Below are 42,993 nucleotides of genomic sequence, written 5' to 3'. Positions count from 1 at the left end.
CTATCAGATTGTCATAGTAGGACACATAGAAGAAGCCGTTCTCGCCCCAGCCTGTGCCCCAACTGTTTTTTATGATGAACGCCCCATTCCCAGGCGCAGCCGGTGAAAATTTGTTCTTGCTGAAGTTATCATCCCACCCGACAATACAAACCATATGGTTACCGTACTGTTCATCTCCCGTATAGTAATAAGAAGATGCAGACTCATTATATGAATCATCATCCCAATACATTCCAGTGGAAACCGCGCCATAGGTCATAACAGCCTGTTTGATGTTGTTATTATCCAGCGGGCCGGCGCGGTCAGGCAAAATGATGCCGTTCTGAAAATGTTTACGTACCGTAAGACCGGAAGGCGATGTGCAACTGTTGGGGTTGTGTGGATCATCACTTTCATTCATAGGCCCTGCCCAGCGCGCAAGGTAAGCCATCGCCATGAACTCATCACCACCAGCGCAGCATTCCTTGTCGAAACCGCTGAGGTTTTTCAAATTGTTCTGCGAGAAGTCGCATACCTCGCCGGGCATCAATATGGATTCCATAGAACCCAGAGTTGCAAATGTCCAACAGCTTCCGCAAGTCTTCTGGTCCTCAACTCTTGTGAGCTTGCCCGTATCACGCAGATCGTAATGCGACGGCAGCGCAGCCGCGACGCCATCAAAGACCCTCATTCCCTTAAGGTAAGACATATCTACAGGTGCTGGAATGAACCCACGGGGAATCTCCTCATTATTGACGCGCATAAATCTGTCCATTCGTCCGGTGACATATTCGATAAATGCAGGGTTCAGAGGCGCGCGCCGCAAAGTGGAATTCGCCCCATCAACAGCCGAAACTGTCATGGACAGCACTGTAGTAAAGATGAAAACAAGAGACGTAAAGTATCGACGTGTCGCAGAAAAAGCCATTGTTGACCACCCCCACCCTGATTTGCTCGCCGCTTCGGCAAGCGGCTAACATTTTCTCAGAGTTCCCATATAGGACGTGGACAAACCCATTTACTATAGGGCCCTGCAGGCACAAAAAAAACGGCTCCGGAAAAACCGGGGCCGTTCGATACTATTGTTAAATTATGAGCGACTAGTAAATCGCTTTCTCAGTTTCTTTTTCAAACATATGAGTCTTGGCCATATCGAAAATAAGGTCGATATCGCTTCCCTCTTTTGCGCTTGTCTCGGCGTCGATTGTGGCAAGCATCGAATGCTTCCCGGACTGCAGATACAGTGTAACGGTAGAGCCCATTGGCTCAATCACTTCGACTGTCGCCTTTACAGTGTTGTCCGGTGTAGCCTGGACCAGGTTGGTCAGGTTTTTGTCGAAGATATCCTCGGGTCGAACGCCTAAATCGACTTCTTTACCCACGTACGGCTTGAGCATTTCGACTTTATCCGCCGGAGGCTTGACTTTGAAACAGCCGCCGTCGATCACACCGCCGTCCTCTATCTTGACTGAAAGGAAGTTCATGGACGGAGTCCCAATAAAACCTGCCACAAACTTGTTTGCCGGCTTGTTATACAGCCCGAGAGGAGTATCCACCTGCTGCACCAGACCGCCACACATGACCATAATCCTATCGCCCATCGTCATGGCCTCGACCTGGTCGTGGGTCACATATATAGTTGTAATCCCCAGGCTTCGGTGAAGCTTGATGAGGTCGGCGCGGGTCTGAACACGCAGCTTGGCGTCCAGGTTTGAAAGCGGCTCATCCATAAGGAATACGGACGGCTCGCGGACAATAGCTCTACCCAGAGCCACACGCTGTCTCTGACCGCCGGAAAGCTGCTTCGGCTTTCTGTTGAGCAGGTCCGTCAGCCCGAGCATTTCAGCAGCAGTGGCCACGCGTGTCTTTATGTGGTCGCGGGGGACCTTGCGCAGCTTCAGCCCGAACGCCATGTTGTCATAGACGCTCATATGAGGGTAGAGTGCATAGTTCTGAAAGACCATTGCAATGTCACGGTCTTTGGGAGATACATCGTTTACGACTCTATCGCCGATAACAACCTCTCCAGAGGTGATCTCTTCGAGGCCGGCTATCATTCGCAGGCAGGTCGTCTTGCCGCAGCCCGACGGACCTACAAAAACCATGAACTCCTTGTTCTTGACCTCGAGGTCTACATTGTTGACGGCTGTGACTTCTTTGAAAGCCTTGGTGAGATTCTTGAGGATGACTTGCGCCATGTTAGAGGTTTCCTCCATCTTTCGCTTCGGGCTTGTCCCCATTTTGCCGAAGCAGCTAAGTTAATGATTTCCCCGGGACAGGGGGCGGTATAAGGACTACCGCAGCCATATAAAGAGATTATATGATGAGTAACGAGACCTGTCAAACAAACAAGCGTTTTTCGTATGATCGTATATCGTTTGACTGCCTGGCGCGCAGCCCGTAATATGATATCATCACAAATTTGGAGCACACGATGACAGCACACACGAAATATCTATGGTTCACTACAAATAAAAAGCGCGAACTGATAAATATAACCGGGCAATGTCAGGAGGCGCTGGAAGAGAGCGGCATTCACGAAGGTATGATGCTCGTTTCGGCTATGCATATCACAGCCGGAGTTTGGGTCAACGATAATGAACCCGGCATTTGGCAGGACGCTATGGACATGCTGGAAAAGCTTGCACCCGAAGGTCCCGATTATCGTCACCACCGCACGGGCGAAAGCAACGGCCATGCCCACCTCAAAAACCTGCTGATGCACCACCAGGTAATAATCCCTATAACAGACGGCAGGCTCGATCTGGGCCCATGGCAGACGATATTCTATGCCGAGTTCGACGGCCAGCGCCGTAAACGAGTGATTGTCAAGGTTATGGGAGAATAGCTTTACACTTCCATCACAACCGGCACAATCATAGGCCTGCGATGAGTCCGCTCATAAATAAACTTCGCGAGCGCTTTACGGCAGCCCGCTTTGACATCATCCAGGCCTTCGATGCCGTTGTCTTCTATCAAATCCTGCAGCTTTGCAAGCAGCACGCCTTTTGCCTCTTCGGTGATCTCGACGCCCAGATCTTCGCCGACAAACCCGCGTGAGAGAATATCAGGTCCTGTGACAATCTCCTTGCGCCCCTGGTCGATACCCATTACAGCAATAAGCACACCGTCCTGCGAAAGATGTTTGCGGTCGCGAAGGACCACATCCTCCACATCCCCTACCCCAAGCCCGTCAACCATAACCGTCCCGGCGGTCACTTTTTCAGTGACCTGGGCATTTTCACCGTCAGTCTCAAGGACATCGCCGGGATACATGCGAAATACCTGCTCGCTCGAATAGCCTAACCCAGCCGCCACATCCACAAACTTAGCGTAATGCCTTTGCTCGCCATGGACCGGCACAATATACTTCGGCTTCAATAGATTGAGCATAAGACGAATGTCTTCCTGATTGCCATGGCCGGAAACATGCACGTGCGTAAACGGCTCGTAGACCACATCCGCGCCATGCTTAAAGAGTCGATTGATCGTGCGCATGATCAGGTCTTCATTGCCCGGAATGGGAGTAGCGCTGATTATGACCGTGTCTCCCTCGTCTATCTTGATCTGCTTGTGCTCATCGCTGGCCATGCGCGATAGAGCCGAAAGAGGCTCGCCCTGGCTGCCTGTGGTCACAATCACGACTTCATCAGGGCTGAGATCATTGAGTTCGCTCAGTTGCAAACGCGCATCTTCAGGAACAATCAGATAGCCCAGTTCCTCGGCGATCCTGCAGTTTTCAGCCATGCTTCGGCCAACCACTGCAACTCGTCTGCCATTGCGGGCGGCAATGTTGTATACCTGCTGGATTCGATGGATATTAGAGGCGAAAGCGGCTATTATGATCCTGCCTTTGGCGCGTGGGAAGATCTTTTCAAATGTCTCGCCTACCACACTCTCGCTGGGGGTAAAGCCAGGCTTCTCAACATTGGTCGAGTCGCACAAAAACGCTAGCACGCCCTCTTCACCGACCTTAGCCAGACGGCTGACATCGGCAAGCTGACCGTCTATCGGGGTCTGGTCGAACTTGAAATCGCTGCTCTGGACAATTGTGCCCACTGGAGTCTTGATCACCATTCCTGAGGCATCGGGAATGCTGTGAGATACTCGAACGAACTCCACAGTAAACTCACCTATTTCGATAGTATCGCCGGACTGGACTTCGTAGAGCCGTGCAACATCATCGAGGTGATGCTCGCGTAGTTTATTAGATACAAACCCCAGGGTGAGAGGCGTCCCCCATACAGGCACGTCCAATCGGCGAAGCACATACGGCAGCGCGCCGATGTGGTCCTCATGGCCGTGTGTGAGCACAATACCCAGGACTTTCTCCGCGTTCTCCTCAAGAAATGTGATATCGGGGATTACTATATCGACCCCGAGCATATCCTCGTCGGGGAACATCAGGCCTGCGTCAACGATCAATATCTGATCGTTATATTGGTAAGCGGTCATGTTCTTTCCTATTTCCATGACACCGCCAAGGGGGATTATCTGCAGTTTTTGTGAGTCCATACTTGTTGCTTTATTCAAATTCCTTTTCTAACTTAGTTTTTTGAGTCGGCCGAGATCGGCAGCAGCCTTTGTGGGAGTAAACTCGATTATCGTATAGTCTACGATGCGCTTAATATAGAACGGATCATTTTTAAGTATCTCATCTATCTTGTCTCTCGAATCCAGATCGAATATTATGACTCCGCCGGTCCGCGGTTTCATCGGACCCGAACAGATGAGAATGCCTTCTTCGTTAAGCTTGTCTAAATATGCCAGGTGCGAAGGTAAAACGCGCTCGACTTCTTCAATTGGTTTTATGTATGAGCCGTATATTACGAACATCGCATTCACCTCGGACCGGGATATACTCAGTCTATCATGGCAAAGTATATCACGTTTCACATGTTAACTGCTACGTTTCGGGCTGCGTTTATGGACGGTATCTATCATTGACCGGCGAGACCAGACGCAAACAAGGTGGATAACATGACATCATCGCCTCAACCCATAGGGGTCAGTGTTGTGGCCATTTTTCTGTTGATCGGAGCCTTCTTCAGTCTCCTATGGATAGTGATGCTCTTCACATCACCAATAACGCGGGATGTTATAGCTGAGACATCCCGCTCGATCCCTGCTCTCGTGTTCATTGTTCTGGTAAATGCCGGACTTTCGCTTGCATGTGGAATAGGAATGCTAAACGGCCGCAATTGGGCGCGACTATTGTATATCGGTTTCATGCCGGTGATGATCTTGCTGGCTTTGTTCAATGGATTTCGACTCACCATGCTTGTCGGCATCGCTCAGTATATCATTTTTGCCATCATCCTGACCTGGCCATCCTCAGTAAACTATTTCACCGACTAACAAGCAATAGGCAGCAGATATTGCCGCCTATTACCTGTTACGTTATTTCCTATTTGCCCTTCACATATCCCCGCTCGATAGCCATCTCAGCGATCTGGACAGCATTCAAAGCGGCGCCTTTGCGAATGTTATCCGCAACGACCCACATATCCAGCGTGTTCGGATTGCAGGAGTCCTGGCGAATGCGGCCGACGTAGGTCGGATCGGTGCCCTCAGCAAAGAGCGGCATCGGGAAGCGGCCCGCAGCCGGATCATCGATTACTTCTATTCCCGGCCAATCGGCCAGAGCCTTACGCGCCTGGTCGGCTGTAATGGGCTTTTCGAACTCTACGTTCACCGTCTCTGAGTGCGCTCTAAAGACGGGCACGCGAACACATGTGGCTGAGACCGCCAGGTCCTCAATACCGAAAATCTTGCGGGTCTCTTTGATCATCTTGATCTCTTCGCCGAAGTAGCCGTCGAAATCATCTCTCAGAGTGCTTATCTGAGGGATCAGGTTCGCAAATATCTGAGCCGGGTAGACATCGTGAGTGATCTGTTTGCCCTCAGCATATTCCTTGGCCTGCTGCTTGAGCTCTTTGATCGCAGAACTGCCACTGCCTGAAACGGACTGGTATGTGGAAACGACTATACGCTTCATGTTGGCTATCTTATGCAGCGGAGCAAGAGCATGAACCATCTGAATGGTGCTGCAGTTTGGGTTGGAGACAAATCCCTGATGTTTTGCAATGGCATCACCATTCACTTCAGGCACTACCAGAGGCACGCGCGGGTCCATACGGAAATCATCGCCGTTGTCGACCACAAATGCACCTTTTTCGACCGCCATCCAGCCGAAGACCTGGCTTGCGCCCTTGGCGCCCTCTGTCCCGGCGAAAAATGCGATATCTATTCCATCGAATGCTTCAGCCGTGGTCTCTTTGACCTGGTACTCATCCCCATCTATCGTCTGCTTTCTAGACGACCTTGCGAGGATCACGAGGTCCGACATCGGGAAATTGCGACCACGCAGCACTTTGACCATTTCTTCGCCGACGGCACCTGCGCCGACGACTGCAACTTTGTACTTTGACACTTCCTGAAACTCCTCCTACAACAACTTGTCCAGTCCGTAGACCAGAGCTTTTATAGTAGACGCTCGCCGCACCGCGAGCAGAACGCCCGGCATAAAACTTGTTCTGTCAATACTATCGTGCCTGATCGTGAGAATCTGGCCGGTCCCACCGAAGAGAACTTCCTGATGGGCAACCAGTCCCGGCAGGCGCACACTGTGAATCTGAACCTCACTGTGCTTATCACCCCTGGCAGGGTCGTCATCGGAACCCAGCGGCTTCTCACACTCGAGCCCGGATTCCTGCCTGGACGCTTCGATCATCTCTGCTGTCTTTATGGCCGTCCCGGACGGTGAATCGACCTTCTTATCGTGGTGAAGCTCGATAATCTCCACATTGGGCATATACTTTGCAGCCTCGGCTGCAAACTTCATCATCAGCACAGCGCCGATTGCAAAGTTGGGTATCACCATCGCGCCCGTTCCGGTGCTTTCGGCCAGTTTGCCGATCTCATCAAGGTTCTGAGCGCTGATACCTGTGGTCCCAATAACCGGGACTACCCCGGCATGCAGCATTGCCCGCACATTATCCATATCGAACGGCTTGGCGAAATAGACAACCACATCCGGCTTCGACTCGGCAAGTAATTTTTTGAAATCCGCCTCTATATTAAAGCTCAAGCCGGGTACGCCCGCAGCTTCGGATGCGTTAGTGCCCGCGCCATATACGTCACATGCGCCGACAAGCTCCATATCATCAGCGCCCGCCACCGCTTTCATCACTTCGCGGCCCATTTTTCCGCATGCGCCAAGCACCGCGACTTTTATTTTATCAGGCATTTAATTCTCCGCATTACTGTTTGCTCAATTATCCAACGTTCGAATTCATCCGCAAGGCAGCCAATTACACTGACAGCATACTATCTTTAATCAGATCGGCATGCTTCTTGAAAGGACCTATGGCGGCAATCGCAAACTTCGAGTCGTCAAAAAGCTGCGAGGCGACCGACGCGACATCATCTTTTGTCACAGCCATGATCGAATCTATTATCTCTTCGAGCCTGACCAATCTGCCGAAGTACATCTCGCTCTTGGCAAGCCGACTCATCCTGTTGGACATACTCTCCTGACCAAGGACCAGCGCGCCTCGTATCTGGTTCTTTGCGCGCTCAAGCTCGGCATCGGTCACACTGCTCTTTTTAATATTGTCGCACTCGATCTGGGTAAGTTCGAGCACGTATTTGATATTCTGGATGCTGGTGCCGCCGTATATGGCAAACATGCCGGCCTCCTGGTATGAAGCAGAATATGAACCTATGGCATACGCCAGGCCGCGCTTTTCACGAATTTCCTGGAAGAGCCTTGAACTCATCCCTCCGCCAAGCGCCGAATCAATGGCAGCCAGGGCGTATTTCTCTTTGCAATCCTGAGCATAGCCGTGAGTGCCCAGGCAAAAGTGCACCTGTTGAGTCGATTTATCAATGACCCGCACATCCAGATGGACCTGGGCATCATGCATTACCCTGGGAGTTCTTTTGCCGGAAAGATCACCAAATGCTTTTGCCACCAGATCGACAAACTCGCGGTGATCTATGTTGCCTGCGGCGGAAATTACGAGCGCGTCCGGGCAGTATAACTCATGCAGATAAGCGAGCAAGTCATCACGCGTCAGATTCTTGACGACCACGCTGGAGCCGATGACCGAGTTGCCAAGCCGATGGCCCTTCCATAGCACCTCCGCAAGCAGATCGTGCACATGGTCTTCGGGAGTGTCCTGATGACGGCCGATCTCCTCAAGGACGACATTTTTCTCGCGGTCCATTTCGACCGGATCAAGAACGGAATTCAGGACCATATCCGATACGATGTCAACCGCTTTCGACAGATGCTCGCGCAGCACTTTGGCGTAATAGCAGGTGAACTCTTTATCGGTAAAGGCGTTCAAGTGCCCGCCGAGACCGTCCATTTCATCGGCAATCTGTTTCGCGCTGCGGGTGTGCGTACCCTTAAAAAGCATATGCTCAATAAAGTGGCTGATCCCCATGCGCGAGTCGATCTCGTCACGAGAACCCGCGTGCGCCCATATCCCAACAGACACGCTGTCGACATAGGGCACGTGTTCGCTTAAAATCCGCACTCCGTTTGGAAGAACCGTCTTGCTAACCACGATTTACCTTTCATCGCCAAAATGGCCAAAATGCCACCGTATGTCCCGCACTCAATAACGCGGATAACACTCCCGGTGGCATGAAAAGTCTAAAAGTTGTAAAGTCTAAAAGTCAAAAAGTTAAGCGTCCGGATTACATTCGCCTTAACTTTCTGACCTTTTGACATATTGACTTTTTGACTTACTGATTATCTCTTGGGACGAAATCTCGCTCCAGGCCCGTCACCGCCTTCACGCGGTCCACGATCACGGTAACCTCCACGGTCGCCGCCATGCGGTCGCCCGCCGCCGCGTCCGCCGCGAGGCTCGGGGGGCGGCGCTACGTAGTCTTCGTCACCCTCGATCAAACCACGGCGTGTCAGACGAATCTTTCCATCGGGACTAATCTCGATTACCTTAACCAGCAGCTCATCGCCAAGCTGGCAGACATCTTCCGTCCGCTCGACACGTTCTTTGGCAAGTTGGGAGATATGAACCAGACCATCCTTGCCGGGAGTAAGCTCCACAAATGCACCGAATGGCTCGATCCGGGTCACCTTGCCGGTATATACCTCGCCGACCTGGACCTCTTTGGTGATGTCCTCGACGATCTTCTTAGCTCTCTCGCCACCGGCAGCATCGACCGCAGTTATATAGACATGGCCGTCCTGCTCGATATCGAGCTTCGCGCCGGTTTCGGCTTCGATCTTTTTAATGACCTTGCCGCCTGGGCCTATTATGTCACCGATCTTGTCGGGGTGGATTTCCACGACAAATACTCTCGGCGCATACTCGCTCATGTTCTCCCTTGCTTCAGGGATCGCACTGGCGATAACGTCCAGAATCTTCATTCTGGCTTCTTTGGCCTTCTGCAAAGCTCCCTCTACTACGTCGCGAGTGAGACCATCAGTCTTGGTGTCCACCTGAATTGCAGTCACGCCATTGCGGCTTCCGGCAACCTTGAAGTCCATGTCACCATGGAAGTCCTCAAGACCCTGGATGTCTGTAAGCAGGACTTTCTTATCTTCACCGGTAATCAGACCGATCGAAATACCTGCAACAGGTGCCTTAAGCTTCACTCCCGCATCCAATAATGCGAGGGTACATCCGCAGGTGCTTGCCATCGATGTGGAGCCGTTAGACTCCATAACATCGGATGTCACCAGCATAGCGTATGGAAATTCCTCAGTCGGAGGAATCATAGGCCGAAGAGCCTTCTCCGCAAGCGCGCCATGACCGACTTCACGTCTTCCGGCGCCCCTCAGCGGGCTGACTTCGCCGACGCTGTATGGTGGGAAATTATAGAAGTGCATAAAGCGCTTCTCTGTGTCTTCCTCGAGGCTGTCCACTTTCTGCGCATCATCCAGTGAGCCGAGTGTAAGTGCAGTAAGCACCTGTGTCTGTCCTCTTGAAAACAGAGCTGACCCGTGAACTCTCGGCAGGAAACCGACTTCGGCCTTAAGTGGGCGGATTTCGTCCAGAGCCCGGCCGTCGGCGCGCGCGCCCTCTTCGAGGATCATCCGGCGAACCTGCTTTTTAATTACCTTATAGACGATCTCGCCGATCTCTGCTTCGCGCTCAGGATATTCTTCAGCCAACTCATTCTTTAGCTGCGCTTCCAGATCGAAAATTGCCTTTTCTTTAGCTGCGTTTTCGGGATTCTTTATAAACTCGGCTATCCGAGGGGCAATCTTTGGAGCGATCTCTTCATAGAGTTCGGGGTCCGGCGCAAGAATCGGAACCTCAACTTTAGGCTTGCCGACTTTCTCGATCAGTTCACGCTGAAGCGCAACAAGTTTGTCTATCGCTTCGTGCGCAAAATCCATCGCTATCATCAATTCGTCTTCGGTCGCTTCGCCCGCTTCGAGCTCGATCTCCATGACCTTGCCGTCCATGCCCGCGACCACAAGTTCCATATCGGACTCATTGATCTGCTCGATTGACGGGTTCAGGACGAGTTCGCCGTTGACTCTGCAGACCCTGACGCAAGCCAACGGACCGCCCCAGGGAATATCAGATATCGCGAGTGCAGCCGATGCAGCCGTAACCGCCAGAACATCAGCGGGTGACTCCGGCTCCATTGAAATAGGCATCGCGATGACCTGAACGTCATTTCGCATGCCGTCGGGGAAAAGCGGCCTCATAGGCCTGTCGATTAAACGAGAGGTGAGAACAGCCTTCTCAGAGGGACGTCCGCCCCTTTTCACAAAACCGCCGGGGATCTTACCGACGGCGTATTTCCTCTCTTCATAATCGCAAATAAGAGGGAAGAAGTTCATTCCTTCCCTCGGTTTAGCGCTCATGGTTGCCGTGGCCATAACTATGGTTTCGCCACAGCTCAGCAATACCGCGCCATTAGCCTGGTTTGCTATACGTCCCGTCTCCAGGGCAATAGTCTTACCGCCAAGCTCAATCTCCACTTTGTTAATTGTCATTCCGAATATATTGTCTCCTAGCGTCTAATGCCGAGCCGAGCAATTACCTCACGATATCGGGTGATATCCTTGTTGCTCAGATAGTTCAGAAGCCTTCTACGCTGGCCGACCATCATCAGTAAGCCTCTTCTGGAGTGGTGATCTTTCTTGTGCTCCTTCAGATGCTCGGTGAGCTGGTTGATCCGAGCGCTGAGCAGTGCTATCTGAACCTCAGGCGAACCCGTATCGCCGTCGTGCTGCTTGTACTCGTCTATTAATACTGTTTTCTTTTCTTTAACAAGCGCCAATTAATTGCACCTCCAAATCAAAATGCAAAAGCCTGTCTGTCAGCCTCAATGCCGCCCCACATAGCTTTTGCATTTCGACTCATACCTTGTGAGTGTACCACAAATAAGAATCGACTGTCAAATCTACTTCGACAAACCTAATTTTGTAAGTTCCGCGCGTATTGCCTTCTCCCCGGGGTCACCTCTAAAGACTGTCTTCACTACCGCATTTTTGTCGAGCACGAACGTGACCGGTATGCCGCTGACACCATAAATATCGGCTACTTTCATGCCCTGATCCGTACCTCCGAAAGCCACAGGAAATGTTACGGACTTTGACTTCATGAAATCCCGAGCGTCCTTGGCGCTTCTATCAAAGCTGACGCCGACTATCTCCAGCCCAGCAGAGTGAAGGTCGTTGTATATCTTTTGAACCACCGGGACCTCAGTACGGCAGTGCGGACACCAACTTGCCCAGTATACCAGAAGCATAGGTTTTCCGAAATAGCTCGAGAGCTTTATCGCGCTTTTCCCATCCACACTCGTCAGTTGAAAGTCAGACGCCTTGCTGCCTACCGATACCACAGCGCTCGCAGACGCAACTAATGCGAAAATCGCCAATATGACGACTGACAGGGTCATATACTTTTTTGTTGTCATGCACGTCCTCCGTTTGCAAAAACTGCATAAATTTGTGCTTTGAATATATACCCCAATTTTGTTGACACGCTCTATATGGGTAACTATAATGCTCGTGTTAGATATAGTGCGTTTAGCCACACTAACATGTTCAGAAATAACATATATCGCGGGGATGGATGGATGGAATTTACAAACGACTATCTGGCCTATATGGGCAAAGCGCCCAAACGTGTGCCGCATTGGGAGCATTGGTCGTGCCCCGATGCAGAGACCTTTCTGACGGGTATCGATTACTATGAACACCCGAAGCGCTGTCGTCAAAAACTTCGGGAGCTATATCCGCAGCTTGCTCTTCCGGTATTCGAGACGGATGATCCTAAGCCGCGTCCCACTCTCGGTTCCGATGGGGATACCGCAAATACGGACGGCGAAGGCCTCCATCATGTCCGCTGGGGCGATTCCGAGACGAGTCACTGGGACTGGGGAAATCGGTTCAAAAGCGCAGAGGACGTGTTTGCCTACTCTCCGCTTGAAAATATCGATCTGACCGGCGTGCCGATTAATGAAGGTCGGGACTATTCGAGCGTTGACGTAATATACAATGCATATCGACCGGGATTTCCAGCCGAGTGGGGAGACACTGCGCCCGAAGGCTCAACGGCAATGGTCAGCTTCTACAATACTACTTTTATGTGGCCGCTGCTGACATTCGGGTGGGAGCTTTTTCTTGAGACTTGCCTGGATGACAGGTTCGAGCGCATAATGGACGAATTCGCAGAAATCAACAGGCGGCTCTTCACGGCTTTTGCCAAGCTGCCGGTCAATTTCGTCGTCTGCCATGACGATATCGTAAACACCAGGGGTCCTGTCTGCTCACCAGCTTGGATGAATAAGTATGTGTTCCCCAGATATGAGGAGTATTGGAGCATACTCAAAGCCGGCGGTAAAAGGACTATCTTTATGTCCGACGGATGCATGGACCGTTATGCAGACGATGTTATGGCATGTGGTGCGACAGGCATCATCACTGAACCCCATACTGACTTCAAAGCTATTGCACACAGATACGGTGATATTTTTCTTGCGGGTGAAGGGGATGTGCGCATACTTATGCGAAATAATCCCACGGAGATACGCGCCATGGTCGAGAGCATGGTGGAGACTGCCAAAATATGCGGCGGCTACTTTATGTGCATCGGAAACCAGATCCCATGGAACACGCCGCCGGAAGCCATTAAACTATACCTTGACCTTTCAGCCGAACTCGCTCATCGATAAACGGCACTGTATCGGGCCACTAAAGATGAATATTGGGAGGCTGCGTCCTCTCCCGTGGGAGAGGGCCGGGGCGAGGTTTAGCTATGCAGACTTGCGCTTGACTTTGCAGGGCCTTATGTTCCACGTAAATGCCAGCAGCGCTCCCGCAAGGAATGTGCAGCCCAGAATGCCGTATATGACTATATGCCATGCTGCGCTCTTGCCGTATGTTGCGCCGAAATGGTCAAGCATCCAGCCAAAGCCCTTGGCCTCCACCATTCTGCCTATATAACCAAACAAACCGATAAACCCGGCTGCAGTGCCTATCGCTTTTTTCGATGTCAGGTCCAGAGCAATGATTGCGATCAGGTTAATGACCGGATACACAAAGAACCCCACAAGCCCGAGCATTACCATGTCCAGCCATATCATACTCGGCGGAGTGAACAGAATAGTTGTGAACGCGCCCAATACCGGTATCATACACAGTGTGCAGATCATGCCGCGGCGCCCGCCGACCTTGTCCGATATCCACCCGAAAAAGATAGTCGATGGGATCCCGCCGAACTCGGTTATGAGCACCGCAATACCGCCGCCAATCAGTGTGGCATCTTTCATCTCGCGCAGATACATTGGACCCCAGTCGAGCATACTGTAACGCGAGACATAGGTAAAAAAGTTGGCAACGGCAAGAAGCCAGATGAGCTTGTTCTTTAGAACATTGTTGACGAAAAGCTCTTTTGTGGTGAGTTCGCGCTCGAGGTTCGTGCACTCTTCCTGCGCAGCGGGATAATCATTACGATACTCCTCAACCGGCGGAAGCCCGACCGACTGCGGGGTATCGCAGAGCCTAAAGAATATATATATAGAACATGCCAGCGCGATTGCTCCGGGCACGTAAAACGCATATTGCCACCCGCCGAAGGACGTGACCGCCCAGGCCGTTACAACACCGGCAAGCCCGCCGCCGACATTGTGAGCGGTGTTCCATATACTGAATGTCAGGCCGCGCTCGCGCTCACTAAACCAGTGGCCCATTGATCGACCGCAGGGAGGCCAGCCCATTCCCTGAAAGAAACCGTTAAGAGCCCACAACCAGATGTGTATGTTTAGGTTCTGCACACCGCCGAAGGCAAAGTTGCAGATCGCGGTAAGAAACAGCCCGAGCGCCATAAACTTGCGGGGGTTGCTTCTGTCCGATACTGCGCCCATAAGGAATTTGCCCAGACCGTATGTGGCGGCCGAGATCGCGAGGATGCTACCGATATCGGACTTGGTGTAGTGAAGCGCCCCCTGTATGTCCTTGGAGACTACAGAGAAGTTATTGCGGACCAGATAGAACATCGCATACCCGATGAACGTCGACTCCATCACTCGCCATCGGTATTTTGGATAACGCTTCTTTACTTCATCATCAGGCAGTCGCTTTTGCTGCGGCGCCGGCGCCAGAAAATTCATAATGCTTCCTCGTCATTATTAGGTCGGTGGGTAAATTACTGTGTGAAAAGTACCACAACGCAGAGGCTGTTGTCAACCGAAATCCTGTCGGATGAGGAAAACACGCGTGATATTGAGCATTCCGGACAATTGGATGAGTGGTCAATCCGCCAAGCTGATAAAACTACATTTTGACATGTTTCTTTGAGACTACTCGCAGCATTACAGGCATTTGACCGGAGTTTAGCTGGTCCGCAGCTTGCTTGGCTTGTCTCAGGTTGACAAACCCTGCTATCTCAGCTTCTGATCCCAGAATAGGCTCGTTGATTTTGGGAGAAGTAATAAGCCGATCATTAAAGAAAACAGCCAGATAATCGTCCACATGCTCTCTGGTAAAATTGCTGAACTTTCGAGCGCCATCAGCATTAAACTCAATGCAAACCACAATCTGGTTTACCCGATTGATGTTTGCTTTAGCGTTGGGCAGCACATCTCGACCCGTCAGAATGGGCTTATTGTTGGATACATCGACAACTTTTACTAACACGTCGTTTGGATTATTTATACTGTTTATGGCGTTTCTCTTCGAGTCTGTGAAAATGTATCCCGCGTTCGGCATCGTGGGAGCTTCCATACGCCACTTGCCAATCGGATTTTTTTGACCCTGAATATCCTTGAGGAAATAAAACTCCAGCTTCCCGCTTGCAATGAGCTGGGATAGCACGGTTTTGCTGTTGATACTATCCGGTATCACAAACTCCAATGCATCGCCGCGTAGTTCGACACTTGGGTCTATCACTCCATCAACGCCGGCAAGCCGCCGTTCCAGTAAGTCTCGAGTCTCCTCGAGTATCTTTGCACGTCCGTTCTTTGTCGTAGACCAGTAGACCTTGGCAGTCGGGTCCGGCTGGACGACTATTAACAAACCCTTGCCGCCGGTTCTCCCAACGAGGCTATTGCACCCCGAAATCAGGACCGACATTATCAGCAATAATGCAAATAAACAACGGCTGCTTGGCATTTTTTCCTCCTAAGTAAAGTACGGCCATAAACTTGTATCAAGGAAGTACTCTGAAGATACGGTATTAAAACCAAGACGTGCATTTTACTTAGCGTAAATTGCTTTGATCGAACCGCTTATGTCATTATATTCTTCACAATCACCATAATTCCTGCCAAAAGTTGTTGAACTTATCGGATGACAAATGCAGTCGAGTCTCGTCTAATAATATATCTAGCTCTGCAGGGAGGAAACAAATGAAACAGACTATAGTTTACATTGCCGCTGTGCTTGCGCTGGCGAGCGCCGGCATGGCTGCCACTGTATCAAGCCCAAAATCGATTGCTCTGACTGTATATAACGGCAACTTCGCACTGGTCAAGGACACCCGCGCGGTGAGCCTGACACAGGGAGCGAACTCGATAGATGTCGAGGATGTGGCTGCAAAGATCGACCCGACCAGCGTGCTGTTTAAGTCCCTCACGGCTCCTAATTCGGTCTCGATCCTGGAGCAGAACTATCAGTATGACCTCATCAGCCCGGACAATATTCTCAATAAGTCCGTCGGCCAGAGAGTTGTGTTCACCAATTTCAGTATGGACGGCTCCATGCGCCAGCAGGAGGGTATTCTTTTGAACCCTCCGGCTAACGGCGGCATTGTAATCAGGACGGACGACGGTAACCTGGTGATGAACCCGTCGGGTCAGATAACTTTGAAGCAGATGCCCGAAGGCCTGCACCCCAAGCCGACTCTCAACTGGCTGGTTGCCAGTAATAAGGCGTGTGATCAGAATGTCGAGATCAGCTATATAACGGATGGGATAGGCTGGAAGGCCGATTACGTTGCACTGGTCAATAAAGACGACTCGGCTCTGGATCTGGCGGGATGGGTAACACTCAACAACCAGAGCGGCGCCACATACCAAAATGCCAAGCTGACTTTGATGGCGGGTGATGTGCGAAGGATGCAGAACACATATCGCTACGATAAGTCTGAGATCCCTACCAGTGCCCTTTATGCAGCCAGCGCGCCTCAATTTGAAGAGAAGAGCTTCTCTGAGTATCACATGTATACGATGGATCGTCCGACTGATATTCGAGATAACGAAACCAAACAGCTCTCACTGCTCAACGCATCCAACGCCGGTGTAAAGAAAGAGATGATCTATGACGCTCGCGGCGACTGGTTCAAGAGTTGGTTCTATCCGGGCAGAAAAGAATACGACCCGGGCAGCGGCTACGACACGTCGGACTATCACAAAGTGAATGTCATCTTAGAGCTCAAGAACTCCAAGGAAAACCACATGGGCATGCCTCTTCCGGCGGGCAAGATCAGGGTCTACAAGTTCGACGACACAGGCAGCCAGCAGTTTATCGGTGAAGATGCTATCGACCATACTCCTAAGGATGAAAAAATTCGGCTGTATATAGGCGATGCGTTTGATGTTGTGGGTGACTACAAGCGCACGAATTATAGAAAAATAGCCGCAAATGTAGTCGAGGAGAGTTTCGAGGTCAAGATCAGAAACCATAAGGATGTGCCTGTAGAAGTCAAGGTGGTCGACCATGTATGGTCCGACTGGAAAGTTGTCAAATCTACCTGTGACTACGTCAAAAAGGACGCAAGCACTATCGAGTTTCCGGTGAATGTGCCCAAGGACGGCGAGGTAACCATCACATATACGATCAGGACCAGTTGGTAGTCAAGTGGAGAGTAGAAGGTGGAAAGCGAAGAGCATCTCCACCTTCACTCCGTTCCTGTCAGTCCAACTTCACGACAGCATAGTTCTTCTTGCCTCTTCTGATCAAAAGCAGAGCGCCATGTATGAAATCGGACGCTTTAGGCTGGAAGTCTATATCAGAGACTCGCTGGTTATTAATATATACTCCCCCGGCGCCTATCTGGCGCCTTGCTTCGGACTTTGAAGCTATCAGGCCGCTGTCGACCGCAAGCTGCAAGGCATTGGGAACCGATTCGACTGACTCATAGTTCAACGCAGGCGCGCTCTCCACAGCCGCAAGCAGCGTCTTCAGATCGACACTCGCAAGGTCGCTGTCACCGAAGAGAGCCTGGCTTGCCGCAACCACTTTATCTGCTTCGGTCTTATCGTGGATGATAGCAGTCACTTCATAGGCCAGTTTCTTCTGCGCTTCGCGGCGTTCAGGCTGGGTTTCAACCTTATTGATCAGGTCAGATATCTCCTCATGGCTCAGAAGAGTGAAGTACTTAAGATATTTCACGACGTCGCGGTCGTCCGTATTCACGAAATACTGATACAGCGCGTAGGGCGAAGTCAGCTCAGCATCAAGCCAGATTGCGCCTGCCTCTGACTTGCCGAACTTCTGGCCCGCAGCATTGGTGACCAGCGGGAAGGTGAGACAGTATGCCTGTTTTGAAAGCTTTCTTCTCACCAACTCTATCCCGGCGGTCATGTTGCCCCACTGGTCGGCGCCTCCGACCTGCAATTTGCAGTCACACTCTTTGTAGAGATGATAGAAGTCATACGCCTGCAGCAGCATGTAGCTGAACTCGGTGTAGGATATACCGACTTCGTCCCTTTCGAGCCTGGCGCTGATAGAGTCCTTGGCCATCATCATATTGACGCTGAAATGCTTGCCCACATCACGCAAAAACTCAATCGCCGTGATGGGAGCGACCCAGTCATAGTTATTGACCACCCGAACGCCGGTGGAGCCGGACGGATCGAGTATTCTCTCTATCTGCGAGCGGATTCCCGCAACATACCCATCGACTGTCTCCTTGGTGTTGAGCGTACGCTCGGTCGTCTTGCCGCTTGGGTCACCGATCAGGCCTGTCGCGCCGCCAACCAGCGCTATGGGCTTGTGTCCGGCAAGCTGGAAGCGTTTGAGTGTAAGCAGAGGCAGCAGGCTGCCTATGTGCAGGCTGGCTGCAGTCGGGTCGAAGCCGCAATACAGGGTTTGGCCGGCCTTTGCAAGAAGCTCGGGAATTCCCTCCGGATCCGAACTCTGGAATATAATGTCTCGCCATTTCAAGTCTTCGTAAATCGTCATTTCATCACCCTGTATAATAATATTTTCGGCTTCGCCTATAGTCATTGTAGACTCAGTCCGTATTCATGGTAATAGGGGCAAGCGAGGAAGTCAAATCAGGACGGAACAGGTGACGGGGCAGGTTAATGCGATTTACGTTTGATCGGGGCGCAAGATATACTCGCGCCCCGTATAGCATTATTTCGAGGGTTTTCGCCTGGAGGCAAAGCCCGCCAGACCGACCAGCCCTGCAATCAGCGCGACTACACTGCCGGGCTCTGGTGTGGTAATCGGGCGGAGGACTATATCGCGCGATTCATGAGTTATCTCATTGTACGCGCCGGACACGATCCAGCCGTTGTCGTTGATCCCTCTGAAGTTCTCAAGATGCCAACCGCTCTCCGGGTCAATCAGGTTTTGAACTGAAACCAGGCCATCATCCGCATCCCAAATGTAGTTTCCGCCTGTATAGGTATCGCCAATGTGAGTGCATCCTTCCAATAACACCTGGCCGTTATTGTTAAGGGCATCGCACCAAAAGTCATTACCCACGCCGGGTGTAATATCCAGCATCCCATCTGCTGAGCTCCATAAGAAGACGTGTGTCTCATTATTACCGCTGTATATGGTTCCGGTAACCTGGTTTTGATCATTCAGGAAATTGCATCTCAGTGTCTGATTCTCGGCAGGGCTTAGTATTTCACTATAGCTGCCGTCGCCTGACCATATCGCATCTCGATACTCCGGCACGCTGTATACATATGGCGGCCCATCAACAATATCCGGCAGCGGTATGGGCACATCACTGATGATGGTATTCAAGCCTTTTTGGTAAGTTCCGAGATAGTAGCCGTTGTTGTTGAAACCATTGACAGTCCATACATCCGATCCGGCAGGAAGAGGAGGAGCCGATATACCGGTGCCCTGCGTCCAGATAAAGGTGGATGTGCGGCTTAGGATTGAACCGTTGCTGTTGCCAAGCACAACGCCTGAATCGTTGATAGATGTATTGGAGCCACTAAGATAATAAGAGACCTGCATGTGCGGCAGATCGGTGATAGACCCATCTGCATTCCACACACAATATTGGTCTTCACCGTTTCTCATTGAATAAAACCCGACAATCGCTCCAGAGTTGTTGATATCTCTAGCGATGTGCATCTGATCTGTGAACCCAGTTGCGCCGGTGGTTGTATTGTATCTATAGATACCCCAAGTGCTCGTGCTTCGCTGATAAGCGCTGCCATAAATCACGCCTGAGTTGTTGATACCCAAAGCAGTGTTGATATAGATATCCTGAGTTCCAACAATATCCACTACTTCATACTTGCTTGCAACTTTTGCGCATACCGGCGCGGCAGCAAGCACCACAAACGCGCAAACGAGCGCGCCATATTTCAATATCTTTTCCATCTTTGCCTCCCTCGTGTTTTTCCATCTAATATATCGGGAGTAAAGCGGGGAGGCTTTAGCTCAGACGGCTCACGAACTCGCGCATGGCCTGCTGCGCGCGCGCCACTTTCATCTCTTTGCGCATCTTTTTGGGGTGTTTTTCGAGTATAGGAGGAAGAATACCGAAGTTGGAGTTCATCGGCTCGAAATCGTCTATCGGGCAGTTTGCTACGTGATCCAGCAATGCGCCTATGACTGTCTCCTTGGGCGGGATGACGGGCGATTGTCCAAGCGCGACCCTCGCGGCATTGATTCCGGCAACTATCCCCGACGCAGCCGACTCCATATACCCCTCCACTCCTACAACCTGGCCTGCAAAGAAGAGACCCATATCAACTTTAGTGTGCAGCGCGGCTGTGAGCAGATTGGGCGAGCCGATATACGTATTGCGATGGACTGCGCCGTACCTTACAAACTCGGCATGCTCCAGACCAGGGATCATCCTAAAGACCCGGTCCTGCTCGCCCTGCCTGAGTTGGGTCTGGAAACCGACCAGGCCATAGACAGTGCCCTCGGCATTTTCCTGCCTGAGTTGGACTACTGCATGGGGCCTACGGCCTGTATGCGGGTCAGTCAGGCCGACAGGCTTTATGGTGCCGTAGGCGAGCGTATCCCTACCCCGCTTTGCGATCACTTCAACAGGCAGGCAACCTTCGAAATACTGCGCGTCCTTTTCTTCCTCCAGGTGCAGATCAGCTATCTTAGCATCTACCAGAGCATCAATAAACGCCTCATACTCTTCGCGTGTCATGGGGCAGTTTATATACGCGGCCTCGCCCTTGTCATAGCGAGACTGTTTGAAACACTTGTTGTAATCGATGCTGTCTGCATCCACAGAGGGCGCAATAGCGTCGAAGAAGTGGAGATTATTTGCTCCGGTAAGCTCACGGATACTTTCTGAAAGCGCGGGAGATGTGAGAGGACCGGTCGCTATTATACAGGGTCTGTCGGTCGGAATCTGTGTGACCTGTTCGCGGATGACTTCGATATTGGGATTGCTCTCAATAGCGTTAGTGACCAGTTCGCCGAAGCGCTCTCTGTCCACACATAGTGCATCGCCTCCCGGAACTGATGCTTTTGCCGCACATTCGAGTATGATCGAGCCCATAGCGCGCATCTCTTCTTTGAGCAGGCCGTGCGCTGTCATAGGCGAGTTGGACTTAAGCGAACTCGAGCACACCAGTTCACCGAGGTTGCCTGAGCGGTGCGCAGGTGTCATCACGACAGGTCTCATCTCATAGAGCCTGACATGCAATCCCCTATTAGCAATTTGAAAGGCGGCCTCGCACCCGGCAAGCCCGCCTCCTATGATCGTTATATAATCCATGCTTACATCATGCAGCTTGTGCCAGGTGCAGGTTCTCAAGGACTATTTCAGGCAGTTCGCCTTTACCTAACACTTCCTTGGCATCGAGGATTTCTATTCCGACAAGTGTTTCACCCGGACCGATGTTCAATGCTATCTCCTCGTTTAACCGCAATGTCCGGCACTCCTGACCGTCTTCAATAAGCTTTATATACAAAGCGTCAATTTCAGGATCATAGCTAATCTTCATGTTATCTTCCACACTAAAAGTATTACGCGTAAGGTAATTGCAGAAATCCATATTACTGTCATTTCGAGCGCAGCGAGAAATCTGCTTTTACAACGTCAGGTTCAAAGCAGATTCCTCACATTCGTTCGGAATGACTATATTTGAAACGGATGACTTAATTTGATGCGTTCATATTTTACAATAGGCTTGTGCAGACAGTTATTATCACCATTTCATCCGATTCTTCTTTGATAACCGAATTAACTTTATCAAAAGTGCATAGATGCGCGGATTTCTTCCATACTTACCCGCGCTACTTTTCGAGCTTTTTCGGCTCCTGCGGCCAGAATCTCATCAAATTTTTCAGGATGACCGATAAGATCATTCCGGCGCTCGCGGATAGGGGCGAGCCGATCATTCAGGAAAGTTGACAGGCGCTTCTTGCACTCCATGCAGCCTATCGTGCCTGCTGTGCAGTCATCATGCATATCAGCCTTGCCATAGACATCCAGCATTGCATAGACGGCGCAGCCCTCAGGATGACCCGGATCGTTCTTGCGAATCTTCAGAGGGTCGGTGAACATAGTGCGCACCTTAGCCGTCGTCTCCTCCGCACTGTCGCAAATATATATGGCGTTATTATAGCTCTTGGACATCTTGCGACCGTCGAGACCAGGCATGGCGGCGTACTTTGTGAGCAGACCCTTGCATTCCGGGAATATCTCGCCGAAGATGCTGTTGAACCGTCTGCCTATCTCACGCGTGAGTTCCAAATGCGGAAGCTGGTCCTGGCCGACCGGCACCGCGTCGGCTTTATATATAAGAATGTCGCCAGCCATAAGGACGGGATAGCCCATAAGACCGTAGCTGACCGACTCTATATGAAGCTGCTCTTTCTTCTCTTTGAAAGTCGGCACGCGCTCCAGCCAGCCGATGGGCGTGGACATGCTCAGCAGCAGGAACAGCTCAGCATGCTCCTTGATATCCGACTGAACGAAGATGGCGCACTTTTCCGGGTCCAAACCAGCAGCCAGAAAGTCGACAGCGACTTCACGCCTGTACTTTGCTATCTCCTCTGTTCGGTCGAGCATAGTGGTCAGGGCATGCCAGTCCGCTATGAAATAGAAAGCTTCGTATTCGTCTTGCAGCTTGACCCAGTTGGCCAGCGCGCCCTCCAGATTGCCCAAATGAAGCAGCCCGGTCGGCTGCATGCCAGAAAGTAATCTACCTTTACTCATCCTCATTAAACCCCAACAAATAAATGAAGTAAGAACCTGCTCGGCGGCTCCATTATCGAGCGTAAAATGTCAGGCGCAAGGAATATCAGCGCCAGAAAAATTATGAATCCATACCGAGCCATAAACATATCATACCTGCGCGCCTGCTCAACCGGCAGCAGCGAAGAGACGATGTGAGAGCCGTCCAGCGGAGCTATGGGTATCAGGTTGAAAATTGCGAGCGCGATGCTGATAAGAGTGATTACAAACAGAAACTCAGTCACGCTACTGGTCATATACCCCGAAAAAAGCCGAAGAGCAGTCCCTACAACCAGCGCGGTCAGCAGATTTGAGAGCGGTCCCCAGAGCGAAACCCATAAATTATCCCATCTTGGGCTGCGAAAGTTGCCCGGATTGATACGCACGGGCTTGCCCCAGCCGATCCCGAACCCCGCAAGAGAAGACACAACCATCATTATTGTGCCTATCGGATCAAGATGATCGAATGGATTGAGCGATATGCGTCCCTGCGCCTTTGGTGTATCATCACCAGCCTTCCATGCCGAGTAAGCATGAGCAAACTCATGGATAGTGATGCATACGACCAGAGCGATCATCGAAAGAACGAACTGGTATGGGTTAAAATTATTGAACATAACTAGACTTTCGTTTCTGAACCCTTGAACCTCTCAGGCAGTAAATCGCAGGATACAAGATCGTCCATACTCTCCCGCCGCGCGACCAGATCGGCATGCCCGTCCGCGACAAACACCACAGGCGGTCGCGTAAACCGGTTATAGTTGCTGGCCATAGAATGATTATACGCTCCCGTGGTCTGTACGGCCAACAGGTCGCCTGTCTTTGCCTCAGGCAGCAGGATATCTGTAATGAGATTATCGGTCTCACAGTGCTTGCCGCAGACCGTATATAAATTTGACGGCTCATCGCCTGCGCGATTTGCCAATATCGCCGAGTACTGCGCGTCATACAGAGCCGGACGGGGATTGTCCGAAAGACCGCCGTCCACCGGCAGGTATGTCCGTGTGCCCGGGTCCTCGGAGATATCCACTTGCTTGGGAGCGCCGACTGTGTAGATCGTAGTGCCGGCCTCGCCGACAACGGACCTGCCGGGCTCCAATATCAGATGCGGTTTGTCTATTCCCCTTACGCCACAGGCAGCAATCACGGCTTCGCTGATAACCTTGGCGAACTCGTCTATGCTGGGAGGATCGTGCTCTTCAAGGTATCTGACACCCAGGCCGCCGCCTATATCCAGGACCTCGATCACTGTGCCGGTCTCACTCTTTATCCGCTTGATGAAATCGGCCATGATCGGAGCCGAATCGATGAACGGCGAAAGATCGAAGAGCTGGCTGCCGACATGGCAGTGTACACCCCTCAGTGCAATACCCTTGCATCCGAGCGCCTGCTTTACAGCCTTCATAGCCGAGCCGTCTTTTATATTGAAGCCGAACTTGCTGTCTTCCTGGCCGGTGCGGATCAGTCTATGAGTGTGAGGGTCTACACCCGGATTGCACCTGAGCAGTATATCCTGAGTCTTGCCTGCATCTTGTGCGATTGCGCTGAGCAGTTCGAGCTCTATGAAACTGTCGACAACTACATATTTCGCGCCATATCCGACAGCCATCTCAAGCTCATCAGCAGATTTGAAGTTGCCATGGACCAGTATGCGCTCCATCGGAAAGCCCGCGCATTTGGCCGTATAAAGCTCGCCTGCGCTTGCGACATCCAGCCACATGCATTCCTGGTCGGCTAAAGCGCACATTGCAGTCACAATAAACGCCTTGCTTGCGTATGCTATATCCGCATCACCATATTCACGAGCAAATGCCTGCCTGTAAGCCCGGCATTTATCGCGAATTAATTTTTCGTCCATTACGTATAATGGCGTGCCGAACTCTGCCGCCAGATCAGCCGAATCACAACCGCCAATTTCAAGGTGATCGCGGCTGTTTACTCTTTGTGTTCCAAGCAACATCATAGACAGATAATTACCCTTCCATGCATATACAAAAAAAGGAACCAGCCCACATCAAAGCCGGTTCAAGAAATAATTTAACATACAAACTAACATAAGTCAAACTTTGGAGCTTATCGAAGATGTTGATTCGGACCACATCGGCATCGTTGTTGCCGACAACGAGAATGCAATCACCACGGCTGAGGGTAACAATCACAACCGATCAGGCGTGGGTATATGATGCTGAGCAGATACTATTGTCGACATCCGTATCAGTCGGTGTTCGGCACGCCCTCAAGCTGCACGACAACCACTGCCGCATCGTCCTGAAGGTTTCCGCCCGCGTGATGCCTGGCCGATTCAACAATGCCTTGAGCCAGAGAATCGAGGTTGCGGCGGCGGCTCTTCACTAGATATTGCTTTACGCCCTCTTTGTTGAACATCTCCCCGTTTGCCGATCTGGCCTCCGTGATCCCGTCGGTTATCATAATCATTACATCACCCGGCTTTAGCTCCAGAGAGGCTTCGGCATAGACGAACCCGTCATAAAACCCAAGTCCGCCGCCCTGCAGTTCGAGTTCCTTGGCATCCCCATCCGCGCCCAGCACGAGCGGAGGTTCATGACCTCCGTTTGCGTATGTAATGATGCCGCTGGGCACATCCACCACGGCAAAAAACGCGGTAAGCAGCCCTATTTCTGAGGTTTCCTCTTTGCATAAAGCCTGGTTTGCCAAAGTCATAACCACAGACGGACTCGGGTCCAAGAAAGCATAGCTGCGTATGGAATAACGGGCGGCAGCCACTCGTATCGCGGCGGGAAGCCCCTTGCCCGCAATATCACCGATAAGGATGCCTATCTTTCCGTCACCCATATCAAAAATATCATAGAAATCGCCGCCCACGGCTGCCTCGTCAAGCGCGGGCTGATACTTCACTACGATTTTGCAGCCTTCGATGTTATAACTTACCTGCGGCGGGATGAGAGCCTGTTGAAGTATTTCCGCAATCCTGTGCTCTCGCTCATATACTTCACGCTTCTGATCCTCTATTGCAACAAGATCGCTGATATCCCGAAAGACGAGAGTGGCTCCAATTACACATTCATGGCAATCCTTAACAGGAGCCGCGCTGACACTGACAATGAAATCTCGTCCTGCGCTCGTAATAACTCTATAGCGCTCATCGATAACTCTTTCGCCGCTCAGCGCGCGAGTCAACGGATGCCGCTCAACAGTCATTTCCTGGCCTTCAAGTGTGTATCTGTGTAGTGTTTTTGCCCAATCGATATGGGACATTTTAGACTCGATACCCAGCAGATTCTGCCCGATGCCATTTATGAGTCGCACATTCCCTTGGGCGTCAAAGAGCGCCACTCCTTCAGTCATTCCGGAAATCAGCGATTCTATTTCATTAGCGCGCTGCTCGGCAATCGCTCGGGCATTTATGAGTTCTTCCTCTGCCAGTCTGCGCTGTTCAATCTCGGCGTGGAGTCTGTCTATAGTCGCCTGCAACTCTTCGACTCGCGGCGTATGAGGCTTTCTGTCGACTTGCGTATTGAACTTGCACTGGGTTATGGATATTGCAAACCCATAGAACTCTTCAGTCGCACTCGCAAGCGGAGAAATGGTGCATATGAGTTCCAAATCGGATTTGGCAGGGCAGGCACTAATCCTTATCGGCAGCATGGTATTTCGCACGCATTCAATAACGGCCCGGTCATTGCAGCCGGAGTGTAAATCGAAATAGCTGTCCTTTTTGAAATCGATCACGACTCCGAACAGCGCTTCATATGCAGGGTTGGCCCATATGAATTTGAAATCGGAATCTATATACGCTATGGCTGTTTTCTCGCCAGCCAATATGACCTTTTGATCTTCGGCACGAAGGACAGCGTCAAACGCGCTGAATATCTCCACATCGGACTGAAAAAGAAATGCAGGGTCGATTACGATTTTATCCGAAGCGGCGCGCGAGTGTTTCTCCAGAGCCTCATCGAATGTGTGCACAAGTTCAACTGCGACACCGGATGGTATCTGAAGATAGGCGTTCTCCAGTGCCGCGCTGTCTCCAACAATCAATATTCGTTTTTTAAGCATATTGCTAGTCATAATTGCATATCTATATCAATATTATACCAACTATGATTGAGCAGATGAACTAGTATTATCACTTAATGCAGCAAAAATAATGGCATACCACTGGCTCAGCGCTTGAAATGACATTACAACTGACGAGAAGACATTCCAGACGGGTATATAAGGTCATAGTGCCATATCTTCTTATACGACTGAGGTGAAGGTAATGCCGACTAAGCGGAAAAATTCTGCACAACTTCTATCCGAACAGGTAGTTAATGACCATAAGAACCCACGGGACGAAGGGGCTGTTTCGGAATGCGATTACAAGGAACTTGTTGAAGCTCTGTCGGATTGGGTTTGGACAATAGACACGCATGCACGCTTCATGTATTCAAGTCCGGCGTTACACAAGATACTCGGTTATACGGAAGAAGAAGTGATCGGCAAGAACGCCTTTGACTTCGCGCTCCCTGAGGACCGCGTAAGTTTGATTGAGACTTTCAACGACACAGTCGCACGAAGAAATAAGACTATCGGGTGTGTGCTTCGCTTTGTTTCCAAAAGTGGGCAAATACGTTACTTGGAGATCAATGCCAAATCAATCTTTGATTTTGAAAACAACTTGATAGGTTACCACGGAGCAGCCCACGATATCACAGAACGCACCGAAGCTCAAGAAAAACTGATGCGCTCGGAACAGAGCTTCCGCGCAATTTTTAACTATGTGCCTGCAGTTATCTACGCATATGACCGCAATGGAGTTATTACCCAGGCCAATGCGGCATCCGAACATACTTTGGGATTCACTGTCGAATATCTTGTAGGACGTTCACTGTACGACACGATCGCCAGACCGGAAGACAGAGCAGAGAGAGAAGCGGTTATTGCACGAGTCTTCGCCGGAGAAGTTATCGATAACATTCAATGGGAAGAAAGATGCGCCGACGGATCAACTGTTCTAGTGCTCAGCAATGCGGCCCCCATTTTTAATGCGGAGGAAAAGGTAATCATGGGACTGGACCTGGGAATGGACATTACTCAGCTAAAGAAGGCCGAGCAAAAAAGTCGAGAGCTTGAAACTCATATGCGGGAATTCTATAAACGCACGATACTTGCGGCAACATGCGGGAAACTCGCAATTTCCAGCCACGAGGAAATAGAACAACTGGTGGGAATGCCTTTGGCATCCTGGTGTATAAAGAACGAAGAACACCTGAGTTCTATAAGAGAAGAAGTTGCACAGGCTGCAAAATCATTCGGCATGGAAGAATCGAAAATTGAAGACCTGGTGCTGTGCGCAGGTGAAGCAACGAGTAATTCCCTCAAGCATGATAGCGGAGGGCATGCGTCTCTGCACAAAATGCCCGAAGCGCTGGTTTTTGTAATGTCGGACCATGGCACTGGAATTGACGTTCTTGCGCTTCCTCACGTGGCTTTAACCAGAGGATATACGACTGCAATATCGCTGGGTATGGGCTATAAGACAATGATCTCAATTGCGGATGCGGTCTATCTGGCGACCGGACCTCTCGGCACAACAGTGGCATTGCAAGTCGCGCTTCATCGTGCAAAAGAACCTTCTGCTCTGTCGTGCCTTACGGATGTGTGGTAGCACACCATTTCCGGTCGCCCGGCATTACGTCGGACGACCGTCTGATCTCGGTTTATTATGTCAGAAAGAAGGCGGCGCCGGTGGAGTATCGTATGGATCATCCATACTAGGCGGGGCAGGCGGAGTCTCAACATCATCACCGGTTTGATCTGAAGTGTCATCACTCCTGACTCCCGTCACAGTGACGTTCTGGCAAATGATCTCCTCGTCCTGACGGACAGTGGCGCACAGCGATAGCTTGCTGCTGTTTGAATCGACACTTCCGGTCGCATCAATCGTATGCTTGGCTCCATCAGCCGTCCAATTGCCGTTCAGGCTAAGTGTGCCATCGCTGCCGCAACTGCCTATGACAACCGTGCTGTCGCCGCGAGTTTGAGAACCGGTGACTTCGACCGCAACGTCGCCGTCTTCTTCAATAACGATCTGGTTATTGGGCAGGCTCAAACTCGCCACTTGCCACGCCCCCACAACTTCATCCGACAGTTTGAGTGAGGACGACGGTGTGGTCCCGCTGACGGAACCTCCTCCACCCCCGCATCCTGCTATTGCTGCAATCATGATTACGGATAAACCCCACAAAACCTTATGCATGCCCAACCTCCGGAAACACACCTATTATTTCTGTCCCGGCATCCTTGCCGGGTCCCTAATGCATGTGTTCCATGTCCTGGCGCATATACGGGGTCTTGAGGTGTAAAACCGGTAGTAATACCTGGACTCAACCCTCAACCCATAACTCGCGACCCATAACTCATAACTCACATCGCCCGGTCAACCGCAGCGGCTACCCGCTTAAGCTCACCCATCAGGTGGGCGAATTTCTCGGGTCGCAGAGACTGAGGTCCGTCGCTCATGGCATGCGCCGGATCATTATGGACCTCCAGCAAAAGGCCGTCGGCTCCGCCTGCCACCGCAGCCTTCGCAACGGCGCCGACATATAGCCAGTTGCCTGTGGCATGGCTCGGATCGAGCATTACAGGCAGATGAGTCCAGTTCTTGAGCACAGGGATTGCGTTGATGTCAGTGGTGTTCCTGGTCGAGTCCTCAAAAGTCGTAATGCCGCGCTCGCACAGAATGACATTCTGGTTTCCCTCGGAGATTATATACTCGGCAGACATGAGCAGGTCTTTGACCTTGGAGCCAAGCCCGCGCTTGAGCAGCACAGGCCGACCGGCCGACCCTACTTTTTTTAGAAGAGCAAAGTTTTGCATATTGCGCGCGCCGATCTGAAGCACATCGGCATATTCGCACACCAGATCGACCTCGTGTGTGTCCATTACCTCAGTCACGACGGGCAGACCAGTCTCTTTGCGGGCGCTGGCGAGTATCTTGAGACCCTCCTCGCCCAAGCCCTGGAAAGCATACGGAGAGGTCCTGGGTTTGAATGCGCCGCCGCGCAGCATCTTGGCTCCCGCTGCCTTGACCTGTTGCGCAACCTCGATTGTCTGCTCCTCGGTCTCGACAGAGCATGGCCCTGCAGCCACTACTACCTCATTGCCGCCTATTTTGACATCGCCAATACTGACGACGGTGTTCTCCGGATGATATGTACGCGAGGCAAGTTTCCACAAATCGGAGATCAGCTCTACCCTCGCGACTCCACTCATTGCATTGAAGTGCTCGACCAGATCGGCCTTGCGTACGTCCAGTTCTCCGAGCACTGCAATTACTTTTCGCTCCACGCCGGGGTTCATAAAAGGTCTGAAGCCGATTTTTTTAATTTCCTGTTTTACTGCCCTCACTTCGTCTTCAGTTGCCTGCGTGTGCATAATGATAATCATTCCGATGCCTCCCTGTTTCAAGAACAAGTATACCTTAAATTACGTTCAAAAATCCAGCTATTGACATCACCATCCACATAGGGTAGTCTTGCAGATGATTGTGTAGTGAGGTGCAAAGTTGAAACCTAAAGTTGCTGTTTTGTTATTGAGGAATTACAGGGGGCAACCGCTCAGCGAAGCGGTTATTTATCATAAAGATATCCAGCGGCTTGAACAGTTCGCTCAGATAATAAACACCGACATGCCTGACGCCGACCCGGGCACAGTGAGACAAATCATCGCGGGTGCTGACGCATGCCTTACCGGCTGGGGCACACCAAAACTAACCACCGAAATTCTGGACGCGGCGCCGAATCTCAAGATGATTGCTCATACGGCAGGGAGCGTGAAACCTATTGTCTCTGACGCTGTTTGGGAGCGCGGAATTAAAGTAACCAGTGGCGCTGCTGCGATTGCCGTAGGTGTAGCCGAGCACGCTCTGGGTCTGATGCTCTCCACAATGAAGCGCACTTACTGGCTCAACGATATAATCCACAAAGGCGGATGGCTCGACAAAGACGAGAGAAATAAGATAGTGGAAGCCTACGGGATTAAGGTGGGAGTTATTGGCGCTGGAAATGCCGGACGGCATTTTATCAAGCTACTGAGTAATTTTGACCTGGATATTCTGCTATACGACCCGTTCGTTTCAGATGAGGCTGCCAAACAGATGGGTGTTGTGAAATATGATAACCTCGACGACATGATGCGTGAGGCCGATGTGATCTCCATCCACGCACCCAGCCTGCCTGAAACAGCAAGCATGATCAACTCGCACAACCTCAAGCTCCTCAAGGATGGAGCGATTATCATAAACACTGCGCGCGGAGCCATAATAGACGAATCCGCGCTATACGATGAACTCAAGACAGGCCGCATCACAGCCTGCCTGGACGTTACCGAACCTGAGCCGCCGTTGGAGGACAACCCCCTGCGCAGCTTGCCGAATGTGGTATTTACACCGCATATCGCCGGTGCAATAGCAAACAATATGGCACGTATGGGCAGCTATGCCGTAAGCGAGCTGGAGAGGTTCTTCACTGGTGAAACGCTGAAGTATGAGGTCACGCAACAGGACCTGGCACGTCTGGCTTAAACTGGATCACGGAACTGCTGAGGCGTTGAAATGTATTGAGACGCTGAATGGTTATCGCAATCTGAAATCGCGGAGATTCTGTTTCGGGCGCGATCAGATATCGCGCCCGAACGAGCCTCGACTTCGCTCGGAATGACAGAACGCAGATCGGCGGGGGAATCATTCCCCCGCAGAATATTATCCCCTACCCTCGCTAATCAGCCAGTTCGGGCCAGTATCTCAGGATCAGGTCGCGAGTCTTTTTGACGCCTTCGACCTGGTCGTCAGGGCCCTCATACTCGATTGAGACGGCGCGCTTATAGTCCACGTCCTTAAGCATTTGCAGAAGGCGCTTGTAGTCTTTATTGATATCCTCGCCCTTATCATTAAACTCATGGGTCTTGGCATGCACATGATAGGCATACGGAGCGAGCTTGGCGCTTTCGGTGTAGCGCACGTCATCGGTCCAGTTGCCGAAGTCCAGACATGAACCGACCCATTCGCGGTCAGTTCCGTTTATCACATCCAGGATCATGTCGGCGGTCTTGCTGACACCGCCGTGGTTTTCAATCGTGATCTTGACATTGAGCTGCTTTGCAATCGGGATAAGTCGATTGAACGCCTCAATGCACCGCTGCACGCCTTCCGTCTTGTCACGCTCCAAGTCTCCAGTACTGCCGAGATTGATCCGCACAACAGGCGCGCCCATATACGCTGCCGCTCGCATCATCATCTCGTCATCGGCCATCTGCTTCTCGCGAGCCTGGGCATCATCACCAGCAAGGTTGCCCTCAATAATAAACCCGGTGATCTTGACCCCGGCGTCGGCACAAGCCTGCTTGATCTTATCGAGATACTCTGTGTCGTAAGAACTCATATATAGCTGGTTGTACGTCACACCCGATATACCCAGGTCCTTAAGGAGCTTGGGCACACTAAGGCAGTCGATCTTGCCCTCTTTGAAGTAGTCTCTCACACTGTAAGTGTCGCAGGATATCATTTGTTTCCCTCACTAGAATGTTTCTCACGCACTCCTTAACCAATGCAGGCGCAACGTCCTGCAACTATTTGGGTATAGAACTTACATAATGATCGCGCGAGAAAGGGCACTGACGATGGCAGTTGGAGACAGGTTAAAAGCTGAAGAGATAAAAGCGGTTCTGATAGCAAATGAAATGGAAGGGCTATCAGAGATAGACGTAAATGTGCATGGCGGAGTGGTCGTGCTTGAGGGAGATGTCGACACTGAAGAACAGAAATTGCTCGCAGAACAGTTGGTATATGAAGAAGACATTAAAGGAGTCATAAATAACATCCGCGTAGTTCCCAGGGTTCCGGGCAAAGCATCCGCCTATGACGGTTTCGACGCGCGGCTGGGATTCGGACCCGCTGAAGGTGACGCCGGAGACATAGCCTTTTCGCTGTCGGCTGCGGATAACGTCCCCGGGCCGGGCGCACCCACAAGCGAGCAGTTTCCCGGACAGTTTTCTGACGATGAAATAGAATCCCAGATCGAACGTGAATTCCAGACACAAAGCGAAGTAGATATATCAAACGTTGAGTTCAACTCTGAAAACCAGATCGTGAACCTCGAAGGCAGTGTCGAAACGGCAGATGACCTGAACAGCATTCAAGAAATGATACTCCGCATGCGAGGCGTATTGGGCATCAACAGCAAATTGAGAATTAAACAAGGAGATACCGGCACACCAGTGGAGTAGGTTATGAGTTGACGGTTAGGAATTGATAATCGGCAACCGACAACTGTAAACCCTTAACGCACGATGTTCATAATATCGATTGCACCCTCTTGAACTTCGACAAAGACATCGCCGTCCTTGATGCCAACAGTGCCGTATCCTGTCGCTGTGCAGAGAAAGCTGCGGAAGTCGCCTCTGATTTTTGGGTCAACATAGAGTGTCTTTTCGACTGCATCATAGCGTATCCCCGTCAGAGCCTGAAGCAGCGAGTAAGACGACATAGCCCTGGCATACCAGTGGCCGCACTCATATTCATTATATGGATTGCGCTTCTTGCCGTCATATCTTGCGCGGCAGGTTCGGACAATCTCAAGCCCCTCATCTACAAGACCCATCATAATGCAGTGTGCCGCGACCTGATACTCGATGCCTGTCCAGACCTCATCGCTGTATACAAACGGCAGTGAGGGCTTGCCGCCCCTGGGCCATGAACACAGCAGCAGACCGCCCTCTTTGCCGAGCGCATATGTGGACCGCTGAGGATTTGCATGTGCTGACAGATTGCGTTTGAGGTTGTATTTATGAATAGACGCGAGGTGGCTCTTTATGTGCTCGGGATTACCAAATGTGCCGAGACCTGCCGATTCGGCCATCCAGAAACCTATAACGCCATCGGAGAGGCACCCGGTTCCGTATTGATATTTCGGACCTTCTTTGGCAAGAATGGCTGATGCTTCCGGCGAGTAGCCTGAAAAAGCCAGAGCTTGATACTCCAGTGGATTTCCCGAATGAAGACCCTCCCACTGTGTCTTCTGGATATAATACTCATCGTTCCAAAGCTCGCTATCCAGATAGGCCGACCCCTTACTCAAAAGCTCAGCGTAGTGCGCGGTATCTTCACCGAGTGACCCGCCCATCGATACTGCAGCTTTTAGGGCTGCAAGGTAAACGCTCGTACACATCCCATCGGCTCCCCAGAACTCGATATCGTATGTGTTGTGATGCGGCTCCCTGATGACACCCTCACTGTCCGGGTCCCATATTTTAGTGCAATAATCAAGGCTGGATTTGACCTGCGGCCACATCTTTTCCAGCCACTGCGCATCGCCACTGATACGCCACTCGCGATAGACTTTGATTATGCCGCCGAGTTGGCCATCCGCCGCAGCCTGTTTGCCATGAGTTGCGGTCTTTATCGGGAGCGGCACACGGAAAGACTGGTGGCCATTTGAGTCCTGACCCTCGTGAAACTCAGTCTCACGCAGCGTGCGTTCGAGGTCAGGAAACAGATGAGGCAGAGCCTGGGCATAGTTCCAAACGTGTGTGCATGACCCGGCACAGCATCCGTCACCATCGCAGCATCCTTCCCAGCACCAGAGTCTGCCGTCCTTTTGCCTCAGGACTGTCGGCGATTTTAGGATAGAGAGGTTTGCTTCCGCCGCCTCAATCACTTCATCAGGCAGACTGGTGTCAAAGAATGTATCAGAAAAGTGCGCAGACTTGCACCTGAGACCATCGTAGTTATTACGCCAATACGCTGCGACAGACTCAATGCCGTCAAACGCGCCCGCATACCAGGGCTGATGGTAGTAATCATCGCCTTTGGCAGATTCCCCTCCACAATCACAACCGCACGAACACTTTTTTTCTTCCCACTCAAAATGCAGGTCGGTCCGCGGGACATACCAGGAGAGCATAAGCCTTATTATCTTATCCTCACCTGGCTTAAGAATAAATGGAACATATATGCTTGCGCCGGGGCTGGGATCACCATCAGCAATCGGAGGGCGAGCATTGATCTCCCCGCATTCGATCTCATCCCAGGCCATAGTAAGCGAATCGAACCATCCGCCCCTGAACCACGCGCAGTTGACTGCGGCCTCAGGGCTGTCCACAGATGCGCAGAACGCGCCCTGTTCCCACGGCTTGTCTTCTGCACCCGGCTCCCAAAATACAAAACCGTTTGCCGCTTCCAGAACTTGCGCCATATGAGAGCCGGTATCCATAAAGTTCTTTCCGTTGAATGAATAGACTGCCTCGACTGTATCGCTGGTGTTATTTGTAAATTTGTAATCCAGGGCGGCAACGGGGAGGCTGGAATTGTCGGCATCGCCGGGAATAAAAGGGCTCCAGCCGATTAGCGAGATATCAAGCGGCAAGTTCTCATCGGTGAAGTCTATATTTGCAAATGGGAAGCGCGAGCTGAAGCTTGCTCCGGCAAATCTGGGCAGACCGTACGATTTGTGAGCGCCGCCATTACCCGTACCCGGAGAGCCGAATATCTTCCTGTCCGGAATGGGACCCTCGATCACGCGGGCAATATTTTGTTCTCCCTTTACGCATATCGCCGAAAAGACGCAGGGCTCAAAGAACACATTCGGACGGTTGCGTATGGACACGTTCGAGAGTGCTCCAGCGCCCTCCAGACAGATCATACCTGCGCCAATGCCGCCCAGCGGAAATGCTATATGGTTAAGACAATCGTCCTTGTAAATCTTGTTACTCAAATGCTTGCAGCTCCCCGGTCATTTTCTGCATATACTAGCAGGATCACTATACGGAGTCAACAGGTCTGCAAAATTACATATAAGATATTATAGCGAACAAACACATATAAATGGTTTACTTCAAACGGCAGACATGGGTATAACCCCCAAGTTCATTGAGTTCAACACTGGTCAAAGAGAAAAGGATGGTGAAGGTTTGTGAAATCACAATCATTCGACATCTCACTGGCTCGAAACGAACATTCACTGATCGTCAGGCTGTCCGGTGAAATTGACTTCGCGGCCTCGATAGACCTCGACCCTATGTTGTCGGAAATAGTCAATGACAGTGACTGCGACCTCCTGCTGGATATGGCAAAGGTCACTTTCATTGACAGCGAAGGGATCAGACTCCTGCTCAACTTGTTTAATAAAGTGCGTCAAAAAGATCGGATATCCCGTATTATTCAGTGCAGCGCGCAAGTTATGCGAGTGCTGAAACTCGCCGGAATATACCAACTATTGAACGTAAGCACTCCGATCTACACAAAAACCAGAGAGCAGCGAGTCCAACCGCTGAACTGGCAGAGATAGAAGATCGACTATCGCAGCAGATACTCGACCAACGTGCCCGCCCCCGATCCGGTGCTTCCTTTTCTGGCCAAGTCGGTATCCTTCTCGACAGAGGATGCCGACAGGTCGATATGCGCCCATGCCGTCTCGCCTACGAAGCTCTTTATGAAGAGAGCCGCGCTTATCGCCCCACCCTCGCGCGAGCCCGTGTTCTTCAGATCGGCAACATCGCTCTTGAGGTTTTCCTTATAGTCGTCGTAGAGAGGCAGACGCCACATGATTTCACCGCACGAGCGTCCGGCATTTATAAGCTTATCAACCATAGCATCATCGGTGCCGAATACACCATTTAGTTCCCGACCAAGAGCGACCACACACGCTCCGGTAAGAGTCGCCACATCGATTATTTCATCGACTCCGAGCTTGTCGGCATACGCGACCGCATCGGCCAGGATCAGACGGCCCTCGGCGTCTGTGTTGTTGACCTCAACGCTTTTGCCGCTGTACGACGTGAACACATCACCGGGGTGGATTGCTGCCGGGCCGATCATATTCTCAGTCGCGGGGATCAGACCTATCACGTTAAGGCCGGGTTTCTCGCGGCCCACTGCTTGCATGGCCGCAAGCACAGCAGCCGCGCCGGACATGTCGTCTTTCATGCCGTACATATACTCGCTCGGCTTGAGAGAGTAACCGCCGGAGTCGAACGTGATGCCCTTGCCGACTATCGCGACAGTCTTTGAGGGCTTTTCCGAGCAATATCGCAGCTCGATAAAGCGAGGCTCCACCTTGCTTCCCCTTGCGACCGCCGCCAAAAGGCCCATTCCGGCAGACTCGATTGCGGCGCGGTCCATTACACGGCACTCCAGCCCGGTTTCACCGGCAATCCGTTCTGCAAGGTCGGCAAGATAAGCAGGAGTTACTATATTTGACGGCGCATTGGCAAGGTCACGGGCGAAAATGACCTCATCTCCAACAACCTGCGCTTTAGCGATACCAGAGGCAATGCTGTCTAACTTATCACCGGATAGCTCGACAATGTTGAACTGCTCGATCGGGTTTTCTTTAACTTTTTCGGTCTTGAGATCGGTATACTCGTAAGTTCCGAATATCGCACCAAGAGTCACGGCACGCGCGCAGTCTTCGACAGGCAGGCCGCCGATTCCCGCTCCATGAAGTATGCTGGAGACTGTTTTTGCTCTGAGTTCGCGGCACTTTCTTGCCGCGCGGGCGGAAGCCCGCATTGCCTTGAGCAGATCAAAGTCAGCGTTCTTGCCCAGACCGACTACTATCACATACTTCGCAGGGATTGTGCCGAGAGTCCTTATAACCAGAGTGTCGCCGAGATTGCCGTCGAACTCCTCATCACGGATAGCATCGGATATGGCGCCGTGCAGAGCCTGGTCCACAGCGCCCGTGCCGCCGCCCGGATGTTTGACCCCCTCGAAAAGGTTTACTATTACAATATCGCTCTGCTGGTCTTGAAGCGAGCCCTGCTTTGCTTTGAACTCCAACTTTGTTCCTCCATCAGAAATATTTCGCGTTTGTTGTCTATTGAAGTAATTACAAAAAATAATCAACACTTGTCATGCGATAGTTTTGCAATTTACACTATTAATTGTGATTTTGATGTCCGCCCCAGTTCGGAGCCTCGCCGGACTGGCGCAGACTCTGCATCACCGAATGCATATCCTGCCTGAACTGCTGACTGTCCTGAGAACTCATATTGAACATCGCTCGCATCCTGTCGGCTAAAATTGATTGTCTGTTCTCAGGAGTTAATGTCATATATGCGCTCATCTCATTTGTAAATATCTGCTGCCTCTGCTCAGGCGTCATATTCGCCATATCAATAGCGTTTTTTGCTTCTGCTTTGCTGATCCTGTCAACATCCGATTCCGCTTTGGCCTCCTGCGCGGCATCGGCCTCCGGATTGAGTATGACATATACGGTAGCCCATGTGTAGCCCTCGGGCAGTAGCAGGCTGGATGTATCAGGGGATTTGGCAAGATCCTTTGCGTATACCGCGGTCGTCTTGCTCGCAGGATCTTCCACAGACAGACCAACCACCGGCAACGCACTCAAAGCCAACATAGCTGACTTTAGCTGGTCCAGCTTTATCGTTGAGTCAGCCGGTTTAGCAAACTGAAGCTTCTTCCAGGTAAGCTTATTGAGCTTGGTGATAATATTCAGAGCCTGGCTGACATCAACATCGCTGATGCTCACCGAGATATTCCCCTGAGCTTTTGGGTCAAGAGCTATAGAAACCCCTGACTGCTGCTCAATCTGAGAAGCGACATCCTTGATGGGCATATCGCTGACATTCAGGCTTACCTGCCCGGCTGCGTATGCTGCCGAAACAAGTGACAACATAATAATGAATGCGGACAATGCTGTTCTCATCTCAACTCCTCCAAAACTTGCTTACATTTATTATAGACCTTACAAGCAGGTTCTATGCAAGATAACTTTGCCCAGGAGGGACCAGATTGCAAATCTGCCCCAACGGAACTTAGCCAAATGCACCGGATTGCGGCTCGGCGGGAGCCTCGCCCTCAATTGAGATTAGACGCGCAAAAGCCTTGGAGGTTACATTATTGTACTTGGATCATTGGAGTTATTATCTTCGCCGCTGGCGGCTGGAGAGGATTTTTTGCGCTTCACGGTATTTGACCACCGTTCTGCGGGCAACATTAAGGCCCTGTTCCTGCAGAATCTTTGCGATCTGCTGGTCACTGAGAGGATTACACTTGTCTTCCGAGGCTATGAGTTCCCCAATTACATCCTTGATTGATACTGAGCCGTCGAAGAAAAAGTCGAACGGTACAACTTCCTGGCTTGGAAGTTGAACAAACTTGTTCGCCGTAGCGCGACTGACAGTAGATTCATGCATCTTCAGCGCGCGCGCTATCTTGGTGCGGGTAAGCGGCCTTAGAAAAGATTTCGCGCCGGTCTCTATATAGCCCTGCTGATACTCCACAATCGATTTCGTGATCTGCCGCAGTGTCTTGCGCCTTTCATTTATATATCGTATGAACAGGTCAGCTCGCTCGACAAACTGTGAAATGTGGCTCTTATCATCTCCGCTGAATTTTTTAGCTCCACCGTTACGGATATCGTTATACATCTGGCGGTATCTTGAGTTGATCGACAACAGGTAAAAATCGCTGCCCGCCACGTCGATCTCGTAGCCGTTCGGTGTTCGGCGCACCACGACATCCGGCCTGACCGCTCCACCCTGGTTTACAGGCTCATTTTGATAAGGAGGCCGGAAACTGTTGCCGGGATAGGGGTTTAGCTGCTTTCTGACAAACTCGATTGCGAAACCGACATCCTTTGCAGTCACCTTCAGGCGGCGAGCTATTCTGCCTACCTTACCGGAGAGCATTTCCTGCCAATAGTCGCGCACAATGGCCAGCGCGACCGGATTACCGCATTCATCTTCCTCCAGCCTTTCGAGCTGAATCTGCAGGCATTCCTGCAGATTGCGCGCGCCGATCCCCGGAGGATCGAGGGTGTGTATGACCGAAAGGACCAGCTCGACTTCATCTATATCCTTACCCATCTCATGAGCAAGCTCTTCAATAGTGCATTCTAGATAGCCCGATTCATTGATGTTGGATATGATATACTCGCCGATATCCCACTGCTCGGAAGGTACTACGGCGCGCAAAACCTCGGTGAGGTAGTCGTGAAGCGTGACCTCGGCGCGTATGTTTGATATGAAATCACCCTCGCCATCATCGGCATCGGCAGCAAAATCAATCGGCTCATCCAACTCATACACGCTCAGATCGGAATCGTCCGAAGAGACGGACTGCTTGCGGAACGGGCAGTCAAGGCACAGAGTTTTTGGCTGTTCGCAGCCTTCGCAAGGGTCCTCCTCAGGCACCTCAAGCGCCGGATTTTCCGCAAGTTCCTGCTCGACGACCTGCTGCAACTCCAGTGATGAAAGCTGCAGTATGTTGTTGGCCATGATTAACTTGGGGTCAATCCGTTGTGATAAAGTCTGTTTTAGACCTTGCTCGATCAGCAATCCGTAGCTCACCTACCTAAGAAAACGGCTGAAAGCGGAGAGTAGAGAGCTAAAAGCTCGGAACCGCTGCCGCTCAGTTATATCTGGAGTCACCCACTTAATCTATATGGATGCCTCACTCACCTGCCATATTACTTAACTATTATCGGCAGACAATGAGGGGGATTTCATATTTTCTGCGTAATTAACTATTTACCACGGGGCATGAAGAAGTTACTACCTGGAGTATATCATGCCCCATGGACACTGTCAATTTTAATTCAGTCTAAGATATTACGCCAAACTTATGCCCGATTAATTCGGCAGCCCCTGCTTTGTCACCCGCCAAAAGATTCCCTTCAATAATTTCCCTCTCCAAATATGCCTTGACCTCGCCAACTTTCGGCCCCTGATCAATACCCAGCAGTTCAATTATTTCACGTCCGTCGAGCGGGCTTGTAATCTTATGACCGGCCAGCTTTGTCTTTACTCGCGCAACATGTTCGCAAAACGCATCCAGATCGACCGAAGGCATATCCGTATTCGATGCGGACTTGTCCGCCTGGGTCAGCATTATCAGATCATCTAGGTGATGGTCCGCCTCACGAATAAGACGACGCACGGCTGCATCGGTCCACTGTTTATCATATTCCCCAACTCGCAGATGCATTGATATTAGAAATTCGACCTGGGCGATCTGCGAGTTTGAAAATTTCAATCTGCGCATAATCCTATGGGCTATCTTCGCGCCCACCTGAGCATGATTATAAAAGTGAACTGCTCCATCGGGAGCAACGGACCTTGCCTCGACCTTACCTATATCATGCATCAAAGCGGCCAGCCTCATTATAATACCCGCTTCGGCGGGAATTGACTCAAGCGTCTTTAATGAATGTGTCCATACATCATATATGTGATAGATGTTTTGGGTGACTCCATGCATGGCCGTAAGCTCAGGCGCAAATATGGCAAGCAAGCCGGTTTCACGCAGCATCTCCAAACCCCGGACCATTCCGGCGCTCATCAATATTTTCAGAAACTCGTCCTTAATACGTTCCTGGCTGACGATACTCAATCTGTGGGCGCTGGAGTATATGGCTGAGTAAGTTTTTTCATCGATCTTGAACCCAAATCGGGATGCAAAGCGTATTGCGCGAAGCATGCGCAGAGGGTCGTCATTAAAAGTGACTATAGGATCGACAGGAGTGCGGATGATTCCATCGCGGATATCGCGCTCAGCCTGGCCGGTAAGGTCCAGGACCTCGCCGGTATGGAGGTTTTCAAGCAGAGTGTTTATGGTGAAATCGCGGCGCGCCGCATCGTCGGCAAGTGTTCCGGGCTGTGTGATCGGCTTGCGGCTGGAGGCATCATATGACTCTTTCCTAGCCCCCACAATCTCGACCTGACGGTCATCGACTATGATCATAGCCGTCCCAAAACGCGCAAAAGTTACCGGGCGGTAATCGGCGACGCCGCGCTCGTGCAAAAAATTCGCAAGCCCGGCAGCGTCGCCTTCGAGCACAATGTCTATGTCCTCATCGGGAGGAATACCCATAAACTTGTCGCGAACAATGCCGCCGACCAGATAGAGCCGTCCCGCATATGGGCTATTTTGTGTCGCCCTCCGAAGCTTTTCGATTACCCGGTTCATTGCACATCCGCTCTATAGCGGTCTCGATCGCGCCCTCGAGCCTCTGCTGCTGTTGAAGAAGAGTGATGTCCCCTCGGGTGCGCTCGAGAACACCTCTGACCATATCCGTCTGCCGGCGAAGGCCCTGCGTGACTGCGTCTGGATAGTCGAACGTAATGAGTATGTAGTATACCTCGTCCATTATATCCAGAATCCGCTCGGCCCTAACCAGATCGCCGTGACGCATCACATCCAGCACGTGGCGTCTGCTCTCGCCAATGGCCTCGGCCATACCGTTGAGATACGCCGCCGCCTCGACACCCAGATCCTCATGGCGCGGAAACTCCATCTCCCGGATTATAGCATAAGTCAGCTCCGACTCGGCATACTCTTTCTGAGCATCCTGAACATAGCCCGTGTAATAAATTTCGAGCTTGTCCTTGAGTATCTGCTTTGCCTCTTCGACCTTTTTGCGAGCCTCGGATTTCAGCCTGCAGGCCTCGTCAAAGTCCTCTCTATGACTTGCGCGAATGGAGTTTGCACAGAGCCTGATAGTTTCACGCGACAGCTTTAACGCCGCTTCTCTTACGGCATTTGTCTCATCCAGCAGTTCGCGAATTTCATCAGCGATTATTGTTATGTTTTCCATTTGCCCTCCATAGTGGAAAGTCCGGAACGCTCGCCACACTTTGTATTATTAGAACCTATATATGCTCTTGCCAAGTCGGGTTCACAGCAGATTCCTCGCATTCGCTCGGAATGACTATACATAAAAAGTTTTCCGGCTTTGCAATCAGTTGCCTGTTCCCTGTTCCCTACTTCGGTTTAGTTGCTTCGGTTGCGAAGCGGCCGAAGCTGCCACATTGGCTCATCGCGGTTTAATGCGCATAAGCACATTCTGCATCTCGTCGGCGCATTTGTGAAGTTCCAACGCCGCATTTGAAAGACGGCGGTGGTTTTCTTTCTTTTCAGCCGCTGCGGACGCTTCTTCCAACTCGCCGATAGCGGCGGCTACTCTGTCTTTTATTGTCCGAAAAACCGACTCAGTGTGATTCATTGCTCGATTGTAGCACGAGCGAAGCAGAGTATACAAGCGCGGGGTCTTTTTGGGGTGCGTGTCAAATCTACGGAATTTTAATAGGTAAAAGATGAGGCTGCTGGCATGAAAATGGACGGTCAACGCCGAATTCATTTTTGTGAGAAAATAAAGGAGGCGAGCCACAATCATGCCAGCAG

At 51.2% G+C, this 42,993-nt stretch carries 38 protein-coding genes; 8 read left to right on the top strand and 30 right to left on the bottom strand.

The genetic code is table 11. The annotated features are described in order from the left end of the window. Together ABFD83_09065 and ugpC are read right to left on the bottom strand one after the other, a co-directional pair. A partial coding sequence (locus ABFD83_09065) for a C1 family peptidase (GenBank protein ID MEN6357219.1) occupies positions 1-907 on the bottom strand: 907 nt, incomplete at its 3' end. 172 nt (positions 908-1,079) lie between these two features. After that, entirely contained in the window at positions 1,080-2,177 is a 1,098-nt protein-coding gene (ugpC, locus tag ABFD83_09060) for a sn-glycerol-3-phosphate ABC transporter ATP-binding protein UgpC (protein ID MEN6357218.1), read from the bottom strand. A 236-nt stretch (positions 2,178-2,413) separates the two neighbouring features. Between ugpC and ABFD83_09055 the strand changes: the two genes are divergently transcribed. Further along, on the top strand, positions 2,414-2,827 hold the full coding sequence (locus ABFD83_09055) for a secondary thiamine-phosphate synthase enzyme YjbQ (GenBank protein MEN6357217.1): 414 nt from the start codon (positions 2,414-2,416) through the stop codon (positions 2,825-2,827). Positions 2,828-2,829: 2 nt separating this feature from the next. Here ABFD83_09055 and ABFD83_09050 read toward each other — a convergent pair whose 3' ends face one another. Both ABFD83_09050 and ABFD83_09045 read right to left on the bottom strand, forming a co-directional pair. After that, the gene (locus tag ABFD83_09050; protein MEN6357216.1) at positions 2,830-4,494 is read right to left on the bottom strand and encodes a ribonuclease J; all 1,665 of its coding nucleotides are present in this window, start codon (positions 4,492-4,494) and stop codon (positions 2,830-2,832) included. 27 nt (positions 4,495-4,521) lie between these two features. After that, positions 4,522-4,875 (bottom strand): YciI family protein, encoded by a 354-nt coding sequence (locus tag ABFD83_09045; GenBank protein MEN6357215.1) that lies wholly within the window; start codon positions 4,873-4,875, stop codon positions 4,522-4,524. Positions 4,876-4,959: 84 nt separating this feature from the next. Between ABFD83_09045 and ABFD83_09040 the strand changes: the two genes are divergently transcribed. Further along, on the top strand, positions 4,960-5,337 hold the full coding sequence (locus ABFD83_09040) for a hypothetical protein (protein ID MEN6357214.1): 378 nt from the start codon (positions 4,960-4,962) through the stop codon (positions 5,335-5,337). Between the two features lie 49 nt (positions 5,338-5,386). On the opposite strand, the gene ABFD83_09035 is transcribed toward ABFD83_09040, so the two are convergent. From ABFD83_09035 to ABFD83_09010, 6 genes are all read right to left on the bottom strand, one after another. After that, the gene (locus tag ABFD83_09035) at positions 5,387-6,412 is read right to left on the bottom strand and encodes an aspartate-semialdehyde dehydrogenase (GenBank protein MEN6357213.1); all 1,026 of its coding nucleotides are present in this window, start codon (positions 6,410-6,412) and stop codon (positions 5,387-5,389) included. Positions 6,413-6,427: 15 nt separating this feature from the next. Continuing rightward, positions 6,428-7,228, bottom strand: coding sequence for a 4-hydroxy-tetrahydrodipicolinate reductase (dapB, locus tag ABFD83_09030; protein MEN6357212.1), 801 nt, complete (start codon positions 7,226-7,228; stop codon positions 6,428-6,430). 64 nt (positions 7,229-7,292) lie between these two features. Continuing rightward, the gene (locus tag ABFD83_09025; protein MEN6357211.1) at positions 7,293-8,555 is read right to left on the bottom strand and encodes a pitrilysin family protein; all 1,263 of its coding nucleotides are present in this window, start codon (positions 8,553-8,555) and stop codon (positions 7,293-7,295) included. A gap of 188 nt (positions 8,556-8,743) precedes the next feature. Continuing rightward, the gene (locus tag ABFD83_09020) at positions 8,744-10,969 is read right to left on the bottom strand and encodes a polyribonucleotide nucleotidyltransferase (GenBank protein ID MEN6357210.1); all 2,226 of its coding nucleotides are present in this window, start codon (positions 10,967-10,969) and stop codon (positions 8,744-8,746) included. Between the two features lie 17 nt (positions 10,970-10,986). Next, positions 10,987-11,256, bottom strand: coding sequence for a 30S ribosomal protein S15 (gene rpsO, locus ABFD83_09015; protein MEN6357209.1), 270 nt, complete (start codon positions 11,254-11,256; stop codon positions 10,987-10,989). Positions 11,257-11,379: 123 nt separating this feature from the next. Then, positions 11,380-11,895, bottom strand: coding sequence for a TlpA disulfide reductase family protein (locus ABFD83_09010; GenBank protein MEN6357208.1), 516 nt, complete (start codon positions 11,893-11,895; stop codon positions 11,380-11,382). 162 nt (positions 11,896-12,057) lie between these two features. Between ABFD83_09010 and ABFD83_09005 the strand changes: the two genes are divergently transcribed. Then, the gene (locus ABFD83_09005) at positions 12,058-13,155 is read left to right on the top strand and encodes a uroporphyrinogen decarboxylase family protein (protein MEN6357207.1); all 1,098 of its coding nucleotides are present in this window, start codon (positions 12,058-12,060) and stop codon (positions 13,153-13,155) included. An 81-nt stretch (positions 13,156-13,236) separates the two neighbouring features. On the opposite strand, the gene ABFD83_09000 is transcribed toward ABFD83_09005, so the two are convergent. Next, complete coding sequence (locus ABFD83_09000; protein ID MEN6357206.1) at positions 13,237-14,592, bottom strand: MFS transporter; 1,356 nt, start codon at positions 14,590-14,592, stop codon at positions 13,237-13,239. A 163-nt stretch (positions 14,593-14,755) separates the two neighbouring features. After that, on the bottom strand, positions 14,756-15,592 hold the full coding sequence (locus tag ABFD83_08995; protein ID MEN6357205.1) for a hypothetical protein: 837 nt from the start codon (positions 15,590-15,592) through the stop codon (positions 14,756-14,758). 236 nt (positions 15,593-15,828) lie between these two features. Here ABFD83_08995 and ABFD83_08990 point away from each other — a divergent pair, with 236 nt between their 5' ends. Next, entirely contained in the window at positions 15,829-17,274 is a 1,446-nt protein-coding gene (locus tag ABFD83_08990; GenBank protein MEN6357204.1) for a DUF4139 domain-containing protein, read from the top strand. Positions 17,275-17,332: 58 nt separating this feature from the next. Here ABFD83_08990 and tyrS read toward each other — a convergent pair whose 3' ends face one another. The 8 genes from tyrS to ABFD83_08950 form a co-directional block, all read right to left on the bottom strand. Further along, entirely contained in the window at positions 17,333-18,649 is a 1,317-nt protein-coding gene (tyrS, locus tag ABFD83_08985; protein MEN6357203.1) for a tyrosine--tRNA ligase, read from the bottom strand. Positions 18,650-18,781: 132 nt separating this feature from the next. After that, positions 18,782-19,996, bottom strand: a complete 1,215-nt coding sequence (locus tag ABFD83_08980) for a PEP-CTERM sorting domain-containing protein (GenBank protein MEN6357202.1) — start codon at positions 19,994-19,996, stop codon at positions 18,782-18,784. A gap of 55 nt (positions 19,997-20,051) precedes the next feature. Continuing rightward, on the bottom strand, positions 20,052-21,362 hold the full coding sequence (trmFO, locus tag ABFD83_08975; GenBank protein MEN6357201.1) for a methylenetetrahydrofolate--tRNA-(uracil(54)-C(5))-methyltransferase (FADH(2)-oxidizing) TrmFO: 1,311 nt from the start codon (positions 21,360-21,362) through the stop codon (positions 20,052-20,054). Positions 21,363-21,369: 7 nt separating this feature from the next. Then, entirely contained in the window at positions 21,370-21,591 is a 222-nt protein-coding gene (locus tag ABFD83_08970) for a DUF2283 domain-containing protein (protein ID MEN6357200.1), read from the bottom strand. Positions 21,592-21,839: 248 nt separating this feature from the next. Beyond that, positions 21,840-22,808: a tryptophan--tRNA ligase gene (trpS, locus tag ABFD83_08965; protein MEN6357199.1), complete on the bottom strand. Its 969-nt coding sequence runs from the start codon at positions 22,806-22,808 to the stop codon at positions 21,840-21,842. A 5-nt stretch (positions 22,809-22,813) separates the two neighbouring features. Next, positions 22,814-23,443 (bottom strand): site-2 protease family protein, encoded by a 630-nt coding sequence (locus ABFD83_08960; GenBank protein ID MEN6357198.1) that lies wholly within the window; start codon positions 23,441-23,443, stop codon positions 22,814-22,816. A 2-nt stretch (positions 23,444-23,445) separates the two neighbouring features. After that, positions 23,446-24,789 carry a diaminopimelate decarboxylase gene (gene lysA / locus ABFD83_08955; GenBank protein MEN6357197.1) on the bottom strand — a complete coding sequence of 448 codons (1,344 nt, stop codon included), beginning with the start codon at positions 24,787-24,789 and terminating at the stop codon, positions 23,446-23,448. Between the two features lie 251 nt (positions 24,790-25,040). Beyond that, a complete protein-coding gene (locus ABFD83_08950; protein ID MEN6357196.1) occupies positions 25,041-26,876 on the bottom strand; it encodes a SpoIIE family protein phosphatase in 1,836 nt (611 codons plus the stop codon). A 193-nt stretch (positions 26,877-27,069) separates the two neighbouring features. Between ABFD83_08950 and ABFD83_08945 the strand changes: the two genes are divergently transcribed. Next, positions 27,070-28,458: a PAS domain S-box protein gene (locus ABFD83_08945; protein ID MEN6357195.1), complete on the top strand. Its 1,389-nt coding sequence runs from the start codon at positions 27,070-27,072 to the stop codon at positions 28,456-28,458. Between the two features lie 60 nt (positions 28,459-28,518). Here the strand turns inward: ABFD83_08945 and ABFD83_08940 are convergent, their stop codons facing one another. After that, entirely contained in the window at positions 28,519-29,049 is a 531-nt protein-coding gene (locus tag ABFD83_08940) for a hypothetical protein (GenBank protein ID MEN6357194.1), read from the bottom strand. Between the two features lie 167 nt (positions 29,050-29,216). Next, the gene (aroF, locus tag ABFD83_08935) at positions 29,217-30,239 is read right to left on the bottom strand and encodes a 3-deoxy-7-phosphoheptulonate synthase (GenBank protein MEN6357193.1); all 1,023 of its coding nucleotides are present in this window, start codon (positions 30,237-30,239) and stop codon (positions 29,217-29,219) included. 118 nt (positions 30,240-30,357) lie between these two features. Here aroF and ABFD83_08930 point away from each other — a divergent pair, with 118 nt between their 5' ends. Next, a complete protein-coding gene (locus ABFD83_08930) occupies positions 30,358-31,374 on the top strand; it encodes a hydroxyacid dehydrogenase (protein ID MEN6357192.1) in 1,017 nt (338 codons plus the stop codon). 193 nt (positions 31,375-31,567) lie between these two features. Here the strand turns inward: ABFD83_08930 and ABFD83_08925 are convergent, their stop codons facing one another. Further along, positions 31,568-32,353, bottom strand: a complete 786-nt coding sequence (locus tag ABFD83_08925; protein ID MEN6357191.1) for a sugar phosphate isomerase/epimerase family protein — start codon at positions 32,351-32,353, stop codon at positions 31,568-31,570. Positions 32,354-32,441: 88 nt separating this feature from the next. Between ABFD83_08925 and ABFD83_08920 the strand changes: the two genes are divergently transcribed. Next, positions 32,442-33,074 (top strand): BON domain-containing protein, encoded by a 633-nt coding sequence (locus tag ABFD83_08920; protein MEN6357190.1) that lies wholly within the window; start codon positions 32,442-32,444, stop codon positions 33,072-33,074. A gap of 53 nt (positions 33,075-33,127) precedes the next feature. Here ABFD83_08920 and ABFD83_08915 read toward each other — a convergent pair whose 3' ends face one another. Then, positions 33,128-35,560 (bottom strand): GH116 family glycosyl hydrolase, encoded by a 2,433-nt coding sequence (locus ABFD83_08915; GenBank protein MEN6357189.1) that lies wholly within the window; start codon positions 35,558-35,560, stop codon positions 33,128-33,130. Between the two features lie 198 nt (positions 35,561-35,758). On the opposite strand from ABFD83_08915, the gene ABFD83_08910 reads away from it, so the two are divergent. Continuing rightward, on the top strand, positions 35,759-36,133 hold the full coding sequence (locus ABFD83_08910; protein ID MEN6357188.1) for an STAS domain-containing protein: 375 nt from the start codon (positions 35,759-35,761) through the stop codon (positions 36,131-36,133). A gap of 8 nt (positions 36,134-36,141) precedes the next feature. Here the strand turns inward: ABFD83_08910 and ABFD83_08905 are convergent, their stop codons facing one another. The 6 genes from ABFD83_08905 to ABFD83_08880 form a co-directional block, all read right to left on the bottom strand. Further along, the gene (locus ABFD83_08905) at positions 36,142-37,626 is read right to left on the bottom strand and encodes a leucyl aminopeptidase (protein MEN6357187.1); all 1,485 of its coding nucleotides are present in this window, start codon (positions 37,624-37,626) and stop codon (positions 36,142-36,144) included. A gap of 100 nt (positions 37,627-37,726) precedes the next feature. Next, the gene (locus tag ABFD83_08900; protein ID MEN6357186.1) at positions 37,727-38,515 is read right to left on the bottom strand and encodes a hypothetical protein; all 789 of its coding nucleotides are present in this window, start codon (positions 38,513-38,515) and stop codon (positions 37,727-37,729) included. Between the two features lie 217 nt (positions 38,516-38,732). Next, entirely contained in the window at positions 38,733-40,160 is a 1,428-nt protein-coding gene (rpoN, locus tag ABFD83_08895; GenBank protein ID MEN6357185.1) for an RNA polymerase factor sigma-54, read from the bottom strand. Positions 40,161-40,413: 253 nt separating this feature from the next. After that, entirely contained in the window at positions 40,414-41,778 is a 1,365-nt protein-coding gene (locus ABFD83_08890) for a CCA tRNA nucleotidyltransferase (protein MEN6357184.1), read from the bottom strand. Then, positions 41,735-42,406, bottom strand: a complete 672-nt coding sequence (locus ABFD83_08885) for a haloacid dehalogenase (protein MEN6357183.1) — start codon at positions 42,404-42,406, stop codon at positions 41,735-41,737. Before ABFD83_08885 ends, ABFD83_08890 begins: the two co-directional genes overlap by 44 nt. Before the next feature lie 219 nt (positions 42,407-42,625). Beyond that, the coding region (locus ABFD83_08880; protein ID MEN6357182.1) for a hypothetical protein at positions 42,626-42,993 on the bottom strand (368 nt) is incomplete at its 5' end.

This window comes from Armatimonadota bacterium (genome assembly GCA_039679645.1).
Lineage (GTDB): Bacteria > Armatimonadota > UBA5829 > UBA5829 > UBA5829 > UBA5829.
Note: the sequence above shows the minus strand (reverse complement) of the source record. Positions and strands in the feature narration are given on the sequence as shown.

Bases quoted from the DNA above. Each gene is read 5' to 3' on its own strand.
- ugpC (MEN6357218.1), bottom strand. From the start codon at position 2,177: ATGGCGCAAGTCATCCTCAAGAATCTCACCAAGGCTTTCAAAGAAGTC.
- ABFD83_09055 (MEN6357217.1), top strand. From the start codon at position 2,414: ATGACAGCACACACGAAATATCTATGGTTCACTACAAATAAAAAGCGC.
- ABFD83_09050 (MEN6357216.1), bottom strand. From the start codon at position 4,494: ATGGACTCACAAAAACTGCAGATAATCCCCCTTGGCGGTGTCATGGAA.
- ABFD83_09040 (MEN6357214.1), top strand. From the start codon at position 4,960: ATGACATCATCGCCTCAACCCATAGGGGTCAGTGTTGTGGCCATTTTT.
- dapB (MEN6357212.1), bottom strand. From the start codon at position 7,228: ATGCCTGATAAAATAAAAGTCGCGGTGCTTGGCGCATGCGGAAAAATG.
- ABFD83_09020 (MEN6357210.1), bottom strand. From the start codon at position 10,969: ATGACAATTAACAAAGTGGAGATTGAGCTTGGCGGTAAGACTATTGCC.
- ABFD83_09010 (MEN6357208.1), bottom strand. From the start codon at position 11,895: ATGACAACAAAAAAGTATATGACCCTGTCAGTCGTCATATTGGCGATT.
- ABFD83_09005 (MEN6357207.1), top strand. From the start codon at position 12,058: ATGGAATTTACAAACGACTATCTGGCCTATATGGGCAAAGCGCCCAAA.
- ABFD83_09000 (MEN6357206.1), bottom strand. From the start codon at position 14,592: ATGAATTTTCTGGCGCCGGCGCCGCAGCAAAAGCGACTGCCTGATGAT.
- ABFD83_08995 (MEN6357205.1), bottom strand. From the start codon at position 15,592: ATGCCAAGCAGCCGTTGTTTATTTGCATTATTGCTGATAATGTCGGTC.
- ABFD83_08990 (MEN6357204.1), top strand. From the start codon at position 15,829: ATGAAACAGACTATAGTTTACATTGCCGCTGTGCTTGCGCTGGCGAGC.
- tyrS (MEN6357203.1), bottom strand. From the start codon at position 18,649: ATGACTATAGGCGAAGCCGAAAATATTATTATACAGGGTGATGAAATG.
- ABFD83_08980 (MEN6357202.1), bottom strand. From the start codon at position 19,996: ATGGAAAAGATATTGAAATATGGCGCGCTCGTTTGCGCGTTTGTGGTG.
- trmFO (MEN6357201.1), bottom strand. From the start codon at position 21,362: ATGGATTATATAACGATCATAGGAGGCGGGCTTGCCGGGTGCGAGGCC.
- ABFD83_08970 (MEN6357200.1), bottom strand. From the start codon at position 21,591: ATGAAGATTAGCTATGATCCTGAAATTGACGCTTTGTATATAAAGCTT.
- trpS (MEN6357199.1), bottom strand. From the start codon at position 22,808: ATGAGTAAAGGTAGATTACTTTCTGGCATGCAGCCGACCGGGCTGCTT.
- ABFD83_08960 (MEN6357198.1), bottom strand. From the start codon at position 23,443: ATGTTCAATAATTTTAACCCATACCAGTTCGTTCTTTCGATGATCGCT.
- lysA (MEN6357197.1), bottom strand. From the start codon at position 24,789: ATGATGTTGCTTGGAACACAAAGAGTAAACAGCCGCGATCACCTTGAA.
- ABFD83_08950 (MEN6357196.1), bottom strand. From the start codon at position 26,876: ATGACTAGCAATATGCTTAAAAAACGAATATTGATTGTTGGAGACAGC.
- ABFD83_08945 (MEN6357195.1), top strand. From the start codon at position 27,070: ATGCCGACTAAGCGGAAAAATTCTGCACAACTTCTATCCGAACAGGTA.
- ABFD83_08940 (MEN6357194.1), bottom strand. From the start codon at position 29,049: ATGCATAAGGTTTTGTGGGGTTTATCCGTAATCATGATTGCAGCAATA.
- aroF (MEN6357193.1), bottom strand. From the start codon at position 30,239: ATGATTATCATTATGCACACGCAGGCAACTGAAGACGAAGTGAGGGCA.
- ABFD83_08925 (MEN6357191.1), bottom strand. From the start codon at position 32,353: ATGATATCCTGCGACACTTACAGTGTGAGAGACTACTTCAAAGAGGGC.
- ABFD83_08920 (MEN6357190.1), top strand. From the start codon at position 32,442: ATGATCGCGCGAGAAAGGGCACTGACGATGGCAGTTGGAGACAGGTTA.
- ABFD83_08900 (MEN6357186.1), bottom strand. From the start codon at position 38,515: ATGAGAACAGCATTGTCCGCATTCATTATTATGTTGTCACTTGTTTCG.
- ABFD83_08890 (MEN6357184.1), bottom strand. From the start codon at position 41,778: ATGAACCGGGTAATCGAAAAGCTTCGGAGGGCGACACAAAATAGCCCA.
- ABFD83_08885 (MEN6357183.1), bottom strand. From the start codon at position 42,406: ATGGAAAACATAACAATAATCGCTGATGAAATTCGCGAACTGCTGGAT.